General features: G+C 70.4%; 48 protein-coding genes and 3 pseudogenes (2 of these 51 cut by a window edge). 25 read left to right on the forward strand and 26 right to left on the reverse strand.

The window, feature by feature from the left end; genetic code table 11:
• A protein-coding gene (locus OG514_RS30145) for a hypothetical protein (RefSeq protein WP_323181635.1) crosses the window boundary here: on the reverse strand, positions 1 to 271 show its 5' portion. 17 nt of this gene lie to the left of the window's left edge; the window shows 271 of its 288 coding nt (coding positions 1–271); the start codon lies at positions 269 to 271; its stop codon lies off the left edge, out of view.
• Between the two features lie 199 nt (positions 272 to 470).
• On the opposite strand from OG514_RS30145, the gene OG514_RS30150 reads away from it, so the two are divergent.
• Both OG514_RS30150 and OG514_RS30155 read left to right on the forward strand, forming a co-directional pair.
• Positions 471 to 656, forward strand: a complete 186-nt coding sequence (locus OG514_RS30150; protein ID WP_266900131.1) for a CsbD family protein — start codon at positions 471 to 473, stop codon at positions 654 to 656.
• A 249-nt stretch (positions 657 to 905) separates the two neighbouring features.
• Positions 906 to 1,574, forward strand: a complete 669-nt coding sequence (locus OG514_RS30155) for a CPBP family intramembrane glutamic endopeptidase (RefSeq protein WP_266900132.1) — start codon at positions 906 to 908, stop codon at positions 1,572 to 1,574.
• A gap of 138 nt (positions 1,575 to 1,712) precedes the next feature.
• On the opposite strand, the gene OG514_RS30160 is transcribed toward OG514_RS30155, so the two are convergent.
• Both OG514_RS30160 and OG514_RS39410 read right to left on the reverse strand, forming a co-directional pair.
• The gene (locus tag OG514_RS30160) at positions 1,713 to 3,437 is read right to left on the reverse strand and encodes an alpha/beta-hydrolase family protein (RefSeq protein ID WP_266900133.1); all 1,725 of its coding nucleotides are present in this window, start codon (positions 3,435 to 3,437) and stop codon (positions 1,713 to 1,715) included.
• Positions 3,434 to 3,847, reverse strand: a complete 414-nt coding sequence (locus OG514_RS39410; RefSeq protein WP_323181636.1) for a metalloregulator ArsR/SmtB family transcription factor — start codon at positions 3,845 to 3,847, stop codon at positions 3,434 to 3,436. Before OG514_RS39410 ends, OG514_RS30160 begins: the two co-directional genes overlap by 4 nt.
• Before the next feature lie 47 nt (positions 3,848 to 3,894).
• On the opposite strand from OG514_RS39410, the gene OG514_RS30170 reads away from it, so the two are divergent.
• Positions 3,895 to 4,146, forward strand: coding sequence for a hypothetical protein (locus OG514_RS30170; protein ID WP_266900134.1), 252 nt, complete (start codon positions 3,895 to 3,897; stop codon positions 4,144 to 4,146).
• A 53-nt stretch (positions 4,147 to 4,199) separates the two neighbouring features.
• Here the strand turns inward: OG514_RS30170 and OG514_RS30175 are convergent, their stop codons facing one another.
• Together OG514_RS30175 and OG514_RS30180 are read right to left on the reverse strand one after the other, a co-directional pair.
• Positions 4,200 to 5,708, reverse strand: a complete 1,509-nt coding sequence (locus OG514_RS30175) for a DUF4246 domain-containing protein (RefSeq protein ID WP_266900135.1) — start codon at positions 5,706 to 5,708, stop codon at positions 4,200 to 4,202.
• A gap of 244 nt (positions 5,709 to 5,952) precedes the next feature.
• Positions 5,953 to 7,500, reverse strand: coding sequence for an MFS transporter (locus OG514_RS30180; RefSeq protein ID WP_266900136.1), 1,548 nt, complete (start codon positions 7,498 to 7,500; stop codon positions 5,953 to 5,955).
• A 188-nt stretch (positions 7,501 to 7,688) separates the two neighbouring features.
• Here OG514_RS30180 and OG514_RS30185 point away from each other — a divergent pair, with 188 nt between their 5' ends.
• Both OG514_RS30185 and OG514_RS30190 read left to right on the forward strand, forming a co-directional pair.
• Complete coding sequence (locus OG514_RS30185; protein ID WP_266900137.1) at positions 7,689 to 8,753, forward strand: nitrous oxide reductase family maturation protein NosD; 1,065 nt, start codon at positions 7,689 to 7,691, stop codon at positions 8,751 to 8,753.
• 53 nt (positions 8,754 to 8,806) lie between these two features.
• Entirely contained in the window at positions 8,807 to 9,856 is a 1,050-nt protein-coding gene (locus OG514_RS30190) for a methyltransferase (RefSeq protein ID WP_266900138.1), read from the forward strand.
• A gap of 105 nt (positions 9,857 to 9,961) precedes the next feature.
• Here the strand turns inward: OG514_RS30190 and OG514_RS30195 are convergent, their stop codons facing one another.
• From OG514_RS30195 to OG514_RS30225, 7 genes are all read right to left on the reverse strand, one after another.
• A complete protein-coding gene (locus OG514_RS30195) occupies positions 9,962 to 10,294 on the reverse strand; it encodes a TcmI family type II polyketide cyclase (protein WP_266900139.1) in 333 nt (110 codons plus the stop codon).
• An 89-nt stretch (positions 10,295 to 10,383) separates the two neighbouring features.
• Complete coding sequence (locus OG514_RS30200) at positions 10,384 to 10,863, reverse strand: SRPBCC family protein (RefSeq protein WP_266900140.1); 480 nt, start codon at positions 10,861 to 10,863, stop codon at positions 10,384 to 10,386.
• Between the two features lies 1 nt (position 10,864).
• A complete protein-coding gene (locus tag OG514_RS30205) occupies positions 10,865 to 11,125 on the reverse strand; it encodes a phosphopantetheine-binding protein (RefSeq protein WP_266900141.1) in 261 nt (86 codons plus the stop codon).
• A 24-nt stretch (positions 11,126 to 11,149) separates the two neighbouring features.
• Positions 11,150 to 12,397 carry a ketosynthase chain-length factor gene (locus OG514_RS30210; RefSeq protein ID WP_266900142.1) on the reverse strand — a complete coding sequence of 416 codons (1,248 nt, stop codon included), beginning with the start codon at positions 12,395 to 12,397 and terminating at the stop codon, positions 11,150 to 11,152.
• Positions 12,394 to 13,662, reverse strand: a complete 1,269-nt coding sequence (locus OG514_RS30215) for a beta-ketoacyl synthase (protein WP_266900143.1) — start codon at positions 13,660 to 13,662, stop codon at positions 12,394 to 12,396. Before OG514_RS30215 ends, OG514_RS30210 begins: the two co-directional genes overlap by 4 nt.
• Positions 13,659 to 14,129, reverse strand: a complete 471-nt coding sequence (locus OG514_RS30220) for a cupin domain-containing protein (protein WP_266900144.1) — start codon at positions 14,127 to 14,129, stop codon at positions 13,659 to 13,661. The genes OG514_RS30215 and OG514_RS30220 overlap by 4 nt, the downstream gene beginning before the upstream one ends.
• 67 nt (positions 14,130 to 14,196) lie before the next feature.
• Positions 14,197 to 15,318: a SchA/CurD-like domain-containing protein gene (locus OG514_RS30225; protein ID WP_266900145.1), complete on the reverse strand. Its 1,122-nt coding sequence runs from the start codon at positions 15,316 to 15,318 to the stop codon at positions 14,197 to 14,199.
• A gap of 233 nt (positions 15,319 to 15,551) precedes the next feature.
• On the opposite strand from OG514_RS30225, the gene OG514_RS30230 reads away from it, so the two are divergent.
• The 3 genes from OG514_RS30230 (at position 15,552) to OG514_RS30240 (ending at position 19,071) form a co-directional block, all read left to right on the forward strand.
• Complete coding sequence (locus OG514_RS30230; RefSeq protein WP_266900146.1) at positions 15,552 to 17,213, forward strand: FAD-dependent monooxygenase; 1,662 nt, start codon at positions 15,552 to 15,554, stop codon at positions 17,211 to 17,213.
• Positions 17,214 to 17,802: 589 nt separating this feature from the next.
• Positions 17,803 to 18,315, forward strand: coding sequence for a sortase (locus tag OG514_RS30235; protein ID WP_266900147.1), 513 nt, complete (start codon positions 17,803 to 17,805; stop codon positions 18,313 to 18,315).
• Between the two features lie 84 nt (positions 18,316 to 18,399).
• Positions 18,400 to 19,071 carry a class F sortase gene (locus tag OG514_RS30240; protein WP_266900148.1) on the forward strand — a complete coding sequence of 224 codons (672 nt, stop codon included), beginning with the start codon at positions 18,400 to 18,402 and terminating at the stop codon, positions 19,069 to 19,071.
• Positions 19,072 to 19,206: 135 nt separating this feature from the next.
• On the opposite strand, the gene OG514_RS30245 is transcribed toward OG514_RS30240, so the two are convergent.
• Positions 19,207 to 20,532, reverse strand: coding sequence for a M64 family metallopeptidase (locus OG514_RS30245; protein WP_266900149.1), 1,326 nt, complete (start codon positions 20,530 to 20,532; stop codon positions 19,207 to 19,209).
• Positions 20,533 to 20,695: 163 nt separating this feature from the next.
• Between OG514_RS30245 and OG514_RS30250 the strand changes: the two genes are divergently transcribed.
• The 3 genes from OG514_RS30250 to OG514_RS30260 all read left to right on the forward strand — a co-directional run bounded on the left by OG514_RS30250 (position 20,696) and on the right by OG514_RS30260 (position 23,323).
• Complete coding sequence (locus OG514_RS30250) at positions 20,696 to 22,036, forward strand: helix-turn-helix domain-containing protein (protein WP_266900150.1); 1,341 nt, start codon at positions 20,696 to 20,698, stop codon at positions 22,034 to 22,036.
• A gap of 120 nt (positions 22,037 to 22,156) precedes the next feature.
• Complete coding sequence (locus OG514_RS30255; protein WP_266900151.1) at positions 22,157 to 22,999, forward strand: hypothetical protein; 843 nt, start codon at positions 22,157 to 22,159, stop codon at positions 22,997 to 22,999.
• Between the two features lie 174 nt (positions 23,000 to 23,173).
• Entirely contained in the window at positions 23,174 to 23,323 is a 150-nt protein-coding gene (locus tag OG514_RS30260) for a hypothetical protein (protein ID WP_266900152.1), read from the forward strand.
• 112 nt (positions 23,324 to 23,435) lie between these two features.
• Here the strand turns inward: OG514_RS30260 and OG514_RS30265 are convergent, their stop codons facing one another.
• Positions 23,436 to 24,680, reverse strand: a complete 1,245-nt coding sequence (locus OG514_RS30265; RefSeq protein ID WP_266900153.1) for a PP2C family protein-serine/threonine phosphatase — start codon at positions 24,678 to 24,680, stop codon at positions 23,436 to 23,438.
• 536 nt (positions 24,681 to 25,216) lie between these two features.
• Between OG514_RS30265 and OG514_RS30270 the strand changes: the two genes are divergently transcribed.
• Positions 25,217 to 26,059: a universal stress protein gene (locus tag OG514_RS30270; RefSeq protein ID WP_266900154.1), complete on the forward strand. Its 843-nt coding sequence runs from the start codon at positions 25,217 to 25,219 to the stop codon at positions 26,057 to 26,059.
• Positions 26,060 to 26,251: 192 nt separating this feature from the next.
• Complete coding sequence (gene zwf / locus OG514_RS30275) at positions 26,252 to 27,703, forward strand: glucose-6-phosphate dehydrogenase (protein ID WP_266900155.1); 1,452 nt, start codon at positions 26,252 to 26,254, stop codon at positions 27,701 to 27,703.
• An 85-nt stretch (positions 27,704 to 27,788) separates the two neighbouring features.
• Here zwf and OG514_RS30280 read toward each other — a convergent pair whose 3' ends face one another.
• Together OG514_RS30280 and OG514_RS30285 are read right to left on the reverse strand one after the other, a co-directional pair.
• Positions 27,789 to 28,484, reverse strand: a complete 696-nt coding sequence (locus tag OG514_RS30280; protein ID WP_266900156.1) for a hypothetical protein — start codon at positions 28,482 to 28,484, stop codon at positions 27,789 to 27,791.
• Between the two features lie 481 nt (positions 28,485 to 28,965).
• Positions 28,966 to 29,853, reverse strand: coding sequence for a LysR family transcriptional regulator (locus tag OG514_RS30285; RefSeq protein WP_266900157.1), 888 nt, complete (start codon positions 29,851 to 29,853; stop codon positions 28,966 to 28,968).
• Between the two features lie 140 nt (positions 29,854 to 29,993).
• Between OG514_RS30285 and mgrA the strand changes: the two genes are divergently transcribed.
• Together mgrA and OG514_RS30295 are read left to right on the forward strand one after the other, a co-directional pair.
• Positions 29,994 to 30,986 (forward strand): L-glyceraldehyde 3-phosphate reductase, encoded by a 993-nt coding sequence (gene mgrA / locus OG514_RS30290; RefSeq protein ID WP_266900158.1) that lies wholly within the window; start codon positions 29,994 to 29,996, stop codon positions 30,984 to 30,986.
• 609 nt (positions 30,987 to 31,595) lie between these two features.
• Positions 31,596 to 31,976, forward strand: coding sequence for a hypothetical protein (locus tag OG514_RS30295; protein WP_266900159.1), 381 nt, complete (start codon positions 31,596 to 31,598; stop codon positions 31,974 to 31,976).
• On the opposite strand, the gene OG514_RS30300 is transcribed toward OG514_RS30295, so the two are convergent.
• Together OG514_RS30300 and OG514_RS30305 are read right to left on the reverse strand one after the other, a co-directional pair.
• The gene (locus tag OG514_RS30300; RefSeq protein ID WP_323181666.1) at positions 31,950 to 32,144 is read right to left on the reverse strand and encodes an esterase-like activity of phytase family protein; all 195 of its coding nucleotides are present in this window, start codon (positions 32,142 to 32,144) and stop codon (positions 31,950 to 31,952) included. The genes OG514_RS30295 and OG514_RS30300 overlap by 27 nt on opposite strands.
• Positions 32,145 to 32,247: 103 nt before the next feature.
• Positions 32,248 to 32,757 (reverse strand): annotated as a pseudogene (locus OG514_RS30305) (esterase-like activity of phytase family protein); the annotation flags it as partial.
• A 413-nt stretch (positions 32,758 to 33,170) separates the two neighbouring features.
• Here OG514_RS30305 and OG514_RS30310 point away from each other — a divergent pair.
• The gene (locus tag OG514_RS30310) at positions 33,171 to 34,985 is read left to right on the forward strand and encodes an ABC transporter ATP-binding protein (RefSeq protein ID WP_266900160.1); all 1,815 of its coding nucleotides are present in this window, start codon (positions 33,171 to 33,173) and stop codon (positions 34,983 to 34,985) included.
• Positions 34,986 to 35,466: 481 nt separating this feature from the next.
• Here OG514_RS30310 and OG514_RS30315 read toward each other — a convergent pair.
• From OG514_RS30315 to OG514_RS30330, 4 genes and pseudogenes are all read right to left on the reverse strand, one after another.
• Positions 35,467 to 36,055 (reverse strand): annotated as a pseudogene (locus OG514_RS30315) (dipeptidase); the annotation flags it as partial.
• Positions 36,056 to 36,375: 320 nt separating this feature from the next.
• A complete protein-coding gene (locus OG514_RS30320; protein WP_266900161.1) occupies positions 36,376 to 38,541 on the reverse strand; it encodes a glycoside hydrolase family 9 protein in 2,166 nt (721 codons plus the stop codon).
• Between the two features lie 674 nt (positions 38,542 to 39,215).
• A complete protein-coding gene (locus OG514_RS30325) occupies positions 39,216 to 40,496 on the reverse strand; it encodes a glycoside hydrolase family 6 protein (RefSeq protein WP_266900162.1) in 1,281 nt (426 codons plus the stop codon).
• Positions 40,497 to 40,588: 92 nt separating this feature from the next.
• Positions 40,589 to 41,554: a glycoside hydrolase family 6 protein gene (locus OG514_RS30330; protein WP_266900163.1), complete on the reverse strand. Its 966-nt coding sequence runs from the start codon at positions 41,552 to 41,554 to the stop codon at positions 40,589 to 40,591.
• A 311-nt stretch (positions 41,555 to 41,865) separates the two neighbouring features.
• Here OG514_RS30330 and OG514_RS30335 point away from each other — a divergent pair, with 311 nt between their 5' ends.
• Together OG514_RS30335 and OG514_RS30340 are read left to right on the forward strand one after the other, a co-directional pair.
• A complete protein-coding gene (locus OG514_RS30335) occupies positions 41,866 to 42,879 on the forward strand; it encodes a LacI family DNA-binding transcriptional regulator (protein ID WP_266900164.1) in 1,014 nt (337 codons plus the stop codon).
• A gap of 9 nt (positions 42,880 to 42,888) precedes the next feature.
• A pseudogene (locus OG514_RS30340) lies at positions 42,889 to 43,320 on the forward strand (family 1 glycosylhydrolase); the annotation flags it as partial.
• Between the two features lie 36 nt (positions 43,321 to 43,356).
• Here the strand turns inward: OG514_RS30340 and OG514_RS30345 are convergent.
• Positions 43,357 to 44,373, reverse strand: a complete 1,017-nt coding sequence (locus OG514_RS30345; protein WP_266900165.1) for a zinc-binding dehydrogenase — start codon at positions 44,371 to 44,373, stop codon at positions 43,357 to 43,359.
• A 430-nt stretch (positions 44,374 to 44,803) separates the two neighbouring features.
• On the opposite strand from OG514_RS30345, the gene OG514_RS30350 reads away from it, so the two are divergent.
• The 5 genes from OG514_RS30350 to OG514_RS30370 all read left to right on the forward strand — a co-directional run bounded on the left by OG514_RS30350 (position 44,804) and on the right by OG514_RS30370 (position 50,728).
• A complete protein-coding gene (locus tag OG514_RS30350) occupies positions 44,804 to 45,796 on the forward strand; it encodes an ABC transporter substrate-binding protein (protein ID WP_266900166.1) in 993 nt (330 codons plus the stop codon).
• A gap of 69 nt (positions 45,797 to 45,865) precedes the next feature.
• Positions 45,866 to 47,428: a sugar ABC transporter ATP-binding protein gene (locus OG514_RS30355; RefSeq protein WP_266900167.1), complete on the forward strand. Its 1,563-nt coding sequence runs from the start codon at positions 45,866 to 45,868 to the stop codon at positions 47,426 to 47,428.
• The gene (locus tag OG514_RS30360) at positions 47,425 to 48,540 is read left to right on the forward strand and encodes an ABC transporter permease (RefSeq protein WP_266900168.1); all 1,116 of its coding nucleotides are present in this window, start codon (positions 47,425 to 47,427) and stop codon (positions 48,538 to 48,540) included. The genes OG514_RS30355 and OG514_RS30360 overlap by 4 nt, the downstream gene beginning before the upstream one ends.
• Complete coding sequence (gene yjfF, locus OG514_RS30365) at positions 48,537 to 49,544, forward strand: galactofuranose ABC transporter, permease protein YjfF (protein ID WP_266900169.1); 1,008 nt, start codon at positions 48,537 to 48,539, stop codon at positions 49,542 to 49,544. The genes OG514_RS30360 and yjfF overlap by 4 nt, the downstream gene beginning before the upstream one ends.
• Before the next feature lie 116 nt (positions 49,545 to 49,660).
• Positions 49,661 to 50,728 (forward strand): aldose epimerase family protein, encoded by a 1,068-nt coding sequence (locus OG514_RS30370; RefSeq protein ID WP_266900170.1) that lies wholly within the window; start codon positions 49,661 to 49,663, stop codon positions 50,726 to 50,728.
• A gap of 75 nt (positions 50,729 to 50,803) precedes the next feature.
• Here the strand turns inward: OG514_RS30370 and mmsB are convergent, their stop codons facing one another.
• The 3 genes from mmsB to chvE form a co-directional block, all read right to left on the reverse strand.
• Positions 50,804 to 52,048, reverse strand: coding sequence for a multiple monosaccharide ABC transporter permease (gene mmsB / locus OG514_RS30375; RefSeq protein WP_266900171.1), 1,245 nt, complete (start codon positions 52,046 to 52,048; stop codon positions 50,804 to 50,806).
• Positions 52,045 to 53,616 carry a multiple monosaccharide ABC transporter ATP-binding protein gene (mmsA, locus tag OG514_RS30380; protein WP_266901015.1) on the reverse strand — a complete coding sequence of 524 codons (1,572 nt, stop codon included), beginning with the start codon at positions 53,614 to 53,616 and terminating at the stop codon, positions 52,045 to 52,047. Before mmsA ends, mmsB begins: the two co-directional genes overlap by 4 nt.
• Positions 53,617 to 53,684: 68 nt before the next feature.
• Positions 53,685 to 54,794, reverse strand: coding sequence for a multiple monosaccharide ABC transporter substrate-binding protein (gene chvE / locus OG514_RS30385; RefSeq protein WP_266900172.1), 1,110 nt, complete (start codon positions 54,792 to 54,794; stop codon positions 53,685 to 53,687).
• A gap of 228 nt (positions 54,795 to 55,022) precedes the next feature.
• Between chvE and OG514_RS30390 the strand changes: the two genes are divergently transcribed.
• Together OG514_RS30390 and araB are read left to right on the forward strand one after the other, a co-directional pair.
• Entirely contained in the window at positions 55,023 to 56,069 is a 1,047-nt protein-coding gene (locus OG514_RS30390; RefSeq protein ID WP_266900173.1) for a LacI family DNA-binding transcriptional regulator, read from the forward strand.
• A gap of 458 nt (positions 56,070 to 56,527) precedes the next feature.
• Positions 56,528 to 57,201 carry the 5' end (the start) of a ribulokinase gene (gene araB / locus OG514_RS30395; protein WP_266900174.1) on the forward strand. 1,033 nt of this gene lie beyond the right edge of the window, so 674 of the gene's 1,707 nt are visible here — the first part of the coding sequence; it begins with the start codon at positions 56,528 to 56,530; its stop codon lies beyond the right edge, outside the window.

The raw sequence follows: 57,201 nt of genomic DNA on the forward strand, positions 1-57,201 counted from the left end.
GCGAGAGCATCACGGGGGAGCGGCGCGCCAGCCAGACGAGGGCGAGCTGCGCGGGGGTCGCGCGGTGCGGCCGGGACACGGCGTCCAGTGGGCTGCCGGGTCGGGCACGTTCGCCTGTGGCCAGCGGGAACCAAGGGATGAACGCGATGCTCTCGGCGTCATCGAGTACGTCCTCCGCCGACCGGTCCGAGAGGTCGTACAGGTTCCGCACGGAGACGATGTCAGCGTACGTGCGCGCCTCCTTGAGCTCTCGGCCGAGCCGTTCGAGCACCTTTCGGGGCCCGCCGATGGGCGCCCCGCACGTAGCGCTCGATGAGAGATGTCCGCCCGCGGGTCACCCGCCAGTGACCGGGCGATCACCTCCCTCGCGATGACGCATGCGGGGGTCCGGCGCGGGCCGACGAGCACCCTGGGTCGTCCAAACCTAGCGTGGAGGGTGGGAACCCATCCGCGACGGAGGGATCACGGACATGAGTGACGCCATGGACAAGGTCATGGGCAGATTCAAAGAGATCACCGGGAAGATCACCGGCCATGAACGTCTTGAGGCCGAGGGCAGGACGGACCAGGCGAAAGCCAAGATCCGTGAGAAGGCGAAGAGCGTTCGACACCGTGCCGAAGGTGTCATGGACTCGCTCAAGCGCGATCGCTCCTGACCTCGCGCACGCCCACGGCCGTGCGGCCGGGACCGGGCAGGCGCCCGCCGGGCGCCCGGTCCCGGCGGCCGGTGGCGCGGATCAACGGGAGGGGCGACACGATCCGCCGTCGTAGCAGAAGGACGGACTCATTCTGTGTCCTGCCGCGATTCCGACGACGCAGACCGGCCCGCGGTACGAGGGCCCCATTCCGCTGACCACCTCCCGCCGAGCCGATGGCGCGGGCCGATCGGCACGTGGCAGGCCGTCGTGCTCGTGGTCGGCGTACTCGTCGCGGCCAACCTGCTCCTCAACCGCTGGACCGGCCCGGTCCGCCTGATCGCTGCCGTCACCGTCAGCGCCCTGCTCCTCGGCGTGCTCCGCTGGGCAGGTGGCTCCCTGGCGGACGCGGGGCTGGCCCCGGGGACGCTCGCCCGCGGTGCCAGGTGGGCGTCGGTACTGATGGGGCTCGTCGGCGTCGTCTATGCCGCCGGGGCGCTGCTGCCGGCCACCCGCTCGCTGTTCGAGGACCAGCGGTACGACGGGATGACCGGGAGCGAGCTGGTGACGCGTGTTCTCGTGGTGGTCCCCGTCGGCACGGTCCTGGTGGAGGAGATCGCGTTCCGCGGCGTGCTCTACGGACTGGTGAGGCGGGCCCGTGGAACGGTCTGGGCGACCACGGTGTCGAGTCTGCTGTTCGGCCTGTGGCACGTCCTGCCGTCCCTGCACCTGGCGACCGCGAAACCCGCGCTGACCAGTGTCTTCGGAGACTCCGCGCTCGGCTCCGTCCTCGCGATCACGGCTGCGGTGCTGTTCACCGCGCTGGCGGGCGTCCTGTTCTGCGAACTGCGGCGCCGCAGCGGTAGTCTGCTGGCCCCCATGGGTCTGCACTGGGCGGTGAACGCGTTCGGATACGTCGTCGGCTACCTGTTGTGGTGACCGCCTACCTGTTGCAGTGACCACCGCCCGTTCTTGTGACCACGTACCTGTTGCGGTGACCACCACGCCCTGTTCCGGTGACCTCGTGACCTCGTGACCTCGTGACCTCGTGACCCTGTCCGGCCCGGGTGAACAGGCTCAGTGCTCCGGCTGGATGATCTCCCGCAGCCGGTCGAGGTCCTGCGGCGTGAACCCCGACGGCCGCATGACGGCGTTCCAGCCGTCGACGTACGCCGCCTTGTACGTGTGACCGTGTCCGTCCGGCACGCCCGTGGAGAACGGCAGGTCGGCGGTCACCTGCCAGAACGTCACGAAGGGGATCCAGACCATCTCGTCGAGCACGTCACCGCCGGGCGCCTCGCCGATCCAGTCGGGCTCGGAAAGGGCCAGGTCAGGGCTCCACCAGACGATCGGGTCGGACGGGTGCATGAGGTACAGCACCCGCGTGCCGTTCCACGGCTCACCCTTCGGCGGAATCCCGGTCGTCGGGTCATCGGTGAATCGTACGGTTCGCCCCTCCCTGTAGACGGGTTCGATCTCCGGGCTTCCCGCGTCGCGGTGATCACTGAACTCGCGGAACAAGGTGTTGAAGTTGGGCGGACCGGCGAACAGGGTGCCGGCGGTGCGGTTGCGCAGGTCGTACTCGCCGCTGAAGGCGGTCTCTCCGCCGAACGATCCCAGGCTCTCGCCCGCCACGAACAGCTGCGGACGCTTGTCGGCGGGGAGCTTCGACCAGACGTCGTAGACCGCGTCGAACAGCTCCCGGCCGGCCTCGCGCGCCTTCGACTGGTCCACGAGGTAGGACAGCCACGACGGCAGGTACGAATACTGCATCGCCACAGTGGCCGCGTCTCCGTCACCGAGGTACTCGAAGGAGTCCACGGCGGCGGGATCGACCCAGCCGCTTCCCGTGGTGGTCATCACGAGCAGCTTGGCGCGCTGGAAGCCGCCGGCCCGTTGGAGGTCCGCGACGGCGCGCTCCGCGCGGGACTCGGTGTCGTCGGCGGTCGCGAGTCCGGCGTAGGCCCGGACGGGTTGCTGCGCCGGGCGGTGGGTGAACGTGCCGATGTCGGCGGCCGAAGGACCGCTGCCGGTGAAGGCCCGGCCCTGCCTGCCCAGCGAGTCCCACGGCACCAGCGAATCGGGTCCGCCGGAACGCAGGGTGGACGTGGGCTGGTGCACGCCCTCGGGTGTCTCCGTGTCACGCACCGAGAACGCCTCGTTGGCCGCGCTCACGAAGCCGGCCAGCAGCACCCCGCTGACGACGGCCCACGTCAGGCCCGCCACGACGACCCAGCCGACCACCCGCGCCGCGCGCGGGCCGATCCAGCGGCGGAGGAGGCCGGCGAGCCATCGATACAGGCGCTGGAGTCCGCGGGCCGCCAGCAACAGCAGCCAGAACACGACCGCGGCCACGAACGGGCAGGCGACAGTGGTGAGGACGTTGTAGTCGGTGACGTCCATGAGACGGCGGATCTCGTGCTGCCAGTACTGGCCGAGCCCGAAGGACAGGCCGAACAGCACGATCGCGCAGATGATCAGGACGCGCCAGGACTTGCGCGACGGGCTCCGCGCCTCCCGGTCGGCGAACGCCCGCCAGATGTAGGCCGCGGTCACGCCGAGCCCGTACCCGATGGCCGCGCTGATACCGCAGATCAGCCCCTGGAGGACCCCTCCGCGAGGGAGCAGCGACGGGGTGAAGGAGAGGCAGGCGAGAATCAGCGCACCCCAGCAGCCGGGGAGCGTGAGACGCAGCGACCGACGGCGCTTGCCGGAGCCGGGTGCCGGCTCGGCGCCCTCGTTCCCCGCTTCGTCGCGGCCCGAAGTGCCCTCCGGCGGGGACGGGTGCGGGTCAGGAGTCATGGCTGTCCTCCGGGGGAAATGATCCCAAAGCCCGCCCCGACGTGCCACCCGGACTCAACCCCTCTGCCCCTGCGGCACCGGGTGATGGCCCGCAGCCGGGAGATCTCTCGGGTCGGGTGCCAGCTTCGTGCGTTGGGGCGTGTGCGGCCTGCCCCGTTCGGTACGGAGTCGAGCAGGCCGGGAAACAGCGCGTCCAGGTCGTCCCGGCGCAGCCGTACCAGCCGTGATCGTCCCTGGATGGTGGTCCAGGTGACGCCTGCCTCACGGAGTACTCGGTAGTGCTGGGACAGCGTGGTCTGGTGCACGTCCAGGTCTTCGCCGAGGGCGTTGCAGCTCCCCTCGCCCGTCACGGCGAGCCGCTGGACGATGTCGAGCCGCACCGGATCGGCCAGGGCGCGCAGCACCTCCACGATGCGGATCGCCGCGGTCGCCGGCTGGGATGCATGGACAGGTGTCCATGCATTCCCCCGGGTGCCCGCTACGAGGTCGTTATGCCCGGGTCCTCACGGCCACTCTCGCGCTCGCGACGCTCACCTCGCCGGCGACCCGCGCCCTCGCCTCCACCCTGGTCTGGGCGGTCGCCCTGGGGGTGACCGTCGGCATCGGCGTCGCCTTCCCACAGCACCGGCTCATCGCCCTCGGCCCTGTCACCACGCCTGTCCGCACGGAACCGACTCCGTCACCCCGCAGGCGCGGCGAGAGGCTCTGACGCTCAGCCGTGTACTGCGGGGTTCAGGTCGGAAGGGTTCAGGCTGGAAGGGTTCAGTGCTCGCAGAGCGAGAATTCTCGTTCGTAGAGCTGCTCGTTGTGTTCGTCCACGAAGAACTTGCGTTCCCGCATGAGTTCTTCGCGGAAGTCCTTGGCCTGTTCAAGCGTCATGGTCGAGGTGGTGGACCAAGGTTGCTGCGGTGGTACATCGGATGTCGAGACGATCTTCTCCGACGGGTCGACCAGGAAGAAGGCGAGAATCTTGCGATGTCCCGGACGGGTGGGATCCGTGAGGCGGAATGAGCCGACGCGGTGCTGCAGGACGTTCGGGAACGCCAGGCAGCGGCCCGCTGGGGTCGCGGTCGATCCCAGCATCTGGTTCAGTGCGTCCTCGTCCTCCAGGCCGTAGACCTCACGCAGACCGTTGTCGTCGTTCTGTTCGTAGTCCGGGTCGTCGAGTGCCGCCCGGAAACTCAGCCGGCTTTCGGTGATGTTCTCGCTGTCCCAGTAGTAGATGCCGGTCGAGACGATCCGCTCGTTCATCATCCCCTCGACATGCCAGGATCCGCCCGGGTACTCGGGCTTGTCCGGGGTGAGGTGAATGGTGGCGAGCTTGACGATGACCTGGAGACCGCGACCGCGCAGGTCGACTCGGGCGGATTCATCGGGCGACCCGGGCGGCGTGAAGGCCGGGGCGTCCGGGACGACCGGGCGGCGGTTCTCCCACCAGTCGTCCTGGGCCCTTTCCCACGCGCGGCGGGCCTCTGCGTAGGCTTCGTCGTCACTGAAGGAGGATTCGATCGGACACTCCGGCTCCGAGTCGTACCACCCGTAAGGATCGGCCTCGATCCGCGGCGGCCGCGGATGGCGCAGATCGGTGAGTACGTTCTCCAGCAGCGGGCGCATGCGCGCGAACAAGTCCGGCAGGACGGAGGCCAGTTCGCGATGAGCCTCGGGGTGGACGTTGTTGACGTACGAACGGAACGCGACATCGCCGTCGTCGCTGACGTCGACGTCCGTGGGCAGCCACTGGAACTTCTCCGAGAACTCGTACTTCGAGTAGTGGCTCGTCGGGTTCTGCCACGCCCGTTCCGGCGCACCGCTCACCTCTTTCACGAGGCAGAACAGCGAGGGGTGAACCAGATCCAGTACCTGGCCGTCGGATCCGGGATGCCAGTCCTGCTCCGATTCGGGGACCTGCTCCAGAACACGGACCGCCTCACGCAGCCGGTATGCGAGCTTGTCGTCGACCAGCGTGTCCGACTGCCACACGCCGTCGACGGCGGACACCTCGATGCCGGTTCGTCCGTCCCGCAGCGCGGCGTAATGCGCGAGTTCGTCAAGAACGTAACGAACCTGCGCTTCGGTGAGGCCCTGGGCGACCGCTTCCCGCGTCCACCTGGCGACGATGCCGGCATCGTTCATCTTGTCGAACCACCCCGGCTTCGACCGAATGTGTGAGCTGCACTGCATCATCTGAATTTCCCGCAGCGTTCGGGGTTGCGCGAACGGAAGGGCACGGGAAGCTCGAAAGGGCAGCGGGAAGGCAGACAGGCCGGTCAATTCTCTTGGTCCTCCGAGTCGGTGTGCGGTGGCGGGAAGGATACTTCAGCGGACCGACACCGCAGCCGTGGCCCCTGTCAACGCCGGTCCCGGAGCCGGGGCTTCGACGGAGTCGCGTGATGTCCGGCTCACGCTCGGCGGGTCGGCGGGCCGGCACGGCACCGGCCCGCAACCGGCCCGCACCTTCGTCGCGGGGGAGAAGCGAGAGCGGTCGCGCCACGCCACACGTCAGGAGGGGACGCCGCTACAGGGCGGCGTCCGCTTGCGTCTCCTGTCCGCGTGGGCTCACGCCCGCTCCCGGCTTCCGCTGCTCGGCGCCGCCCGTGGGGACGCGTACCGTCGCGACGACGACCAGCGAGGCCACCGCCCCCAGCGCCGCCGCCACGACCAGCACCGAGTTCAGGCCGGATGCGAACGCCTCACGCACCAGGTGCGCCATCTCGTCGCGTTCGCCTTCCGGCCAGCCGGCGACGAACGGCCGCGCCTGTCCGCCGCTCAGCGCGACGGCAGCCTCGTGCGGGTCCGGGACACCGCCGTCGGCCTTCAGCACACTCTCGATCCGCGACTGGAAGATCACGCCGAACACGGCGATCCCCAAGGCGAAGCCCAACTGGCGGAAGGTGTTGACCGCACCTCCCACCATGCCTCCGCGCTCCGGCGGCACCGTGGCCAGGGCCGCCGCCGACAGACTCGGTGTCACGAGCCCGACCCCCAGCCCGGAGACCATGAGCCCCGCCACAAGGCTGCTGCCCGAAGACCCCGCGTCGAGGGTGGCCTGCATCGCGGAGCCCAGGGCGATGAGCGCCAGCCCTCCTCCGATGGTCGACCGTGGGGGCCAGGGGCCGAAGCGGCCCGCGAGCGCCGATACGACGAACGCGGAGGCGCACATGGGCAGGATGTACAGACCCGCCTCGACGGGCTCGTACCCCAGGACCGACTGCATCCACAGGGACTCGTACAACAGGTAGGCGAACGCGGCGCCTTGCATGAACAGGGCGCTGACCATGATGCCGGTGAACGACGGTCTGCGGAACAGCGACAGGTCGAGGACGGGGTGCTCGTGCCTCGTCTCGACCACGACGAAGAGGGCGAGGGCGACGGCCGCCGTGGCGAACAGACCGAGCGTGAACGGTGTCGACCAGCCGTCGGAGTGGGCGCGGATCAGCCCGAACGTGAGGGCCCCGCTCGCCACCGTGAAGGTGGCCGTGCCGAGGACGTCCGCACGCTGCCGGCCCTGGCCCTTGGCCTCCCGCACCGAACGAAGGGTCATCACGACGGCGGCCAGGCAGACCGGCAGGTTGACGAAGAAGATCCATCTCCAGTCCAGGTACTGGGTGAGGAGTCCGCCGACCACCGGTCCCGCCGCCGCGGCGACCGAGTTGGTGGCGCCCCACACGGCGAAGGCCACCCCCCGGTCCCGGCCGGTGTAGTGCATGCCGAGCAGGGCGATGGTCGTACCGAACATCCCGGCGGCACCCAGTCCCTGCACCGCCCGGGCGCCGATCAGCACACCCGCGTTCGGGGCGACCGCGCACACCACCGACGCCGCCGTGAAGACGATCAGCCCGACCAGGTACACCTTCCTGCGGCCGATCCGGTCGGCGCGGGAACCGACGCCGAGCAACAGCGACGCCAGCGCCAGCGCGTATGTGTCGACCACCCACTCCAGGTCGGAGAGCGTGGTGCCGAGGTCCGCCGCCATGGCGGGCAGCGCCACGGTCACGATCGTGACGTCCAGCAGGAGCATGAACGTGCCCAGACAGATCGCGGCCAAGGGCCACCACTTACGCATCCGAACCCCTTCGCTGCCCGCTGTACCGAAGAGGCGCCCCCGGCGGCCCCCCATGATTCACGGAGGAGCGGCGTTTTCCTCCAGGACGCGCGCGCCACGCCCATCACGTGGACCGCAGGGAGGTATGCCTAGGTCCGCCTGGAGGATCAGCGGTGGCGGGGCCGAGGGGCCGCTCATAGCTTCGCCGTATGACCAAACGACAGCTCGCCTACCTGGCATGCACCGTGACCCTCGTGGTCTCGGGGATGGGGGCCGCCGCTCCGACGGCCCACCATCGGACGGTGCACCGGGTCAAGCCCGGCGAATCGATCCAGAAAGCAGTGGACGCGGCGCAGCCCGGGGACACGGTGGTCCTCTCTCCCGGCACCTACCGTGAGAGCGTCCGCATCACCACGTCGAACCTGACCCTGCGGGGCTCGACCGTCTTCCCCACCGTCCTCGAACCCGGCAAAGCAGCCGCCGCCGACGCCTGCGCCACGGCCGGCCACGGCATCTGTGTGACCGGCAAGGACGGCAGTCCCGTCCAGGGCGTCACCGTGCGCTCGCTGACGCTCAAGGGCTTCACCAAGAACGGCCTGTGGGCCTCGCGGACCGACCGGCTGAAGATCCACCGGGTCACCGCCGAGAAGAACGGCAACTGGGGCATCGCCCTGGAGCGGTCCGTACGCAGTGTGCTGACCCACAACGTCGCCCGGGACAACGCCGACGCCGGACTGTTCGTCTCCAACACCACCGACACGGAGGCGGGCGCCGTCGACACCGCGGGGACGGTGATCAGCCACAACCGCATGTCCGGAAACCGGATCGGCGTCACCGTGCGGCGCCTGCGGAACCTGACCGTCGAGCGCAACGAGGCGACCGGCAACTGCGCCGCCGTGTTCGTGGTGGGCGACGAGTCCACGCCGCGCGCCGGGGCGATGAGCCTGCGCCGGAACTACATCCACGCCAACAACAAGAACTGCCCCAAGACCCCCCGGCTGCCCTTCCTGCAGGGCTCGGGGATCGTCCTCACCGGCGCCGAGGAGACGCTGGTGGCCGAGAACAGGATCGTGGACAACGTCGGCGCCTCGCCGCTGTCCGGCGGCATCGTGCTCTTCAAGAGCTTCGTGGGCGCCCTCAACGAGCGCAACGAGATCCGCGACAACGTCGTGCTCCGCAACGGCTCGGCCGACCTCGCCAACCGCGACACCGGCAAGGGCAACACCTTCCGCGGCAACACCTGCGGGGTCTCGGAGCCCGCGGGCATGTGCTGACGCTCGGACCCGCTCCCCCCACCCACGGCACCACAGCACAGACAAGGCGACAGATGACGACTGTTGATCCGGTTTCCCCCACTGTCGATCCGACTCCTCCGCCGCCCATGCGGCTCAGGGAGCTCGTGTTCGGGGCGGCCTGCGCCGCCGCCGTACGCGCGGCCGTCCGCCTCGGAGTGGCGGACGCCCTGGACGACACGCCCATGACCGTCGAGGACCTGGCGGCCTCGGTGAAGGCCCAGCCACGGACCCTGCGGCGGCTGCTGCGCGCGCTCTCCAGCCAGGGCGTCTTCACGGAGCGCCCCGACGGCACGTTCGCCCACACGGAGATGTCCCGACAGCTGCGCGAGGACGACCCGCACAGCCTGCGCTACATCGCCCTGTGGTGCACCGAGCCGTGGACCTGGGAGGTCTGGCCCAAGCTCGACGAGGCGGTGCGCTCCGGCCGCAACGTCTTCGAGGACGTGTACGAGAAGGAGTTCTTCCCGTACCTCAACGAGGACGCCCCCGAGTCCGCGTACGTGTTCAACCGGGCCATGACGACATCCAGCCAGCAGTCCGCCCGGGACGTCGCCGACCTGCTCGATCTGCAGGGGGCCACCTCGGTTGCGGACATCGGTGGCGGTCAGGGGCACGTCCTGGCGAGTCTGCTGGAGCGGCACCCCACCCTGAGCGGCACGCTGCTCGACCTGCCGGGCGTGGTGGGCAACGCCGATCCGCGCCTGCGGGACGGCGGCGCGCTGGCCTCACGGGTCCGTGTCGTGGCCGGCGACTGCCGTGAGGACATCCCGGTCCAGGCGGATGTGTACATCATCAAGAACATCCTGGAGTGGGACGACGACAGCACCCGCAGGGCGCTGGCCAACGTCCGGAAGGCCGCGCGGCCCGGCGCCCGGGTCGTCGTGATCGAGAACCTCGTGGACGACACCCCGTCGATGAAGTTCACGACGGCGATGGACCTGCTGCTGCTCCTCAACGTCGGCGGTGCGAAGCACACCCGGCAGAGCATGGTCGACCGGCTGACGGACGCGGGGCTGGTCATCGGCGAGATCCGCCCGGTGAACCCGTACCTCCACGCGTTCGAGTGCACCGTCCCCGCCTGACGGGGAAACGAAGGCAGAGAAACCCGAGGCCGCCCGCTCCGCGTCTTTCGCGGGGCGGGCGGCCTCGGGTTTCTCCGTCGAGCGTGAACTCAGGAGCTCGGAAGCTCAGGAAGCGGAATCCCGCTCCCAGCGGTAGAAGCACTGCGCCATGGCGTCCTTGGGGCTGCGCCACGTCTTCGGGTCGTACGCGCTGACGTACGCCGACAGCTTCTCGCTGGCGTCCCGGAACTCGGGGTGCCCGGTCAGCTTCGCGATGGCCGGCCCCGGGTCCTGGTCCGACTCGATGAGGTGGAGGTACACGTCGCCGAACTGGAAGAGGCGACGCCGGGTGACGCCGACCAGGTGCGGGAGTTCGCCGCGGTCGGAGGCGGCGAACACGTCGGCGATCGCCGGCGCCGAGTCGGGCGCCATGCGGGCGACGATCAGAGCGTGGTGCATCGAGCGTCCTTCCTGGGGGTGCGGGGTGCGGGGTGCGGGGTGCGGGGGTGCGGGGGTGCGGATGTGGGTTCGTACGCGGGCGTACGCGGTCAGCCGGGCAGGACCGGGGCAGCCTGGAGGTCGCGGGCGACCTGCTCGATGCGGTCCCGGATGAGGGCCATCTGCGTGCGGGAGTTGCGGTTGATGTTGTCGGTCATCCAGGCGTCGTCGACCGGGGCGTCGGGCTTCATCGCGAAGTCCTGCACCCAGCGCATGTGGACGCCGGCCGGGGTCTCCTCGTACTCCCACCGGATGTTCATGTGGTCGAACGGGCCGGTCTCGACGCGGCGGGCGCGGACGGTCCGCCCGGGACGGTCCACGGTGCGCTCCGACACCCAGCTCCAGACCTTCCCGGACTCGTCCGGGTGCATGGTCAGGCGGAAGGTGGTGGAGTCGCCCTCGCGGGAGAGGACTTCGAGGGAGGCGTACTCGCTGAAGAGGTCGGGCCACTTCTCGATGTCGTTGGTGATGTCCCAGACGAGGTCGAGCGGGGCGTCGATGGTGATGCTGTTGTCGGTGTGGCCGGCCACGTCAGACTCCCGTCTTGAGGGCGCTGTTGACCAGGTCGAGGAACTCGGCGGGCGTCTTGCAGCGCTCGGCGTCGGTGGGCAGGGCCACGCTGTACCGGTTCTCCAGCTCGCCGACGATCCCGAGCAGGCCGAGCGAGTCGAGGCCGAGGGTGGTGAACTGCGCCTCCGGCGCCTTCTCCAGCTCCCGTGCGTCGACGGTGACGCCGGCCGCCTGCTTCATCAGCGCGGCGAGTTCGTCGAAGGTCAGTGCGGTGGTGATCATGATTGCTCTCCTTCCCGCCCGGTCCTACCGGGCGGAGTCGTCGCCGCGGCGCACGACCAGCGCCGCGTTGGATCCCATGAGTCCCCGGCTGAGGACGAGGGCCGTGCGCAGCTCGGCGGGCCGAGCGCGGGACATCACCAGATCGAGGTCGTGGCAGATGTCGAACACGTTGGGAGTGGGGGGCACCACGCCGTGCTCCATCGCGAAGACCGCGGCGGCGGTGTCCAGGACGGGTGCTCCGCAGTAGGCGCGGCCGATGCCCGTCTTGGGCGCCGTGACGGGTACGCGGGTGGCGTGCGCTCCGAGGGCGTCGGCGATCGCCAGCGCCTCGGCGCGGTCCGCCTCCGGTACGCCCAGGGCGTCGGCGAAGACGACGTCGATCTCCTCCGGGGCGCACTCGGCCTCGTCGAGGGCGACACGGATGGCACGGGCGAGCCCCTCCCGGGACTCCTCCCAGCGGGAGGCGCCGGTGAACGTGGCGCCGTGGCCGGCCACCACGGCCCGGACGGCCGCTCCCCGGTCGCGGGCGCGGGACTCGTCCTCCACGACGAGCATCGCTCCGCCCTCCGCCGGGACGAAGCCGCAGGCGCCGGCGGTGAAGGGCCGGTAGGCGCGGTCCGGGTCCTCGACGGTGCTGAGCTCGGGGTATCCGAGCTGGCACACCATCGAGTACGGGGCGAGGGGCGCCTCCGCGGCGCCGACGATCACCGCGCCCGTGCCGCGGCGTACGGCCCGAGCGGCGTGGGCGATGCCGTCCAGGCCGCCCGCCTCGTCGCTCGCGACCACGCCGCACGGTCCCTTGAAGCCGCTCCGGATGGAGATCTGACCGGTGCTCGCGGCGTAGAACCAGGCGATGGACTGGTACGGGCCGACGAACTTGGATCCCTGGCCCCAGAGCTTCTGGAGCTCTCGCTGGCCGAACTCGCCGCCTCCGGACCCGGCCGCGGTGACCACGCCGATCTCGAAGGGCTCCTCGGGGTTCTCCCGGGCGAAGCCGGCGTCGTCGATGGCGAGTTGGGCCGCGGCCATGGCGTAGTGGCTGAAGCGGTCGGTCTGGACGAGGAAGCGGTCTTCGATCAGGGCGGAGGCATCGAAGCCGCGGACCTCGCCCGCGACCTTGAGAGGCAGGTCCGCGCAGCCCTCACGGGTGATCCGGTCCAGTACGCCGAGCCCTTCCCGGACGGACTTCCAGTACGCGTCGGCGCGCAATCCGTTGGGGGCGATCACACCGATCCCGGTGACGACCGCGCGCCGTGGGCGCTCACTGCTCATCGTGTCCTCCCACCCGGCCCCGTCAGGAGGACCGCGGACTGGAAGCCGCCGAATCCGCTGCCCACGGAGAGCACGTTCCTGAGCTTCCGGGGGCGGGCGGTGCGCGGCACGTAGTCCAGGTCGCACTCGGGGTCGGGGGTCTCGTAGTTCGCCGTCGGAGGTACCACTTGGTGCTTCAGAGCGAGGACGCAGGCGGCCACCTCGATGGCGCCGATCGCGCCCAGCGAGTGCCCCACCATGGATTTGATGGAGCTCATGGGGGTGTCGTAGGCGTGCGCGCCCAGGGACCGCTTCACGGCGGCGGTCTCGTGCCGGTCGTTCTGCCGGGTGCCCGAGCCGTGCGCGTTGACGTAGTCGATCAGCGTGGGGTCGAGCCGGGCCTGGTCGAGCGTGGAGTCGATCGCCCGGGACATCTCCAGTCCCTCGCCGGTCAGACCGGTCATGTGGTACGCGTTGCCGAAGGTGGCGTAGCCGCCGATCTCGCAGTAGATGTGCGCACCGCGGGCCCTGGCGTGCTCGTACTCCTCCAGCACGAGGACGGCCGCGCCCTCGCCCATGACGAAACCGTTGCGGTTGTTGTCGAAGGGACGGGAGGCGTGCTCCGGGTCGTCGTTGTCGGGCGACGTGGCCTTGATGGCGTCGAAGCAGGCCATGGTGATCGGGGATATCGGGGAGTCCGACGCGCCCGCGATGCAGACGTCCGCCCGCCCTTCCTGGATGGTGTGGAAGGCGTAGCCGACGGCGTCGAGGCCGGAGGTGCAGCCGGTGGAGACGGTCTGCACCGGGCCGCGGGCGCCGAACTGTTCGGCCACGACGGAAGCGAGCGTGCTCGGCGAGAACGCCATGTGCAGCTTGGGGTCGGCCGCGCGGTGGTCCACGTCCCACCGCCGCCCGCCCTCGCTGACCAGGACGTAGTCGTGTTCGAGCCGGGTGGTGCCGCCGACGGCGCTGCCCAGGGAGACGGCGACGCGCCAGGGGTCTTCGGTGTCGGTGTCGAGTCCGGAGTCGCGGACGGCTTCCCCGGCCGCGACGGCGGCGAACTGGATGTACCGGTCGGCGTGCCGACTCAGGTCCGGATCCAGTCCGTGGTCCGCCGGGTCGAAGTCGCACTCGGCGGCTATGCGGGAGCGCAGCCCGACCGGGTCGAACAGGGTGATGCCGCGGGTCGCGGTACGGCCGGCGGCGAGGAGGTCCCAGAACGCCTTCGCTCCGGTGCCGCCCGGAGCGACCACACCGATGCCGGTGACGGCCACTCGCCGGGTCACTCGATGGCCCCGCTTCGCTCGGACACCCGTCCCGGGTCGTGCACGGTCAGGTGCGGGCCCGCGGCGGCGAGCTCGGCCTCGTCGGTGACCTCCGTGTCGACGTGGCCGAGGCTCGGCCGGGGGGCGAGCGGGCCCAGGTGGAAGACCATGCGGGCCTCCACGTCGCCCACGTTGCGGAAACGGTGCCGCACGTCGATGGGGATCAGGAGGCCCTGATCGGGCTGGAGTGCGTACGTGTCGCCGTCCAGGTCAACCTCCAGCGCGCCCGAGACGACGTACACGAACTCCTCGGAGTACGGGTGGTAGTGCTCGCCGATGCGCTCGCCCGGCTGGACGATGGCCAGGCCCATGAAGCCGCTGGTGGAGCCCACGGTGGCCGGCGTGAGCATGGCCCGCAGGTCACCTCCGCGCCTGCGGTTGGGTTCCGTCTCGCTCAGGGTCACGATGCGTGGACGCTGCTTGAGCATGGTTGATACCTCCAGATGTGGCAGTGACGTGCTGGGGAGCGACTGCGGCGGGAGCCGCGACCGGCCGTCAGGTGTTCGCCGAGCGGTCCGTGACGGGCAGCATGTCGGCGTGCGACAGAAGCCGGTTGACGTTGCGCTCCGTCTCCAGGGATCCCTCGACGCCGATCGCGGCGCCGTCGAGGAGACGTGCCAGCTTCGCGGCCTTCCCGGAGCCCTTGAGCCCGAGGGAGGCGACGGGGTCGAGGTCGAGTTCGCCCGTGACGTCGATGAGGCGCACCACGATGTCGTCGCGCTGGAACACGGTGCTGCTGTGCACCGGGCTGTTCGGATCGTCCGCCGCGTCCCGGTCCTGATGGGCGAGCAGCTGGGCGAGCTCCATCCCCTGGCCTTCCTTGGCCGGGTAGTACAGCGCGTGCCGTCGCAGGCCGGCCGGCGTCGGCCGGTCGGACACCACGTGGTGGACGGCAGGGAGCGCGGCCCGGGTGAAGAACACGCGTGCCGACTCGGGGTCGGTCAGGTCCCGGTCCTGCTCCAGGTACGGGTTGATGGCCTCCTCGACCGCGCGTACCTCGGGCTGACGTGCGACGTGCCGCAGTGCCACGAGCAGGTCGCCTTCCACCTCCACGGCGCGCACGACGCGGTTGCCGTGCATGAAGAGGGAGGTACGGCGCAGCCGTGTGGTCTCGTCGACCTGGGCCTGGGGCGACTGGTACCCGGCCAGGATCTCCGCCACCTTCGACTCGGAACCCGGCTTGACGGTGAAGGTGAGGGCGTGGCGTGCCACACCGTCGCCCACGCGGGCCTTCACCTGCACGCCGGCCGATGCCGCGGTCCGCGACGCCGGCTGACCGGGGCTGGTCTCCCGGAGGATGCTGTAGCGCATCGAACGGGTGTCCCGGACGCAGCTGTGCATCGGCTTGACGGTTTCGACGTGCTCCTCGCTGTTCACCCACGCGAGGAACGGCGGCGCGCTCTCCCACTCGCTGGTGATGAGCCACTGCGAGGGGTTCTCGATGGACTGGCAGAGCTGGTCACTGATGTGACCGGGAACGGAGGCGACCTGCTTGCGCATGAGTTCGTAAGCGTCGAGGAACTGCTCCTGAGCGCCCTCGTACAGGTCGAGCAGGAGGATCACCCGCAGCCTGGAGCCGTCGAACACAGACTGCGAGATGCGTCCCGAGGGGGCCATCCGGCACACCTCTTCTCTTCTCAGGGGGGAGGGGGGAACGACCTACGTGGCCGAAACGCCGAGGCCGTCATGTGTTGATCCTTGACACGAGCGCCGAGAGCGCGCGAGCCCCATGAAGCGGACGAGTGAACCACGTGTCATCCGGGTGCCCAGGGCACACGGACCCGTCCCCGAAGGGCATGAATCTGCATCCCAACCCCAACTCGCGTCGCAGGTGACGCCGGAGACGAGCAATGAACCGATTCGACGCGGCCGGCGAAGCGCCCGGTCACCGCACGCCCGTACTCATCGTCGGCGGCTCGCTGGTGGGCCTGTCCACCTCGCTGTTCCTGGGTCGTCTCGGAGTGCCGCACACACTGGTCGAGCGCCATACGGGCACCTCGATCCACCCGCGTGGCCGCGGCAACAACGTGCGCACGATGGAGCTGTTCCGCAGCGCCGGGGTGACGCAACCCATCCAGGAGGCCGCGTCGGTCCTGGCGCGCAACAACGGCATCCTGCAGACGCCGAGCCTGGTGGGCGATGTCGGCGAGTGGCTGTTCAGGCAGATCGACCCCGGCGGCGGGGTCGCCCGCTTCAGCCCCGCCGGGTGGTGCCTGTGCAGCCAGAACGATCTCGAACCGGTGCTGCTCAAGCGCGCCGGTGAGCTGGGCGGCGATCTGCGGTTCGCAACCGAGCTGATGTCCTTCGAACAGGACGCCGAAGGGGTGACCGCGCAGGTCAAGAGCCGCGGCACCGGTGAGCACACCACCATCCGAGCGGACTACCTCGTCGCGGCGGACGGCCCGCGGAGCCCGATTCGCGAGCAGCTCGGCATCGGGCAGAGCGGTCCGGGAGACCTCTTCCACAACGTGAGCATCACCTTCGTGTCCCGCGGGCTCGCGGACGTCGTCGGCGACCGGCACTTCATCGTCTGCTACCTCACGAACCCGGAGGCCGACGGGGCCCTGCTGCCGGTCGACAATCGGGAGCGCTGGGTGTTCCACGCCCCTTGGCACCCCGAACACGGCGAGACACTGGAGGAGTTCACCGACGAGCGGTGCAGGGAACACATCCGGCGGGCCGTGGGGGTGCCGGACCTCGATGTGGAGATCACCGGCAGAGCCCCCTGGCACGCGGCCGAGAGGATCGCCGAACGGTACGCGGACGGCCGGGTGTTCCTCGCCGGTGACTCCGCTCACGAGATGCCGCCCACGGGGGCGTTCGGCTCCAACACCGGTATCCAGGACGCGCACAACCTCGCTTGGAAGCTCGCCGCCGTACTGGGCGGCTGGGCCGGCCCCGGCCTGCTCGCGTCCTACGACGCGGAGCGCCGGCCGGTCGCGGAGACGACGAGCGCGCGTGCTTCGGCGCGGTCGGTCGAGCACAGCCACCCCGGGTACGTTCCCGGCCCCGGAGCCGGCGGCCCCCAGGGCAAGAAGGGCGGCATCCTCAACGAGGTGCTCGGCTACCGCTATCCGCAGGGCGCCGTCCTGGGCGCCGACCGGACCATGCCGGTCGTCTCCGACGGCCTGCGGCTGACGGGCGAACCCGGAAGCCGGGCACCCCACATGTGGCTGAACCGTGCCGGTACCCGGGTCTCCACCCTCGACCTGTACGAGCGGTCCCTGGTGCTCCTGAGTTCCGAGGACGGCCCCGGCGGCTGGCACACCGCGGCGACCCGAGTCGGGCGAGAGCTGTCGGTGCCGCTCGACTCGTACCGGATCGGCGACGGGCCTGACGCGGAGCTCGCCCCCGAGGGCGACACGCACTGGGCGGAGGTTCACGGCGTCACCACGGACGGCGCGGTGCTGGTCCGCCCCGACGGGTTCGTCGCGTGGCGGTCCGATGGGGCGTCGCCGGATCCCGAAGTGGCGTTGCGACAAACCCTCACGGCGATCCTGGGCCGGGACTGACCGCCGTCTCTCGGTCGGCACGGCAGGGAGGTCCCGGGGAGCCCCGGTCTTCGGTGGTACGCCACGCCGACGACCGTGCCCCGGGACACCCTGTTCGGTGACCGGCGGGGCCCTTGCGCGATGGCTGCTCGGCGGACGAGCCGGCTGAGCCTTCCCCCGGCCCGCCGTGTGCTCCTGGAGCCAGGAGCGTGGCGGGGGAGGGAGCCGGGTTAGCGGCCCGCCCGCCCGGTTGCCGTCGGTCGAGCCCGGACGGACGGTCCAACCCGAGGCGGGGCGAGTCCCTGGACGGCTCCGCCGCACCGGTGTCGTCGGGGTGTTCAAGGCCCGAGCAGGCGTCGACAACCCTCGTGGTCGAGGCGCCTAACCCGTTCGCGCGCAGGACGCCATTCTTTCCCGAGCACCGCACCGGCCGCTGTGACCTGCGGAGGTGATCACCGGGGAGGACGATCAAGACCCCAACCGGGGGACATCGCGAGCGATCTTCCCGTTGCGGTGATAACCGGTCGGGGATCTTCTCGTACAAGGAGCACAGCACCGGAGCCGCGCGGTCCAGCCGGCCAGGAAAGCTCCGCCGAAGGAGAGAACAAGCATGCGTCTCGCACGTACGGGTACCCAGCTCGCCCTGGTCCTGGGCGCCCTCGTCCTGTCCGCACCCTCCGCCGTCGCGGCGCCCGCCGGTGAGGTCCAGGTCAATCCGGGGAAGGCATCCCCTGGCGCCACCGTCACCGTCAGCACCACCGCCTGCGGCAAGGAGACCTACGGCAAGGGCGAGTCGGAGGCGGGCGGGAAGTTCCACCTCCTGCCCGGCGACCGGAAGGGCGTCCTGGTGGGTGAGTTCACGCTCCCGCTGGACGCCGTCTCCGGCACGGACACAGTGACCCTCAAGTGCCCGCCCCGCATCAAGCAGACCGTCACCTATCAGATCTCCGGCCGGCCGATCGGTGCCGTGGAAGCGGGCTTCGGCTGGGCCGCGGGCGCAGGCGCGGACGGGGGCGACGGCGGCAGCCCGTACGCCCTCGGCGCGCTGCTCCTCGGCGGCGCCGCCGCGGGCGTCCTGATCAGGATGCGCCGCCGCGCCACCGCCGCCCGGAACTCCGTCTGAGCCCACGCCCCGCACGCCCCACGGCCAAGGCCCCGGCTCCGCGAGGAGATCCGGGGCCCGCCATCCAGCGGAGGCACGAACCACATGAAGAACGGCTCCGCGCCGAAGTCCGGCGGAGCGCCGTCCCGGAGCGTCCCCTCGGTCAGGACACTGGCCTGGACGACGCTCGTCGGCATCGTCCTGCTCGCCCACGTGCCGGACGGCGACGGCTCACGGCCGCCGACGACGGCGCAGGCCTCACCGCTGCTCGCGCGGCCCGCCGCCGGAGCCGACCGGGACCGCTCCGAACCCCGGCCGCTGCCGGCGTCCGACGCGACGCGGATCAGGATTCCGGCCATCGGGGTCGACGTCGCCCTCGTCCCCCTGGAGCTGGACGGCACCGGAGCACTGCGCCCCCCGCCCGCGTCGGCCCCGACCGTGGCGGGCTGGTACGCCGACGGCACCGCCCCCGGGGCGCCGGGCACGGCCGTGGTGGCGGGACACCTGGACACTCCGCTCGGCCCCGCCGTCTTCCACCGGCTCTACACCCTCTCCCGGGGCGCAAGGATCGAGATCGACCGCGACGACGGCCGTACGGCCCTCTTCACCGTCGACGCGGTGGAGGCTCATGCCAAGGACCGATTCCCCGACGAGAAGGTCTACGGCGATTCGGGCCGCCCCGAACTGCGTCTGATCACCTGCGGCGGCGATTGGTCCAGCGACACCGGCTACCGGGCCAACACGGTGGTCTACGCGACCCTGACGGGGACGAGATAGCACCCGCCCGGGCCAATGTCCGCGCGGTCGCCGCCCCGATCCCCGTTCCGCCCCCGGTCACCAGATACACGCGCTCCTCCGCCATGTCCGGCGCCGCCCGTGTCACGAACCGCGACGGATGCCCGCCGGAGGCCGTCAGAGCCGGACCGTCCAGCTGACCGTGGACCTCATCGTCCGGGTGATGCTGCGGTCCCGCACCGAGGGCGTACGGTCCTCGGCCGTGAGTGACAGTGTGTGCCTCCGAAGGTCGTGCAGCCGCAGGGCCGGGTCGGACACGCGTACCTCGGTGCGGCCCGCGAGGGACTTCACCTCCCGCCCGTCCAGATGCCAGCGGATCGTGAGTTGACGCCCGTCCGCCCCCGTCAGCCGGGGTACGAGGGCTTTGGCTGCGTCGCCCGCGCGGAGGGTGCGATCGGTGGCCGTGACGGGGGAGGCGATCCGCGCCTCGCGGTAGAAGCCGGCGATCATCGCCTCCACTCCGGGCAGGTTGAAGGGCTTGTCGAGGGACCGCATCAGGGAGTTCTCGGTGGGGCGCCGCAGCCCGGTGACGTAGTAGCCGCCGCCCTCGTACGCGCCTACGGTGCCGCCGTCGGGAGACTGCTCACCGAGCCAGCGGTGCCACTTGGTGCCCCGGTCGGCCATGTCGTCGGCAGTGAGGGTGGTGATGTTGGAGTCGGCGGGCTCGGGACCCAGGTACCGCTCGTAGCCGGGGTAGTCGGGGTAGAAGTACTCGTCGGCGAGCTTGCCCAGCGAGTGGCCGGTCTCGTGGATCGCGACCTGGCCGGACTTCTCGTTGCCCGCCGAGGCCGTTGATATGCCCTCGTAGCCGAGGGTCTCACTGCGCTCGTTGTAGCCCGCGCCGCCGTACTTGGTGCTGTTGGCGAGGATGAGCACCAGGTCGGCCTCCGGCGCCTCCGCGACGTATCCGTCGACCTTGTCCTGGTCGATGCAGAGCAGCCGCTCGATCGTGTCGCACCAGAAGTACGAGCCGAGAGCCGTGTCCCGGACGGTGTCGGGAGAGGGGTCGCCGGAGACGCCGGACTCGTTCGAGACGGCGTCGACGGTCCAGACGTTGAAGAGGCCGCGGTACGTGGTGTACGGCTCGACGGCCGTCAGCTCGGCCCATTTCCGCTGGGCGTCGGCGTGGAAGCGGGGCAGTTCTGCGGCGGTGTAGCCGTCTCCGACGACGACGATGTCGAGCCGGTCGGCGGTGGGGCCGTTGTCGACCATCTTGGCCACCTCGCCGTCGGCGGCCACCTCGGTCGCCGTCAGGCGGGAGGCCGCCCGGTTCCGGCCCTCGGCCGGCACACGCGTGTGGCCGGACCCGGCGGACGTCCCGTGTTCCGGCCCGGGTATCTCGACCTCGACCCGGGCCGTGGGGGGCGCCGTCGGGTCCGCGGCTGCGCTGCCGGGTGCGGCGGCGAGTACCGCCGTGAGGGCGACGGTCACTCCGACCGCCATGACTCCTCGTCGTGCTGAACGCATGAAATCAGCCCCTTGCCAGGCGAGTTAAGTGCATCAGTAAATGTGCTGAAGGAGTCGCTTAACCTAGAGGGGAGGCGAGGGGGTGCGCAATGCCTACTGCTTCTGAATACTGGGCAGTTCACGAACCAGGGGGATCCGCATGGACGATCCGGCCACGATCGGCCACCGAGTGCAGCGGCTGCGCGCTCAACGCGGACTGACGCAGCGACAGTTGGCCGAGCCTTCCTACACCCCCGCGTATGTGTCGACGCTGGAGTCGGGCAAGGTCAGGCCTTCGGAGACCGCACTGCGGTTCCTCGCGGAGCGGCTCGGTACGTCGTACGAGGAGCTGGCCACCGGCAGGCCCGCGCACCTCGCCACGGAGCTGCGGCTCGCTCTCGTCGACGCGCGCCGGCAGCTGGCCACCGGGACGGCGGAGGAGGCCGCCGTGAGCTACCGGCGCCTGCTCACCGACGCGGAGGGCCTCGGCCTCGTGCCCGAGCAGGCCGAGGCGCTGCTCGGGCTCGGCGACTGCGCCCTGGAAACCGGTGAACTGGTCGACGCGGGCCACCACTTCCAAGCCGCAGAGCGGCTCCTCGCCGAGAAGCCGCTGCCCCGCCGCGCACGAGCGATCCGTGGCCGTGCCGTCGCACACCTCCTTGCCGGCGAGCTGCGTTACGCCTGCTACCTCCTCGAGTCCACCATCGACGAGCTCGGCGCGAGCGGTCTGGCCGACCCCGAGGCGCTGGTCATCCTGTACGCCGCCGTGATCGGCCCGTACATGGACATGGGCGCCCACGCCCGTGCCGCGCACGCCGCCGAGCTCGCCCTGGCGCTCGCTCCGCAGGTCGACGACCCGGCGCTGGTGGCGGGCATGCACCGGCAGGTGGCCCGCACCTTCCTCGCCGAGGGGCGCACGGCTGACGCGGATGCCTCACTGGCCAAGGCGCAGGCGATCTACCAGCAGCTCAGCCTGCGTACCGATCTCGCGCACTGCCACTGGATGCGCGGCTACGTCCAGGCTCAGAACGGAGAACTCGCCTCGGCCGAACAGGAGTTGCGTGCCGCCCGGGACATGCTGAATGTCAAACGCGCGGCGCTGTTCACCGCGCACGTGGAGGTGGAGCTGGCCGATGTCCTCCGGCGGCTCGGACGGCACAGCGAGGCGTCGGACCTGCTCTCCGCATTTCTTGAGCCCGGTGATCGGCACGGCGCCGTGCACGCGGGGGGTGCGCACAGGCTGCTCGGGCTGATCGCCGAGGAGCGAGGGGACAGCGAGACAGCCGAGGAGCACTACGTCATGGCGCTGGGGCTGCTGGAGCGCAGCGGCGCGAGCGGCGACCTCGCCGACCTGTGTCGTCTGCTGGGCGACCTTCTGCGCCGCGGCGGCCGTACCGAGGCCGCGCTGGACGCGTACCGCACGGGGCTGGGCCACCGGTCGCCCCCCGGCACGACGACGCTGGGGCCGGCTCCGACGGCGGTGGCGTTCCCGCGGCACTGACGGCGAGTTCGATCTGGACGAGGATGACGTCGCACACGGGCCGGTCACTGAGAAGAGACAGGACGACGTCCACGTTTCACTGCCCTCGGCGCGCAGGAGCTGGAACTAGGCTCGTCTCTCGTGGAACCGCCTGAGCACCGCGCCGAAGGCGCGGGACCGTTCACCACCCGGCTCACCTGGCACCGCCCCGATGGGGGGACGGTGGTATGGGCGTCGCGGCTCGCACGCAAGCGCGGGGCGCTGTCCGTCCGTACCCCCGATGGCACGGTCGTCATGTCCCCGACTGCCGATGCCGCGGCCCTCGACCGGCTTCGGAGGCTCAACTTCCTCGCCTCGGGTGCGTTCTTCCTAGGCGGAATGCTCTTCGCTCTCGGCGCCGGGGTCGCCCAGTTCGGTTCGGGCGACCCGGTCGAGAGCGCCTCGATCTACTTCACGGGCGGGCTGTTCTTCACCACCGGGGCCTACACCTCGCTCCTGCAGGTACTGAACGCGCCTCGCCACTCCCAAGGGGGCGGCGCCCTGGCAACGGGCCGCTGGCGGTGGTGGGGGTACGAGCCGATGCGCCTGGACTGGCTCAGCACGTTCGTGCTGTTCGCCGGGACACTTGTGTTCGGAGTCAACCTGCTGGATTCCTTCCTGCAGGGGCTCACCGTCCAGCAGAGCAACCGGCTGATCTGGACTCCCGACGTGATCGGGTGCGTGCTGTTCCTGGTCTCGGGGCATCTCGCCTTCGCCGAGATCTGCCACCGCTCCCGGCCCTGCGTCCGCTCGCGCAGCCTCGGCTGGTGGGTGGTCGCGGTGAACCAGTTCGGGTCGGTGCTCTTCATGGTCGCCGCAGTGGCCGCCTTCACCCGGCCCACGACCCAGAGCCTGGTCAACACCGACATCGCCAACTGGGGGACACTGTGCGGTGCGCTGTGCTTCTCGCTCGGTGGTGTACTCCAGGCCTTCGAACGACCCTAGGACTCGGCCGCGCCGCACGTTCCACCGCCTCCCGCCCTGGGCCTAGTCGTGGGTGATCACCAAAAGTGACGAGGCCGGTGACGGGCGCGAGGCCGGCAGTTCGGGCCCTGAAGGCGCCGGTGACGAAGAGGCACAGGTCATCGTGGTGGGGGCGGGTCCGGCGACAGCGCCGGCATGGTCGGTCCGTGGAGCGGCGCGGGCATCGCCCAGGCCATGGAGGCCGCCGAGGTGGCGGCGGACATCATCGCCCTCGCGCTGGCCCGCCCGGCCGGACCGCGCCGGGAACACGCCTCGCACCCGTACCCGGCCGAGATCCGGCCATGATCACGCCGATCGCCGGCGGAGTGCGCCCGAAGTCGATCGTGCCCTTCCAAGCTCGATCGACCCGTCGCGGTTCTGCACGCACCAGCTCACTGACCACCCCCGCACACCCGGCTCAGACGCGGACGATGACGAGGGCGATGTCGTCACTGGCTCCGCTGGCGACGCCGAGTCGCGCGAGCAGCGTGTCGGCCAGCTGAGCCGGGTCAAGGTCGACGAGGTCGCCCAGGGCGGTGGTGAGCCGGTCCAGGCCGGTGTCGATGTCCTCGTCGCGGCGTTCGATCAGTCCGTCGGTGTAGAGGACGAGGGTGTCACCCTGGCGGTAGGAGGTGCCGGCCTGCGGCCGGGGAACGTGCTCGGGTCTGGCTCCCAGCGGCGGGTCGGTTGCCTGGTCCAACAGCTCGCACGTGCCGTCCGTGTGCAGCAGGACCGGCGGCGGGTGCCCGGCGCTGGAGTAGACGAGCAGCCTGGAGCGGGTGTCCACGAGCACACTGACCGCGGTCGCGGCGAGCGCGCCGTCGACGGAGCGGGCGTACATGCCCAGCACTTCCAGGGCCCCGGCCGGCCCGGCCACCGCCCGACTGGCCGCGGACAGCGCGCTGCGGAGCATGCCCATGACGGTGGCCGCCTCCAGCCCGTGCCCGACGACGTCGCCCACGGCGACGGTGAACCGCCCCTCGTCCAGGTCGACGGCGTCGTACCAGTCGCCGCACACGTTCAGCGAACCGACCGCCGGCAGATAGCGCACCGCCACGTCACTGTGCCGGGCCAGGTCGGGGGAGTGCAGCATCGCCTCCTGCAAGGTGACGGCGACCTCCCGCTCCCGTGCGTGCGCTGCCCGCAGCTCCTCGTTCAGACGCTGCAGCTCCCGCGCGCGGGCGTACAGCTCGGCCTCCATCCCCTCCTCACGCTCGGTCATCCGCCGCCCCTCGCGCCGGCTGCGGAACCGGCGGGAGTGCATGAAGGCGGTCACGTCCTCCACGCGGTGGATGATCCACGCGACCCGCCCGTCCGCGTTCTTGACCGGGGTGTTCACCGGCGACCACCAGCGCTCCTCGAACACACCGGGCTGCGAGACGACGGGGATGTCGTACTTCTGCACCGCCATGGTGTCGGCCTCACCGGTGGCCAGCACCCGCCCCAGCGACGCCCCCAGGTTCTTCACCCCGTCCGCGTCCGGGTCGTCGGGATTGTCGGGGAACGCGTCGAACACGTGCCGCCCGAGCAGATCGTCCCGGGTGCGACCGGTCGCCCGCAGGTACGCCTCGTTGACGTCCACGATCACCAGATCCGGTGCCAGCACCAGATAAGGGCTGGGCGTCGCGGCGAACAACGCTCCGTGGTCGATCTCCGGCCTCACAGACGTTCCGATCCTCGTCCCGAGAGGAGCCCCCTCAGGCCAGCGTACGCAGCGCTCCGGCCGACCGCGCCTCAGCAGGCCCGTGCGGCGGGAAAGCGGGCATCACCCGGCCACTCCACTGCGGTGGCCGGGTGGGTGGGGTGGGCGTTGCATGGGAGGCAGTGCGGTCCACACCCGTCTCGTCGCAGGGGCGTCCACACAGTGGTTGGTGAAGATCATCCGGACAGCCGGTCCGTCCCCGAGGGGCTGGGGGCGCCGTGCTGGACGCGCTCTCTCGACATTTCCGTACGGCGGCCGAGTTCTGCGAGCTCGGCTCCCCGGCGCGCTGCCCGTGGATTCGCCGTAGCGTGTCCGGACGGGCCGCTGACCGAAGCGATCCGGTGGGCGATGTCGGCTCTCCCTCTCGTGAGGAGCCCACCGAGCCACGCTGACGGCTCCACGGCTCCACCGCCACGAACACGGAACGTCGCGGCGCTGAGTCGCTCTGTCGCCATGCCGGGGGTGCCGGACTCCCGTGAGGGCTCCAGAGTGGGCCCATGAAGCAGATCGCGGTAGGAGCGAACGGATCCAACGGGAGCCTGGCGGCGGTCGACTGGGCAGCGGGGGAGGCCGCTTCGCGCGGATCCGGGCTCCAGCTGGTGAACGCGTCGCTGTGGCCCGAACACCAGGTCGCCGCAGTGCGGGAGTCACGGGACGTCCGTACGGAGCGGGCGAGGGCCCTGCTGGCGGAGGCCAGTGAGCGCGCCCGCACGAGCCACCCGGATGTCGTCACCGCGACAGAGGAGACCGAGGACGCACCCGCCCGGCTCCTGCTGGCGCGTGCGGCCGATGCCGAGCTGCTGGTCCTGGGCTCGCATCGCGCGGGCAACGGCTCCGGATACCTCTCCGGCCATGTGGCCCAGGAGGTCCTGGCCGCGGCGGAACGCCCGGTCGTGCTGGTACGGGAAGGCGCCGCCCCGGGCGGCGACAAGCGGGTCGTCGTCGGTCTGGACGTACAGCACCCCGCGGACGAGCTGCTGGGCTTCGCCTTCGACTTCGCAGCCCGCCGCGGAGTCCCCCTGCACATCGTGTCGGCCTGGCACTCCGCCCTGCCGCACCACCGCGACGGCAGGGACGGATCCGAGGCGGCCGCTCGGCTGCGAACGGCGCTCACGGCCGCCGCCGAACGCCACAGAAAGCAGTTCGCGAAGGTCGATGTGACCGAGGAAGTCGTCCACGACAGGCCCGGCAACAGCCTCCTCGAAGCAGCCTCCGGCGCCGGACTGCTGGTAGTGGGCCGACGGAAGCGGCGGGCCGTGCCGGGGACGCACATCGGCGCCGTGACCCAGGCGGCGCTCCACCACGTCGCCTGCCCCGTGGCCGTCGTGTCCCACGCCTGAGGCGCCGCCCCCTCCGCCGCTCCCTGCGCGTCCGGGCCGGAAGCACCGGAGCGCCGTGTCCAGGGGCGATCCGACCAACACCTCGTCGAACCGGGCCGTCCCGCACCGGGTGCGCCGACGCGACGCCCCCCGGCAAGCCCCACACCGCGACGCACGGCGAGTCCGACGGCCGTGGCGAAAGGAAGATCTGACGTGGCCACACCCCAGAGCCCCACCGGGCCCACCCCCGAGGACCACGTCATCGTCATCTCCGGTGCCACCGGAGACCTCGCTCGCCGCAAGCTCCTACCCGGCCTGTACCACCTGGCCAGAGCGGGACTGCTGCCCGACCGCTACCGGATCATCGGATCGGCCCCCGCCGCCGTCGCCCTCGGCGACGACGCGTTCCGCGTACACGCGCACGAAGCCGTCACCGAGTTCGGCCGGGCCACGCCCGAGGGTCAGGAGTGGCGGGACTTCGAGAGCCGGCTGACCTTCGGCGCCGCCGACCCGGAAGACCCCGGCCCGCTCCTCGCCGCCGTACAGGAGGCGCAGCGGGCGATCGGCGGCAGTCCACGGCTCCTCCACCACCTCGCCGTACCCCCTCAGGCATGCGCCTCGGTCGTGCAGACGCTCGGTGCCTCCGGGCTCGCCCAGGACGCCCGCGTGATCGTGGAGAAGCCGTTCGGCACGGACCTCGCCTCCGCCCGTGCCCTCAACCAGGCCATCCACGCCGTCTTCGACGAGTCCCGCGTCTTCCGCATCGATCACTTCCTGGGCAAGGAGTCCGTCGACAACATCCTCGCCCTGCGCTTCGCCAACGGACTCCTGGAGCCGGTCTGGAACCGCGACCACATCAGCCACGTACAGATCGACGTTCCCGAACACATCGACATCCAGGGCCGCGCCCACTTCTTCGAAGGCACCGGCACCCTCCGCGACATGATCGTCACGCACCTTTTCCAGCTCCTCGGCTTCATCGCCATGGAACCGCCGGCCACCCTGGACGCGAACGCGCTGCGCGCGGAGAAGGACAAGGTCTTCCAGAGCCTGCGCCCCCTCGATCCGGCCCACGTGGTCCGTGGACAGTACGACGGCTACCGGGACGAGTCCGGAGTCGACCCGGTCTCCGACACCGAGACCCTCGCGGCCCTGCGCCTCGAGATCGACAACTGGCGCTGGGCCGGCGTCCCCTTCTACCTGCGCTCCGGCAAGGCCCTCGCCGAGAGCCGGCACGTGATCACCCTCGGCTTCCGCGAGCCACCTCTGCGCATGTTCCCGCTGGCTGCCCAGGAATCCGCCGACGGCCGCCACAACGAGCTGGTCATCGACTTCGAGGACCCCGGAACCGTCACGGCGCGCTTCCTCGCCAAGCAGCCCGGCCCCCAGATGCGCCTGACGCAGGCCGAGATGGTCTTCGACTACGCCGGTTCGTTCAACGAGGACCATGCCCTGGAGGGCTACGAGCGCCTCATCCTGGACGCGATGCTGGGTGACCAGTCCCTCTTCACCGACGCCGCAGGCATCGAACGCCTCTGGGCGGTGGCCGCTCCCCTGCTGCAGTCCCCACCGCCGGTCGAGCCGTACGCCCAGGGATCCTGGGGACCGGACAGCCTGCGCCGGCTCATCAGGCCCCACCGCTGGTATCTGCCCGAAGGCGGTTGACACCGCGACCGCGGCCCTTCGCAACCTTCCCGGGGCCCGATCTGCGGGATCAAGGCCGCCACCTCTCGGCCCCGATCCTCCGCGTTCACACCGTGCGGTACTGCTGGGCCTTGCCGCGGTCCCGCACGCTGATGCCTCGTGCCTGCAACTCCTCGCGGGCCTCGTCGGCGGCGCCGGTGCGGTCGTCGGCGATCGCCCTTCGGCGCTTCCGCAGCAAGGCGTGGGTGGACTCGTCGAGGTCCGGTGTCCCGTCGACCCAGACGGTGTAGGCGGACTCGTGCGGTTCGACGGTGCCGCTCCAGGGGTAGCCGTGCTGTTCGAACGCGGACCGCAGGCGACCCGCGAGGCCGCTGTCGACCCGCGTACGGACGTGTTCCCCACCGTCGGCACCACGCAGCACCAGGTCGTGGCCGTCGGTGAACACCTCGGCGAGCCGCGCTCGTTCGACGTGGCGACCGCCGCCGCCGTCATGGACGACGATGCTGTCCGCGCCCACCTCGACCACGGGATTCTCCGCGCGCCAGACGCCCGCCACCCATGCCCCGGCCAATGCGCCGGCGAGAGTCAGCGCAGGCACGGCCCAGACGAGCGGCAGGGCGGCCGCCAACTTGAGCGGACCCGGTACGCCGTCGAAGATGCGGATGATCCAGTCGGCGACCGGACCCACGGCGAACGCGGCACCGGCACCGAGCCCGGCCCCGACCAGGATGACGCCCCACAGCCACGCCTCGGGAAGTCGCACCGTGACCGGGGGTTCGTGCCGGACCATCGTCGCTCTCACTCTCTCTCGCTCTCCGTCCCCTCACGTGGGTCCGACGGTTGCTCTCCCGGCCACCTTCACAGCCCTGCACGGTCCCGCACATCGGCCGAGAGTCTCCGAGACGGCCGCCCGAGTACGACTTTGGTCTCGGCCTCGGCATTCGGGCGTCGCTGTACCCGCCGTACCCTCCCCGGACCGTCCAGGCGGGTACTCGGGGGTGTGGCCGACCTGGGCGCCGAGGCCTGCCGGTGTGCGAACGGCGGCCGCCACGTGCGAACGGCGGCCGGCCGCACCGACCTGGCCGTCACCGACCCGACGCCCGACGGATCGCCCGTCACCTCGTCTCCCGACGGACGGCTCGCCCATGGGGCCCGTGCCGTCTCCTCCGTCGTCGACATCGTCGACATCGTCGACCTGGAGACGCTGGATCGCCCGGAGTCGTACGCGGCGTCCGACACCGCGCCATCCGGTGAGCGTCCGGAGCGGCGCGCGATCTCGCACCTCACCGGACGGTTCCCTCCTCCAGCAGTGTCATCAGCGCGCGGGCCGCCGGGCTGGTGGCTTGCGGCGGTGGCAGCAGGGCCACCGTTTCGTAGACGGCCTCGCCGGTGTCGGCAAGAGGGACGGCGTGCAGGGAATCCCGCTTGTGCCGGAAGTGCCGCGGTACGGCGGCGACACCGAGGTCCTCCTCCACCAGGTCCAGGAGGCTGTGTACGTCGTTCACCTCCAGGCTCACGGTTCGCGGTACGCCCGCGGTGGCGAAGGTCGCGTCCGTGGCCCGACGCGGTCCCCAGCCGGGGTGGAAGTCGACGAACTCCTCCCCGCTGAGGTCGCGAAGCGCGAGGACCGGCCCGGCCATGGCGAGCGGGTGCCCGGGGTGGCACAGAAGCGTCATCGGCTCGGCCGCCAGCGGCACCGAGCGCAGGTGGTCGGAGTCCGCCCGGGTGCGGTACGCGAAGGCCAGGTCGAGGCGCCCCCCGGCGACATCCTCGGCCAGAGCGAGTCCGCCCTCCTGACGGAGCCGTATCTCCACCTCCGGGTGCCGTCGCCTGAACGTGGCAAGGAGCCCCGCCACGTGCACTCCCGCGACACACTGCTCGGACCCGAGGGAGAGCGTGCCGCGCACCACGCCCTGCACGGCCGCCACCGCCTCGTGCGCGGCCCGTACCTGCGTCAGGATGCGTTCCGCCTCGACCAGCAGCGCCCGCCCTGCCTCCGTCAGCGTCACCCGGCGGGTGCTGCGTACGAACAGCGGAGCCCTCAGATCCCGCTCCAGGGTCCGGATCGACGCGGAGAGACCTGACTGGGAGACCATGAGCCGCTCCGCAGCCCGAGTGAAGTGCCGGGCCTCGGCGACGGCGACGAAGTGCTGGAGATGCCGCAGTTCCATGATTCAGAAGGCTACGCGCTGAATCGCATCGGATTCTCCTGTTGGATTCATACCCATGGGTCGAGGGAGATTGGTGACGGCACCACCACCTCCCCGCCACACCCCGGTCACCGGGGCCGCCCCCATGCCATGGAGTCGCGTTGTACACCGCACATTCCGCTCGCTATGCCGACATGCTGTACCGACGTACCGGGCGCAGCGGCCTGAAGCTCCCCGCCCTCTCCCTGGGGCTGTGGCACAACTTCGGCCCGGACCGCCCGGCGGAGACCCAGCGCGCCATCCTGCGCCGCGCCTTCGACCTCGGGATCACCCACTTCGACCTGGCGAACAACTACGGCCCCCCGCCCGGCTCGGCGGAGTCCGCCCTCGGCGACTTCCTGCGCACGGATTTCGCGCCCTACCGCGACGAACTGATCGTCTCCACCAAGGCCGGATACCTGATGTGGCCCGGCCCGTACGGCGAATGGGGCTCCCGCAAGTACCTCCTGTCGTCGCTCGACCAGAGCCTGCGCCGGCTCGGCCTCGACCACGTCGACATCTTCTACTCGCACCGCTTCGACCCGGAGACCCCCCTGGAGGAGACCATGGGCGCATTGCACTCCGCGGTCCAGCAGGGCAAGGCGCTGTACGTCGGCGTCTCCAACTACTCGGCCGAGCAGACCCGCGAGGCAGCCCGCATCCTCGGCGAGCTGGGCACCCCCCTCACTCTTCACCAGCCCCGATACTCGATGCTCGACCGACGCCCGGAGGACGAGGGCCTGCTCGACGCCCTCGACGGTCTGCGGACCGGTTCCATCGCCTACTCCCCGCTGGAACAGGGACTGTTGACCGGACGCTACCTGGACGGCATCCCCGAGGACTCCCGCGCCGCGAGCGACAGCCCCTTCCTGAACAGGGACTCCGTCACCGAGGACCTCGTGACCCGATTGCGCGCGCTGAACGACCTCGCCGCGTCCCGTGGCCAGACCCTGGCCCAGCTCGCCCTCGCCTGGGTGCTGCGCGGCGGCCGTGTCACCTCGGCCCTCGTGGGGGCGAGCAGCACACGACAGCTTGAGGACAGCGTTGCCGCCCTCCACCAACTCGACTTCGACACCGAGGAACTGGCCCTCGTCGACACCCTGACGCGTTCCTGACGCGGTGCGAGCACCGCTCTTCGGGACTCCTCCACCGGAGGCGTGATCCAGCCGTGGTTCGATCACCTGATCGGCCCATCGGTTCCTGGAGTGTGCGCGTGGCCGGGCAGCATCCCGACACTCGTCGCCGGCCGCTACGAGCTGGTCGAACGGCGTCCCCGTCATCGGGCTTGGTCGTGACATCGGCCACCGCGCCGACGCCACGACCAAGCCGTGTCACAGCGGAATCGTGATCGCCGGATCAGGGAGGCACCGCCTCCGCGGTGGCGCGCACGACGAGACGGATCGGCAGCTTCTGATGCTGTCCTCAACGGTCGGCGAGTCCCTGACGGCCACCGTCTCCTGTGCGAGGGGGTGCCCGGCCGGCCGCCACGTCCGGTCGGGCCCGTGCCATGCCTGGACCTGCGAGGAGGTCTCCGCACAGCCGGTGTCGCCCACGCCCGGCCCCGCGCCGATCGCGTTCGGGCAAGCCCGGCGCAGCGGGTCCCAGGAGACGGGCTCGCGGGCCTGCTCCGCCACACTCGCGGACTGCCCGCCGCGCCGATCGGTAGCGACGCACGAACCGATCGACGCGGCCGGTCCTGTCGGCGTGGGGCTAGGCTCCGTGAAATGGAGCGAGCTGAGGTTCTGAAGCGAGTGATCGCCATCCTGACGGAGGCTCAGGAGATCCGCCGGGCCGTGGAGGACGAGAGCGACGGCGAGGAGGCCTTCGAGGTCGCGTCCGAGATCGAGCCGCGGGTGGTCACCCAGATGCTGAACGAGATGCTGCCCCACATCAGCGTGCCGGCCGACGCCGCACCGCAGGAAGTCGCCCACCTGCTCGCCGCGGCGCTCGGGCCCGCGCTCCACACGATGGTCTCCGGGTTCACTCTGGCCTTCGCGAGTCTCGCCGTGGCGCACGACGAGGGGCGGACCGACATCTCCTCCGCCGAGGTGCTGCAGTCCCTCGCTCTCCAGGTGGAGTCAGGCCGTTTCGACGAGGGCGCCTGACCGGCCCACCCGTGCGACGACGGGCTGTCCGGCCGAGGAATCGATGGCCCGTACGTCGGTGGCGCCCCGCGTGGTGGTGTCGTACAGGCGGATTTTGTAGCCGGAGCCGGCGACCCAGGTTCGTTCGAGTACGAGGTAGCGCTCGGGGTCGTCGGGGAAGGCCAGGATGGACGGTAACGCCGGTGTCGGGGCCCCAGGCGCTGGTCGGGTCGGACTCGGCGAAGATCTTCTCGATGGGGTACGCGAACTGTCCGAGCACCCGGCCGCCGCGGGACGGCCGCGTGACGCGGACGAGAGCGCCGTGCGTCAGGTCGGGCACCGGACCGTCCTGGAGCAGCCGGCCTTCGACCGTGCTGGACGCGACGGTGCCGCGGGCGCCGAAGGTGAGCGCCTCGACGGCCTGGTTCCGGCGCGTCCCGCGCTCCGCGGTGATCAGGTAGTTCTCCGGCAGCCGCAGCCGGCCGCTGTGGGTGCCGTCGGAGTCGGAGATCTCGATGGACGGCCGGATCACCGGCGCGCCGGCGACGGCGGGCCGGTCGCCCTCCTGCCCCCACCAGTAGGGGCAGTCGCGCGGGTCGACGCAGATCTCCTCCGGGTCGATCGCCTTGCCGTCGCCAAGGGCGGGGGACGGGTACACCGAAGGAGCGGTCGTTGCTGATGAGGACGTACCCGCCGGTGCATCGGTCGCGGTCGATCCCGGAGAGGCCGCCGGCCGTGGTCCCCAGGAAGTCGAGCCTGTACGGGACGGTGTTCTCGCCGAGCGGCCAGGCCTGCACCGCACGCTTCGACTCCGGTGCGGGCGCGCCGGGTTGGGGTGCGGCGGCGATGACGGGGGCGAGGGTGGACGTGACGAGCAGGGCCGCGGCGCAGGCGCGGCGGATCAGGGAGGCCCTCATACCGATGATCACGTGCCGGCCCTCACTCGCCCCACAGTCACCCGGGCGAGTGTTTCTTCCGCTCACCGGACCGACCGTCGGATGATGGACGGCGACCGGGTAGTCCTCGGACCGTCTGTTGGTGGTGCAGGAATCGGGCCCCGATGACCAGCGGAAACGGCTTCCGCGGGGTTCCGATCATCGATTGTCGGTCCGGTGGTGGCGGATGGATCGATCGAGGAAAACCCTTGGACGGCGCGAGTGTCCGCGCGGAACACTGCCAACCCTGTCCAGTTCGATCAGACAAAGCAGGGTTGGGATGGAAAAGCCTGAATCGCGCAAGACTTCGCCGGGCGGGGGCCCTGTGCTCCTCGCACTTCGTTACTACGGAAAGGAGTTGGTCCGGCTCAAGCGGCTGGCAGTGCCCGCGATGCTGCTTCCGGCGTTGGGCAACATCGGCATCTTCTACATCGCGCCGCTCGTGGTCGCGAAGCTCGTCGGCCGTATCGCGGGGGGCGCCGACAGTGGTATCGGCCCGATGCTGCCCTACGTCCTCGGCTTCGCCGGCGTGCTCCTGCTCGCCGAGACCCTCTGGCGCTTCGGACTGCACTGCCTGAACCGCCTCGACGCCCTCGGCATCGAGCACCTGTACGTGATCGGCATGGACGAGCTGTTCGCCAAGGACGCCGCCTTCTTCCACGACAACTTCGCCGGCTCGCTGACCAAGCGGGTGTTGAGCTTCGCCTCCCGCTTCGAGGAGTTCGTCGACACGCTCACCTTCTCGGTCATGGGCAAACTGGTCCCCCTCGCGTTCGCGTCGGTGGTGCTGTGGACGTACGAACCCCTGCTCGTCGTCGGGCTCCTGGTGATGATCGCGGTGACGGCCCTGTGCGTGCGGCCCCTGATCCGTCGTCGGCAGACGCTCGTCGACCAGCGCGAGGAGGCCATCGCCCGGGTCTCCGGCCACGTCGCCGACTCCCTGATGAACATGGACACCGTCCGGTCCTTCGCCGCCGAACACCGCGAGGCCGCCGAACACCGCTCCCGCGTCGCCGAATCGCGGCGGCTCAGCCTGCGTTCGTGGGACTACGGAAACCTGCGCATCGACACCGTGGTCGCGCCGATGTCCGTATTGACCAACGCCCTCGGACTGCTGCTCGCCCTCTCGCTCGGCGCGGGAGAGCACGGCGTCGAGGCGGTCGTCGTCGCCTTCACCTACTACTCCAACGCCACACGGATCATGTTCGAGTTCAACCAGATCTACCGCCGCCTGGAAAGCTCGATGACCGAGGCCGCGCAGTTCACCGAATTGCTGCTGACCCCGCCGACCGTACGGGACCCGGCCGTGCCGGAGCCGCTCCTCGTCAAGGGCGCCGACGTGCGCTTCGAGAAGGTGAACTTCGCCCACGCGGGCGCGAAGCCGCTCTTCGAGGACCTCGACCTGGCCGTGCCCAGCGGGGCGAAGGTCGGGTTCGTCGGCAGGTCCGGCGGCGGTAAGACCACCCTGACCCGACTGCTGCTGCGGATGACGGACATCGACGGCGGCCGCATCACGATCGGCGGACAGGACATCAGCAGGCTGCGGCAGGCCGAACTGCGCAGCCTGATCGCCTACGTGCCGCAGGACCCGGCGATGTTCCACCGCACCCTGCGGGAGAACATCGCGTTCGCCCGGCCGCACGCCACCGATGCCGAGATCCACCGTGCGGCCGAGGCGGCGCATGTCACGGAGTTCGTCCATGCGCTTCCCGACGGCTTCGACACGATGGTGGGCGAGCGCGGCGTGAAGCTCTCCGGCGGGCAGCGCCAGAGAGTCGCCCTCGCGCGGGCGATCTTGCGCGACGCGCCGATCCTGCTGCTCGACGAGGCGACCAGCGCCCTGGACTCCGAGAGCGAGGTCCTCGTCCAGGACGCGCTCTGGCGCCTCATGGAAGGGCGGACCGCGCTGGTGGTGGCCCACCGGCTGAGCACGGTCGCCACCATGGATCAGCTCGTCGTCCTCGACCGCGGACGGATCGCCGAGCAGGGCACACATCACGAGCTGCTCGCCGCGGAGGGCGCGTACGCGAAACTGTGGCAGCACCAGTCGGGCGGCTTCCTCGACGGCGACCCTGCCGGGGCCGGCCTGACGTAGGACCCGGCAGGGACGCGGGCGTGCCCCGGCGTCGTTGTCCTTGGAGCAGGAGCCGCACTTGGTTCGGCCCCGCCTGATGTTCGTCGGGGCCACCGTGGCTTCGGCCCCGCACACACAGCGGCAGCGCCACCGGTCGGTGGTTTTTCCGGGAGAGGTCTCCAGAGGCTCGAACCCGGCCTCTCGAGCCTCGGCGGCTGCTTTCGACGCGTCGGTTCGGCCGTCGGCCCGGGGGCACTTCTTACACCCCGTCGTTCCTGACCGGACGAAGGACAGCCGCGTCATGACGTCGTTCCCGCACGAGCAGCGGCAGCGCCACGGGTCCGTGGTCCGGCCCGGGTAGGGCTCCAGCGGTTCGAAACCGGCCGCGCGCATCTCGGCCGCGGCTTGCTCGGCGTTTGACGAATGGGAGGAGCAGAAGCGGCAGCGGCTCCCTCCGTTGTTGACGTTGGAGTAGGTCGGGGTGCTGTCGCGGCCGCAGGCGGGGGCGAGTGGCCAGTTCCAGGACGTGGGCCACCCCTGCGGCGCCGAGGTGGGAGACGTCGAAGATCATGCCGAGTCGTTCCATCTCCGCCAAGGCCCGGACTCCGGCGGTCGTGAGCCGGGAACCGGTGGCGTCCTCTCCGCTGCCGTCGGCGAGCGGGGTGCGGTTCCAGTGCGCGATGGAGGCGACGCGTACACCGAGGCGGTGAAGGGTGTGGAACAGCTCGACGTCGGCGTCGACGCCCGGCGCGCTCTCCAGGGCGAGCACGAGTGCGATCTTCGACGCGGCGAGAGCGGCGTCGATCTCGGCGCCGTCCTTGCAGAGGGCCACGGTGTCCGGGTTCCCCTCCGCCAGGATGTGCGCGGTCTCGATCATCCGCAGGGTGCGGCGCAGCGCGCCTTCCGGCCGGTAGGGGTCGTCGATGAAGACGGGCAGCACCTGGATGTCCACGCCTCCCTGCCTGGAGCTGCGGCAGCCAGCGTTCGCGGAAGAAGTCCGCCCAGCGATGCGGGGGCCGAGCCGACACCGCCATCAGCAGATCGTTGTGGGTATCGGCGACGATGGCGCGTCGGTGGAGATCAGAGGTCACGTCGGGGCCTTCCAGTGAGAGTTCCCCCTAGGGCGGCCGATGGGCCCGCAGTTCATCCACGGCGACGAAGAAACTCGGTTGTCTTCGTCGTTCGGCCCAACCGGACCGGGGCCGCCTCGTACGAGTGGCGGCGGCGGGAGCCTCGCCCGCCTCAAGCGAAGGGGAGAGTGCCCCAGGGTGTCCTGGCTGCGGAGTAGGTGACGGTCGAGTGCAGGATCAGGTGGCAGCCCTCGCGGAGATAAGGTCCCGGCTCGAGGATCGCGAGGGCCCGGCCCGCCGCGGTCGCGCGGCGAGCCGGGCCCTCGGGGTGCCCGAGCCTTTCAGGCGCAGGCGCTCCCGTTGAGCGCGAAGGCCGTGGGGGAGGGGTTGGACCCGCTGTACGTTGCCTGGACTCCGAAGCTCGCGGTCGCACCCGGGGCGATCGCATGGTTCCAGTCGGCGTTGCGAGCGCTGACGGCGGTGCCGTTCTGGGTGACGGTGGCGTTCCAGGCGCTCGTGACGCGCTGGCCGTCCGGGTAGGTCCAGGTCAGCTGCCATCCGTCCACGGCCGTCGGGCCGGTGTTCTTGACGGTGACGTTCGCGGTGAAGCCGGTGCTCCAGGCGTTGCTCACCGTGTATGTCACCGCGCAGGTGGCGGTGGGCGGTTCGCCGCCGGTGGAGGTGCGCTCGGCGGCGTAGGCGGCGAGCCAGGCCAGCGGGGCGTTCCAGTTGACGGCGACTTCGTTGGTCGAGTACGAGTCGATGTGGTCGATGTAGCAGGCGGCGGGGGCGCAGCCGGTCAGCTTCTCCACCGCGATCGGGTCCTGGAGCGCGCTGTTGGGCCCGCCCGCCAGCGATCCCGCCGGCGGGTGGGGCAGCGCAGGATCCAGCTGGTGGGCCCAGAAGCGGTGGTGCTGGTTCTGCGAGGACATCTCGCCGTGGCCCGTCACGTACGAGAGGCCGAGGGCGTTGCGGCCGAGCAGGTAGTCCATGGTCTCCAGCGCACCTGCGCGGTAGCGGGCGTCACCCGTCAGCTCCCCGGCGACGGCCATGACGACCGCGTCGTTGGCGACCTCGCCGTTCGAGCCCCAGAAGTAGCCGTCCGCCGGCACGGGCACGGCGTAGCCCTGGGCGGCCATCCTGGCCAGGTAGCCGTCGGCTGCGGCGGTCACCGAGGAGCGGATCCGGGCCGCGTCGGCGGCGGGCAGCCCGTTGGGCACGGTGGCCAGGACGAGCCGGCCGAGCGCGGCCGTGTCCGCCCAGCCGAAGCCGTACGGACTGAAGGCGTCGGCGGAGGTGTGCCAGGACGAGGAGGTGACCGCGTCCCGGTACGTGCTCTCGCCGCTCGCCGCGTAGAGCTCGGCGGCCGCCCAGTAGAACTCGTCGGTGACCCGTGTGTCTCCGTAGGCCCCGCCGCCCGTGCTGTCCGAGTCCGGCGCGTACAGGGCCGGGTTGGCCCGGGCCGCCGTCCAGGCCCGGCGGGCGGAGGACAGGCAGCGGTCGGCGTACGCGGAGTCGTACGGCCGGTAGACCCGGGCGCACTGCGCTGCGACCGCCGCGAGGTTGAGGGTCGCGGCCGTGGACGGGCGGTGGAGTTCGCGGGGCTGAGCGTCCTGGTCGGGGCGGAGGGGCATGCCGGTCCAGGCCGCGTCATGGATCTTGTGGAAGGCCATGCCCGCGTACGGCTTGCCCTCGGGCACCTGCATCCGCATGAGGAAGTCGAGCTCCCAGCGGGCCTCGTCGAGGACGTCCGGTACGCCGTTGCCGCGCTCGGGGACCCGCAGCGTGGAGTCGCCCAGCGGCGCCTCCTTCCCCGCCCGCTTGGCCCGCTCGAAGGAGTTGACCACCAGCCAGGTCGAGATGCCGCCGTTCACGACGTACTTGCCGTGGTCGCCCGCGTCGTACCAACCGCCCCTGACGTCCTGGGTGCCATCGCACACGGAGGCCTGGCAGGGGACGGAGGTGTCGCCCTTGTTGGGCGCGATGCCGAGGTGTCCGGCGGGGCGGGCGTAGGCGGAGCCCACCAGGGAGGCGTCGATCGCGATGCCGCTGCGCTGGTGGTGGAAGAAGGCCATCGCGTCGGAGCGCAGCGCGTCGTAGAGGTCCGCGCGGATGTCGAACGGCGCGCTGCTGCCGCCGTCCACGGCCAGGACGTATCCGGTGCCCGTGCTCCGGTACGAGGAGAAGTCGGCCACCTGGACCGACTGCCCGGAGGGAGCGTCGGCGCCGCGCGGGACGGTCGAACCGGAGGCGACCACCGTCCCGGACGCGTTTCGCAGCTGCCAGGTGAGTGCCTGGGCCGTCGTGGTGACGACGCTGGCGCGCTTGGGTCCGTCGGGTAGGTAGCCGACCTGGTTGACGCGGACGGCCGTGGTCGCCGCCGACGCGGCGGACGCGCCCGTGGCGGCGGGTGCGGCCGCGAGACCGCCGATGAAGAGCGCTCCCGTCAGGAGCGCGGCGGAGAGGCGTGGGGGACGGCGGAGTAACGACGCTGTGGTGCGGGGCATGTGCGGATCCTCTGGAATGTCGTGGGGCGTCAGCAGGGGGAAGTTGGTCTCGGTGAGCAGACCCGTCCGCCAGGGAAGGCGGAGGCAGTCGCCTCCGGCGGGATCCCTGCCCCGGTACATGTACGGGAGGCGGCACGGATCGGTGATCAGGGTCTGGTCGTTGCCGGAGCGGACGAGTTCGCCGAGGCTGGTGGGCCCGGTCAGGACGCTGTTGGGGGACCAGTGGAAAGTCGACGGCGATGAGCCGCGCCGCCGCCTCCGGCACGCGCCGTCACCGCGGCACCGACGCCCGTCGGTAGCGCGGTCAGCAGAGTGACCACCACGACGAATGACGTCGTCCACCCGTTGGACCTTCGCCCGGACGGTGAATGACGTGACCATGCCAGTCATATCCCTTCCTGGTTGGCGACACTCGCGGATGAGGTTGTGGGAGCGCTCCCACTCACCGGTGTGAAGAACACCTGGTTGATAGGCGGGAGATCTGGAGCGCAGATTAGTGATGCGCGTCACCATCGTCAACGGCTGCGCCAGCAGCGGCGGGAGCCGTTCCCGGCCGCGGCGCGCTGGTGATCACGGCCAGGGCCGTCGCATTCGTCGACGCGCCGGGGGGCACGGCTCGGGCCTCGTCGTCACAGAGCCAAGCCGGCATCAGCACGGCCGCCGGGGAGCGGGGCTCAGTGGTTGAAGGTGAGCCGCGGTGCCGCGTTGCGGGCCAGCGTGTGGGTCTGGTAAGGCCACCAGGTGCCGGCCGGCGGGTCGACGATGCCGTACTCGGGGTCGATCGTGCCGCCGGTGTTGCGTGTGCAACTGCCGTCGGACTCGCCGGGGATCTTGATCCACAAGTAGGCGTCGACGAGCGGGACGCCGGTGTCGGCGGTGGGGCGCGGGCCGAGCCCGCGGCCGGGGGCGTTGCACCAGATCTCCGGGTCGCCGGTGTACTTCCCGGGCTCCGGGGTCCAGGCGCCGAGACCGTTGCGGCTGGTGTCGATGACGAAGTGGTGGAGGGCGTCGTTCGGCGGGGTGCCCACGGTCTGGTCGAACCAGGCATCGGTCCAGCGCCAGGTGGCGGGGTCGGCGGAGTTCACGGCGTTGCCGGGGGTGCCGTCGTTGGGCGCGGCGGGCGAATAGTACTGGGTGGCGCACCAGTCGGTGTGGCCGCGCGTCTCCTCGGGGCCCTCGGTGGCGAACCACATGCACTTCGCTATCCAGGTGCCGTACCTGGCGTTGTGGTCGGTGGGGTGGGTGTTGGACACGTTGAGGGCGAAGCCGTCGCTGTCCTTGACGCCGGCGTCGAGCAGTCGTCGCGCCATGTCGCCGACGGGCCGCCACAGGACGTTGCCCGCGTCGAGGTAGACCGTGGTGCGAGGCCTGGCCTTGAGCGTCTTGACGGCATACGCGAGGTCGGCGATGCGGGTCGCCGTGAGCTCGCCGGTCGGGTCGACGGCGGGCCCGCAGTCGCGGGGAAGGAGGGCCAGGCCGTCGGGTTCGACGACGACCACCGCCTTGCTGTCGCCGATGCCGACGGCGAAGGCGTCGATCCACTGCCGGTAGGCGGCGGAGGACGCGGCTCCGCCGCTGGAGTACTGCGTGCAGTCCCGTCCCGGCACGTTGTAGGCGACCAGGACGGGGGTCCTGTTCACCGTCCGGGCGTCGCGGACGAGGTTTCTCACCTTGTCCCGGACCTCTTGGGGTGTGCCTTCGGTGAACCACTCGGCCTGCGGCCAGCTCGCGAGCTTGGCCATGTTCACGGCGTTCGTGAAGTCGCCGTTCCTGAGGTCGGTGAGCACCTGCTTGGCGGCCTTGCTGTGCGGGTCCACGTAGAACTTCGTGGCTGGGGTGAGCCCGTCGCCGGGAGGTGTGGCCTGTGCCTGCCCCTGCGTCGCTGTGAGGGCGGCGCAGGCCGCGAGCGCCGCGAGGGCGGCGGTCGCACGGCGCCGTAGGTTGCGTGGCTTCATGATGGCTCCTGGTCGGAGGGTGGGGGAGGATGGCGGTGGTCGCTGTGGCCCGGCCGCGGGGACGGGAGGTACCGGGCCACAGGAGTCCGGTGTCAGTAGCCGTAGATCATCTTGTAGGCGACCTCGGGGAGGAACTGTCCGGCTGCGGAGCCGGTCCCGACGCCGCAGTTGCCGTCGGACTCGCCCGGGGCCTTGATCCACAGGAGCATCTCGGCGCCGCCTCCCGTCTGGGTGGGCGTGCCGATGCGGCGACCGGCCGCGTTGCACCACTCGCCGTTGGAGCCGTTGCCGTTCCGGCTGGTGTCGACGACGAACGGCTTGGTGTAGCCGTAGCGGGCCGCCAGTTCGCTGTTGACGGCGTTGCCGTAGGCGGTGTTCTGGGCGGTGGTGTAGTAGTTCGAGATGTTGAGGGAGAAGCCGTGGGCCTGCCGGAGGCCCGCTTCGTGGAGGCGCTGGGCCATCGCTGCCGCACTCACCCAGCCCGGGTTGCCGGCGTCGAGGTAGACCCAGGTGTTGGGCGCCTGGCGGTTGAACTCGGCGAGGGCTCCACTGATCATGCCCTGGCGTTCGTCGATTTGGGCCTGGTTCATGCAGCCGTAGTCCGCGATGGCGTCAGGTTCGAGGATGACGACGGCCGGGCGGTTGGCGATTCCGCCGGCGAACTGCGCGATCCAGCTCGCGTAGGCGGACGGCGAGGCGGCGCCGCCTCCGGAATGCCCGCCGCAGTAGTCGCGGTGGTAGATGTTGTAGGCGACCAGGACGGGCAACTTGTCCCAGTAGTCCGCCGCCCCGACGTACGCACCCGCGGCGGTGCCGATGGTGCCGCTCCAGGAGCCGAACCAGTGGGCCATGGGGGTGTTGGCGAGGGAGGCGTTGATCGCGGGTGCCCGGCCGTCACCGGGGTTGGCGGCGACCCACTGCTTCGCGCTGGAGTTCGGGTCTACATAGAACCCGCTGGTCATGGTGGTCGGGTCGGCCGCGTGGGCGGACGGCGCGACGGCGAGCGCCAGCGGCAGCGCGAAGAAGGCTGCTGCGAGGGCGCGGATTCGGCGGCGCATGACGGTACCTCGGTTTCCTGACGGCGGACGCGCCGCGCGCTCTCGTCCTGAGCGGGCGGCGCACTGAGGAAGTGCGGTGGCACGGCGGCCCCTCGGACCTGCGGAGCGAGTGGAAGCGCTCCCACTGGAAGCGATCCCAGTCGAATCTCTGGGTGCCTTGGGGTGTGGGCCGTATCGTGTGACGCACCGGTCGGCCTGTCAAGTACCGCTTTTTGACCTGCACTTCACACGGCGGCTGGAAAGCTTTACAGTCCTCGAACTGGAAGCGCTTCCAGTTTCCCCGCGTTCAACTCGTCGCAGGAAGGCAGATCATGGCGGAAGGTGTGCCACGCCGGCATTCGACACTCGATGAGGTGGCCGAACTGGCCGGTGTCTCACGGTCGGTGGCCTCGCGTGTGCTCAACCACGCCCCGCACGTCAGCCGCGCCAAACGAGAGGCGGTCGAACGGGCCGTCCACCGACTCGGCTACGTGCCGAATCCGACCGCCCGCGCGCTGGCGACCCGTCAGACGGGTGCGGCCGCCCTGGTCGTCTCGGGAGAGGATCCGTCGATCTTCGCGGATCCGTTCTTCGCTCAGGTGATCGTGGGGGCCTCGGCCGCTCTGGAAGATGCCGATCTGCATCTGATGCTGTGCCTGGCCGCCTCCGATCGGGGGCGCAAACGGGTTGAGCAGCTTCTTCGGTCCAAGGGTGCCGACGGTGTGATGCTGATGGCGCTGCGCGAGGACGATCCGCTGGCCCGCATGGCCGAGGAGGCGGAGATGCCCGTCGTGTTCGGCGGGCGCCCGGTCGGTGTGGACCCCCGGTGGTACGTGGATGTCGACAACGTCGGCGGAGCGCGCGCGGCGACCGAGCACCTGATCGCGGTCGGTCGGACCCGGGTGGCCACGATCTGCGGGCGGCTGGACACCGAGGTCGGGCGCGCCCGGTACCGCGGTTACCGGGATGCCATGCTGGCGGCGGGCCTCGATCCGTACCCGCCGGAGGTCGGTGACTTCACGGAGCTCAGCGGAGCCGCCGCCATGGCGGCACTGCTGGCGCGACACCCGGACCTGGACGGGGTGTTCGCCGCCAGCGACAACATGGGGGCCGGCGCGCTGCGCGCGCTGCGCGAAGCCGGTCGCCCGGTACCGGGTCACGTCGCCGTGGTCGGGTTCGACGACCTCGCCGTGGCCCGGGTGGCCGATCCGCCGCTGACCACGGTGAACCAGCCCATAGAAGGTCTCGGCCGGGAGATGGCGCGCATGCTGGTCGCGCTCATCGACGGACAGGACCCCACTCCGCTGATCCTGCCCACGCGCCTGGTCGTCCGCGCCAGCGCCTGACGGGGCGCCACGCCCAGGCCCGGCTCCGAGGACGTCGACTTCCGCCTCCCGCCCGGCGACACCACCGAGATGGGCTGGGTCATCGATCCCACCGGCCTCTACGACCTGCTCATGGCCACCTCCCGCTCCCATCCCGGGCTCCCTCCGGCGATCACGGAGAACGGCGGTGCCTTCCCCGACGCTCCCACGGCGGACGGCCAGATCCATGACCACGATCGGATCGACTACCTCCATGGGCACCTCGCCGCGGTCCACCGGGCCATCGCCGACGTGCGTGGCTACTACCTCTGGCCCCTGCTGGACAATCTCGAATGGGCGTACGGATACGAGAGGCGCTTCCGCGCCGTCCACGTCGACTGCACCACCCAACTGCGCACTCCGAAGGCGAGCGCCCGCTGGTACGCCGGGACGATCGCCGCGAACGCGATCCCGGGTCGTTGAGCTCCACAGGCGAAGCCGCCGGCCTTGTCAGGCCGTCTAAGGGCGGAGCAGAACCCTGCCGACGTGGGGATCGTCGCCGCCCGTGAGTTCCACGGCCCGCTCGAATTCGTCGATGCCCAGCTGGTGCGTGAGGAGTTCGAGTGGCGTCAGCCGTGCCGCGGAGAAGGCGCTCACGGCGTAGGACCAGGCGCCGGATGAGGCTCCGAAGGCGGTTCCGATCGACAGTTGCCGTGCGACGACGTGGGCGGGATCGAGTTTTTCCGCCCCGTTGACCGGGGTACCCGTGAGAACCAGGCGTCCTCCCGGTCGCAGCATGGATGTCGCGGCGCGCGCGGTCGACGTCGCGCCGGCGGCGTCGATCACCAGGTCGAAGTCCGCGAGACCGGAGGCATGGTCCCACGTCCGGTAGGCGGTGGCTCCGAAACGACGGGACAGATCGGCTCGGTCGGGGCTCGTGCCGACGACCGTCAGCTCGCTCGGGGAGAAGGCGCCGAGGAGCTGAGCGGCGAGGAGACCGAGGGCGCCGGAACCGATGACGGCCACTCGCGAACCGGGCAGAGGGCACGCCTTGAGGACGGCGGCGGCTGCGCAGGCGGCGGGTTCGAGGAACGCGGCGGCGGTGAGGTCGGCGTCCGGCGGGAGCGTGTGCAGCAGACGAGCGGGGAGTACGAGAGTGGGGGCCATGGCACCGGGAAGGGTGAACCCCGTCTCCTCGTAGCCGGCGGTGCACAGGTTGGTCTCGCCGTCTCGGCATGGTGCGCAGGTCTCACAGTTCCGCAGCCCTTCGCCCACGACCTTGCGGCCGATCAGGGAAGCGGACGCGCCCTTTCCCACGGCGTTGACGGTGCCGGACCATTCGTGGCCAGGGGTGACGGGATAGCGGACGTACGGAGCGGGGCGGCGGCCCAGGTAGAGGTCGCGGTCGCTGCCGCAGATCCCGACGGCATGGACACGTACCTGGGCTTCGCCGGGCCCTGGCTGCCGGGGCGTGTGCTCGACGAGGCGAAACCTCCTGGGACCGTCGATGACGACGGCCTGTCTCCGAGGGCTCACACCCCCCGGATGGGTGCTGAACCGAGTGGAACACATGGGAGGACTCCTGATGTTCGAAATATCGGTCGTCGTTCGAAATTGTGTCGCGACGATACGAAGCGTGGTGGGACGTGTCAACGGTCGTCACTCCGCAGGGATTTCGGCGGCCTGGGGCGATCCTCGGAGTGGCCCATGAGTGTTAACGCTCACAACTTCTCGTCGCGGCGAACGTTCCTGTGCATCAAGAACGGGTAACAGCCGTACGAGCCCTTGAGTTACGGCTCTGTTAGCGCTCACAATGTGTCGCGTTCGCCAGCTCGCCGATCGTCGAGGCCGACGCTTCACTCTGCCTCCGCCCGGCTCAACCACCCCTGCGCAGCCACGCCTTCACCGGGCCCGTCTCCTTCAGGGCTCCGCCTGGTCCGACGCACGTCCCGAGAGGAATCACGACATGGCCCACAGAGCCCTCCGCATCATCGCCGCCGCCGCCCTGGCCGGCAGCGTGCTGACCGCCTGCACCACCGAGCCCGCGACCACCGGCAGCACCGGCAAGGGCTCCTCCGACGGCAAGCTGGTGCTCGGGTTCGCTCAGGTAGGAGCCGAGAGCGGCTGGCGCACCGCCAACACCAAGTCCGTACGCGAGGCGGCCGAGAAGGCCGGTGTCACGCTGAAGTTCTCCGACGCCCAGCAGAAGCAGGAGAACCAGATCAAGGCGATCCGCACCTTCATCCAGCAGAAGGTGGACGTCATCGCCTTCTCGCCGGTGGTGGAGTCCGGCTGGGACACCGTTCTGAAGGAGGCCAAGAACGCCGGCATCCCCGTGATCCTCACCGACCGCGCGGTCGACTCGCAGGACACCTCCCTCTACCGGACGTTCCTCGGCTCCGACTTCGTCAAGGAGGGGCAGGAGGCCGGGAAGTGGCTGGTCAAGGAGTACGAGGGCACCTCCGCGCCGGTCAACCTCGTCGAGCTCCAGGGCACCACCGGTTCCGCACCCGCCAACGACCGCAAGGCGGGCTTCGCCGACGTCATCAAGGGAGACCCCAAGTTCAAGGTCGTCGCCTCCCAGACGGGGGACTTCACCCGAGCCAAGGGCAAGGAGGTCATGCAGGCCTTCCTCAAGTCCCACAAGGACATCGACGTCCTGTACGCCCACAACGACGACATGGCCCTGGGCGCCATCCAGGCCATCGAGGAAGCGGGCAAGAAGCCGGGCGTCGACATCAAGGTGATCTCCGTCGACGGCATCAAGGACGCCTTCGTCGCCATGCAGGAGAAGAAGATCAACGTGGTGGTCGAGTGCAACCCGCTCCTCGGCGACCAGCTCATGGAACTCGCCAAGAAGGTCGCGGCGGGGGAGAGCGTTCCGCAACGGGTCGAGGTCAAGGAGGGCGTCTTCACCCAGGACCAGGCCGCGGCCGCCCTGCCCGGCCGCCAGTACTGACCGTCCGCCCGCACCAGACCCGGGGGGCGGCCCACGTGCCGCCCCCGATCCCTCAGGAGAGGAGGGCGAATGGCAGCCCCACCCACCCCTCGCACGCCTGTCCGCACCGACCGGCCGGTCCTGGAAGCCCACGGCATCCGCAAGGCCTTCCCCGGAGTCCTCGCCCTCGAAGCCGTGGACCTGCGCCTCTTCCCGGGCGAGGTCCATGCGCTGATGGGCGAGAACGGCGCCGGCAAGTCGACCCTCATCAAGGTACTCACCGGGGTCCACCCGCCCGACGCGGGAACGGTCTCCGTCGACGGCACCCCCCAGCGGTTCGCCGAACCACTGGAAGCACAGCACGCCGGAATCAGCACGGTCTACCAGGAGGTGAACCTGTGCCCCAACCTCTCCGTCGCCGAGAACATCCTCATCGGCCGTGAACCCAGGCGCCTGGGCCTCGTCCACTGGTCGGCCCTCCACCGGCGCGCGGCACAGCTCATCACCGAGCTGGAACTCGACCTCGACGTCCGCCTGCCGCTGAGCGCGCACTCCATCGCCGTGCAGCAACTCGTCGCGATCGTACGCGCCGTGGACATCAAGGCGAAGGTCCTCGTCCTGGACGAGCCCACCTCCAGCCTCGACCGGGACGAAGTCGCCCAACTGTTCGCCCTGGTGCGCCGCCTCCGTGACCGGGGCGTCGCGATCCTCTTCGTCACTCACTTCCTCGACCAGGTCTTCGACCTGTGCGACCGGGTGACCGTCCTGCGCAACGGACGCCTCGAAGGCGAGTACCGGATCGACGAGTTGACACCCGTCACCCTGGTACACCGCATGGTCGGCAGCGAACCGCGCACCCTGGACGAACGGGCCGAGACGTCCGACACCGGCACCGTCGTCGTCCCCGACTCCACGGACGCCCCCTTCCTGAGCGCCCGCGGACTCGCCAGGGCCGGTTCCATCCAGCCGTACGACCTGGACATCCACCGCGGCGAGGTCATCGGCCTGGCCGGACTCCTCGGATCCGGACGTACCGAGGCGGCCCGGCTGCTCTTCGGCGCCGACCACGCCGACGGAGGCGAGCTGCGGATCGACGGCGAGCGCGCCGTCCTGCGCTCGCCGCGTGCCGCGATCGCCCACAAGATCGCCTTCTGCTCGGAGAACCGCAAAGCGGAGGGCCTGATCGGCGAACTCACGGTCCGCGAGAACATCGTGCTCGCCCTCCAAGCCGCACGCGGCTGGACCAAACCCCTCTCCCGCACCCGACAGGACGAGATCGCCGCCCGGTGGATCGAGGTCCTGGACGTCCGTCCGGCCAACCCCGAGGCCCAGGTCCGCAACCTGAGCGGAGGCAACCAGCAGAAGGTGCTGCTCGCCCGATGGCTGCTCACAGAACCCGAGCTGCTGATCCTGGACGAACCGACCCGGGGCATCGACATCGGCGCCAGGACCGAGATCCAGAAACTCGTCACCCGCCTGGCCGCCGAGGGCACCGCAGTCCTGTTCATCTCCGCAGAAATCGAGGAAGTGCTGCGGCTGAGCCACCGGGTCGGCGTGCTGCGCGACCACCGGCTCGTCGCCACCCTCCCCAACGACACGACTCTGACGCCCGATCGGATCCTGGGCGCCATCGCCACCGGAGCCACCTCATGACACCACCTGACGACACCGGCGCCGGGGGGCGTCCGTCCCGGGCGCCCGGCGCCCGGCGGCTCACCGAGCACCGCCTGTTCTGGCCCGCGGCCGTCCTGGCCGCTCTGTTGCTGGGGAACGTCGCGATCACTCACGACTTCTTCGCCATCCGCGTCCAGAACGGGCACCTGTACGGCAGCCTGATCGACATCCTCCAGTTCGGCGCCCCCCTGATCCTGGTGTCGCTCGGCATGACGCTGGTCATCGCGACCCGGGGCATCGACCTCTCGGTCGGCTCGACGGTCGCCATCGCCGGCGCCCTCGCGTGCGAGCACATCGCCACCGCGAAGGACCCCGGAAGCCTGCCCACCGTCATGTCGGCGATCGCGGTGGCGGTCGGGGTGGCCGCCGCGATCGGACTGCTGAACGGCTTCCTCGTCGCCCGGCTCGGCGTCCAGCCCATCGTCGCCACGCTGGTCCTCATGGTCGCCGGGCGCGGCGTGGCCCAGCTGATCACCGACGGCCAGATCATCAGCGTGTCCAGCAGTGCCTACAAGATGATCGGCGGTGGCTACTGGCTCACCCTCCCCTTCGCCGTCCTGCTGGCCGCGGCCCTCGTCGCCGTCACCTCCCTCGTCACCCGGCGGACCGCGCTCGGCATGCTCATCGAATCGGTGGGCGGCAATCCGGTCGCGAGCCGGCTCGTCGGCATCAGGGCGGCCGGGCTCCTGGCCATGGTCTACGTCGTGAGCGCCGTGTGCGCCGCGGTGGCCGGCCTGATGATCAGCTCCAACGTGTCCAGCGCCGACGGCAACAACGCGGGCCTGTGGATCGAGCTGGACGCGATCCTCGCCGTGGTCATCGGCGGCACCGCGCTCACGGGCGGCCGTTTCTCCCTCGGCGGGACGGTCCTGGGCGCTCTGATCATCCAGACCCTCTCGACCACGATCTACACCCTCGGCGTACCGCCGGAGACCACCCTCGTCTTCAAGGCTCTGGTCGTCATCGTCGTGTGTCTCGTCCAGTCGCCCGCGTTCCGCGCGCGGCTCTCACGCCATCGCCGACCGGCCGCACCGGACCCGGTCCCCGCGGCCGGCGACGTGGGAGCCCGCCGGCAGGAGGTCCACCCGTGAGTACCACCCTCAACTCCCTCACCAGGCCGCTCCAGCGGTTCTCGGTACGGCATGCCACCCGCCTGCCGCTCATGGTGACGGCCACTCTGCTGATCGCGATGTTCTCGATCGGCTCCCTGCAGTACGAAGGTTTCTTCTCCGCGCAGGTCCTGCTCAACATCCTGATCGACAACGGCTTCCTGCTCGTCGTGGCGATCGGCATGACGTTCGTCGTCCTCACCGGTGGAATCGACCTGTCCGTCGGCTCCATGGTGGCCTTGTCGACCATGCTGACGGCCTGGCTCGTCGAACAGAACGGCGTACCGCTCGCCCTGGCGGTGCCATTGGTCCTGCTGGTCGGAGCAGGGGGCGGAGCCCTCATGGGCTGGGTGATCCACGCCTTCGAGATCCAGCCCTTCATCGTCACCCTCGCGGGCATGTTCCTCGCCCGCGGCCTCTGCTACATGATCAGCACGGAGTCCATCTCCCTCACCGACCCGACGACCACGCGGATCGCCCAGACGCGGGTGCTCCTGCCCGGAGGGCTGTTCGTCTCACCCGCCGTGGTCATCGCCCTGGTCGTGCTGGCGCTCGCCTTCGTCGTCCTCCACCACACCCGCTTCGGCCGCAACGTCTACGCCTTGGGCGGCAACGAGTCCTCGGCCCGCCTCATGGGCCTGCCCGTGGGACGCACCAAGGTCGCGGTGTATGCCGTGAGCGGTCTGTGCTCCGCCCTCGGCGGTCTGCTGCTGACCTTCTACATGCTGTCCGGCTACGCCTTGCACGCCGTCGGCATGGAACTCGACGCCATCGCGGCCGTCGTCATCGGAGGGACACTGCTGACCGGGGGCTCCGGCCTCGTCCTGGGCACCGCTCTGGGCGTGACGGTTCTCGGCCTGATCCAGACCGTCATCAGCTTCCAGGGCACGCTCAGCTCGTGGTGGACGCGCATCGTCATCGGCGGCCTGTTGTTCGTCTTCATCCTCCTCCAACGGCTCTTCGGCGGATCCCGCACGGCGCACTAGACCTCCCGGGACTGCCAGGATCCCGAGCCGACCACCGACCACCACGACCGCGGCCGGGAAAGCGGGGCATTCAGCCCCCTTTCCCGGCTGTGCCGCACTCCGGACAAGGACCTCCCATGACCCCGTCCTCCCGCCCCCCTTTCACCGGAGGCCCACCGGTCTGCCAACCCGGTACGGACTCCGGGCAACGATGGACCTTCGGCTTTCCCGACGGACTCACGGCGGAGGTGCACACCCGCGGCGCCCGCCTCCACGGGCTGTGGGTGCCGGACCGGTACGGCACCCCGGCCGACGTCGTCCTCGCTCCGCGCGACCCGGCCCGGACGGCCGGCGCCCGGTACTTCGGCGCCACCGTCGGTCGCTACGCCAACCGCATCGCACAGGGCCGGTTCTCCCTGGACGGGAAGCCGTACCAGCTGATGACGCAGGAGAACGGCCACTGTCTGCACGGCGGAGCCGAGGGCTTCGACACCCGGCTCTGGGAAGCCGAGAGCGTGCACACCCGGGAGTGGACCGGCGTGCTCCTGCACCTCCGCAGCCCGGACGGCGACCAGGGATTTCCAGGAAACCTGGACGTCACCGTCAGCTGTCTCGTCGGCCGCGACAACGAACTCTCCTTCTCCTACGCCGCGGTCACCGACGCGGCCACCCTGGTCAACCTGACCAACCACGCCTACTTCAACCTCGAAGGCGAGGGCGTCGGCGACATCCTCGACCATGAACTGGCCGTCGACGCCGACCACTACACGCCGGTCGACGGGGATCTCATCCCCCACGGGGACCACCGCCCCGTGTCCGGCACCGCGTTCGACCTCCGTCGGCCGCTCAGGATCGGTGTGGCTCTGGCCCGCCCCGGCGCGAGCGGCGGGTACGACCACAACTTCGTCCTGAGTCCGCACGGCGACGAAACACTGCGCAGGGCCGCCGTCCTCCACGCGCCGGCCACGGGCCGCCGCATGGAGGTGCTGACCACGGAGCCGGGACTCCAGGTCTACACCGCGGGGCAATTCGACGGATCGGTCCTCGGCAAGAGCGGTACGCCCTACCGGGCGGGCGCCGGCATCGCGCTGGAGACCCAGCACTTCCCCGACTCCCCGAACCGCCCCGGTGACCCGTCCCCGGTGCTGCGCCCCGGCGACGAGTACCGGTCGAGGACGGTCCTGCGGTTCAGTACGCGCGGCTGACCGCGTACGAACACGCCGATATGGCTGTGCCCGCCGGTGAAGGAACCGGCGGGCACAGCCATATCGGGAGCGGCGTCAGGCACCCGCCCGGCGCTTGTTCCACACGTCGAAGCCGACCGCCGCGAGCAGCACGAGGCCCTTGATGACCTGCTGCCAGTCGGTGCCCACCCCGACGAGGTTCATGCCGTTGTTGAGCACGCCGAGGACGAGGCCGCCGATGATGGCGCCCAGGACGGTCCCGACGCCCCCGCTCATCGAGGCCCCGCCGATGAACGCGGCGGCGATGGCCTCGAGTTCGAAGTTCACGCCGGCCTTCGGCGAGGCCGCGTTGAAGCGCGCCGCGAAGACGAGCCCGGCGAGCGCCGCGAGCATTCCCATGTTGAGGAACACCGCGAAGGTCACCTTCTTGTCCTTGACCCCGGACAGCTTCGCTGCGGGCAGGTTCCCCCCGATCGCGTACACGTGGCGGCCGATCACCGCGTTGCGCATCACGTAGCCGAAGCCGACCAGCAGCGCGGCCAGGATCAGGAGGACCACGGGGGCGCCCTTGTAGCTGGCGAGCAGCAGGGTGGTGACCAGGACCGCGGCGACCAGCGCCGTCACCTTGAGCGCGAACAGGCCCGTGGGGAGCGCCTCCAGGGCGAACTCCCGCTGCCGGCGACGGTCCCGTACCTCCTGGAAGACCACGTAGGCGATCAGTCCCACGCCGAGGAGCAGGGTCAGGTTGTGGTAGTTGGTCTGCGGCCCCACCTCCGGCAGGAAGCCGTTGGCGATCTTCTGCAGTCCGTCCGGGAACGGGCCGAGCGTCTGCCCCTTGAGGAAGATCTCCGTGAGCCCGCGGAACAGCAGCATGCCCGCGAGGGTCACGATGAAGGACGGTATGCCGACGTACGCGATGAAGAATCCCTGGAGCGCGCCGGCGGCTGCTCCGAGCAGCAGGGTGAGGAGCACCGCGACGGGCCAGGACACCTGGTGCTCGACCATGAGCACCGCCCCGATCCCACCGACCAGCGCCATCAGGGAGCCCACCGACAGATCGATGTGCCCGGAGATGATGACGATCATCATGCCGATCGCCAGGATGAGGATGTAGCTGTTCTGCAGCACCAGGTTGGAGACGTTGCGCGGCAGGAGGAGGTCGCCGCCCGTCCAGATCTGGAACAGGAGCACGATCAGGCCGAGTGCGAAGAGCATTCCGTACTGGCGCATGTTGCGCCGGACGCCGTCCACGAGCACCCGGGCCAGTGGCGCCCCGGAGGACGGAGCCCCGGGGCCCGCGGGCGCCGGGGTGGTCGTTTCCGTGCTGACGTCGGTGCTCATTCCTGGTGTCCTTCGCTGGAGGCGGCGCCTGCGGTGACCGCCGGTGGTGCGGGGGAGTCCTGCGTCATGTGCCGCATCAGCACTTCCTGTGTGGCGTCCTCGCGGGTGACTTCGCCGGTCAGCCGTCCGGCGGCCATGGTGTAGATGCGGTCGCACATGCCGAGCAGTTCGGGCAGCTCGGAGGAGATGAAGAGAATCGCCTTGCCCTCGGCGGCGAGCCGGTCGATCACGGTGTAGATCTCGAACTTGGCTCCCACGTCGACTCCGCGCGTGGGCTCGTCGAGGATGAGGACGTCCGGTCCGGCGAGGATCCACTTGCTGAGAACGACCTTCTGCTGGTTGCCGCCGGAGAGGCGGCCGACCGGTTCGAGGACGTTCGGAGCCTTGATGTTCATGGTCCGCCGGTATCGTTCGGCCACCTTGCGTTCCTCATGCCCGTCGACGACGCCGCGGCGGGCGAGGGCGCCGAGGGACGCGAGCGAGATGTTCCGGCTCACGGAGTCCCCGAGGTCGAGACCGTAGTGCTTGCGGTCCTCGGTGACGTACGCGATGCCATGGGTGACCGCCTCGGGAACCGTACGTGTCCGCACCTCGCGGCCGTCCTTGAACACGACGCCCTGCTCGTAGTGACCGTAGGAGCGGCCGAAGACGCTCATGGCGAGTTCGGTCCGGCCGGCCCCCATGAGCCCTGCGACGCCGACGATCTCCCCGCGGCAGACCTGGAGCGAGACCCCGTCGACGACCTTGCGGCCGCGGTCGAGCGGGTGGCGCACGGTCCAGTCCCGGATCTCCAGGGCGGGGTCGGCGTCGGCCGTGCCCTCGTACGGCGTGCGGTCGGGGAAACGGCTGTCGAGGTCCCGCCCCACCATGCCGCGGATGATGCGCTCTTCGGTGGTGGTGGGGTCCCTGACGTCCAGGGTCTCGATGGATCGACCGTCGCGCAGGATGGTGACGGAGTCGGCGATCCGGGCGATCTCGTTCAGCTTGTGCGAGATGATGATCGAAGTGATGCCCTGGCTCTTCAGCTCTCGCATCAGTCGCAGCAGCTTCGCGCTGTCCTCGTCGTTGAGCGCCGCGGTGGGCTCGTCGAGGATCAGCAGGCGGACGTTCTTCGCCAGCGCCTTCGCGATCTCCACGAGCTGCTGCTTGCCGACCCCGATGTCGGCGACCCGGGTCTCGGGGTGTTCGTCGAGCCCGACCCGCCTGAGCAGTTCGGACGCACGGCGCAGCGCCTCGTGCCAGTCGATGATCCCGTGCCGGGACGGCTCGTTGCCGAGGAAGACGTTCTCGGCGATCGACAGGTAGGGAACGAGCGCGAGCTCCTGGTGGATGATGACGATGCCGCGCTGCTCGCTGGCCCTGATGTCCTTGAACCGGCACGGCTCGCCGTCGAAGAGGATCTCTCCCTCGTAGCTGCCGTGCGGGTGGACGCCGGAAAGGACCTTCATGAGCGTCGACTTGCCGGCACCGTTCTCTCCGCACAGGGCGTGCACCTCGCCGCGCTCCACGGACAGGGTCACGTCGGACAGTGCTCTGACCCCGGGGAAGGTCTTGACGATGGACCGCATCTCGAGGACGGGGCCGGCCGGTGACGCGGCGGAGACGGGAACTTTGGGGGAGTGGGCCGGGGCGGGGGTCACCGCAGTTCCTTGGCGTCGATGTAGCCGGAGTCGACCAGGACCTTCTGGTAGTTCGTCTTGTCGACGCTGACCGGATCGAGCAGGAAGGCGGGGACCACCTTCTTGCCGTTGTCGTAGGTGGTGTCGTCGTTGATCTCGGGCTTCTTGCCGGCGAGGACGGCGGTCACCATGTCGGCGGCGACCTGCGCGAGTGCGCGGGTGTCCTTGTAGACGGTCTGCGTCTGCTGGCCCGCGATGATCGACTTCACGGAGGCGACCTCCGCGTCCTGGCCGGTGACGACCGGCAGCGGCTTCGCGGCGCTGCCGTAGTCGTCGGACTTCAGGGCGGACAGGATGCCGATGGAGATGCCGTCGTAGGGGGACAGTACGGCGTCGACCCGGCCCGTGGCGTACGACGAGGTCAGCAGGTCGTCCATCCGCTTCTGCGCCGTCCCCCCGTCCCAGCGCAGCGTGGTGACCTGGTTGAGCTGGGTCTGCTGGGAGCGTACGACCAGCTGCTTCTTGTCGAGGTAGGGCTTCAGCACCTTCATGGCGCCGTTGAAGAAGTACTTGGTGTTGTTGTCGTCGTTGGACCCGGCGAACAGCTCGATGTTGAAGGGGCCCTTCTTCGAGCCGGCCTTCAGCCCCAGCTTCTCGACGATGTACGTGGCCTGGAGTTCGCCGACCTTCTCGTTGTCGAAGGAGGCGTAGTAGTCGATGTGCGGGGAGCCCAGGATGAGCCGGTCGTAGGAGACGACCGGGATGTGGGCGTCCGCCGCCTGCTGCAGGACGTTGGACAGGGCCTCGCCGTTGATGGCGGCCACGACCAGGGCGTCGACGCCCTGGGTGATCATGTTCTCGATCTGGGCGACCTGCTGGTCGGGGTCGTCCTCGCCGTACTGCAGGGTCGTGGAGAAGCCGGCCTTCTTCAGGCTCGCGGTCATGTTCCGGCCGTCGGCGATCCACCTCTCGGAGGACTTGGTGGGCATGGCGATGCCGATGGTGAGGTCCTGCTTGTCCTTCGACTCCTGGCTGCCCCCCTGGCTGTTCTGCCCGCAGGCGGTCAGGAGCAGGGCACAGCCGGTGGTCACGGCCAGGAGGGCGGATGCGGATCGGAACTTCTTCATGGGCGTTACCTGGCAATCCCGTCGTCGGGGGGCGGCTCCGACCGGGGACGGGCTCGACGGCAGCGCGTGTCCTCGCACCACCGGGACGGCGCCGTTCCGGCTGGGTGGCCAGGGCGTCGGCGCCCCGGTCGAGGTAGATTGTTAGCGCTCACAACCGCGTGATACAAGAGGCGCTAAGGTTTTTCTCGCATCGATACACAGCCGTAAGCAGGGAGAAGGGAAGCGAACGTGGCGCATCCCGCGGAAGACGTCCGCCCGCCGACGATGGCCGACGTCGCACGAGAGGCGGGGGTCTCCCACCAGACCGTCTCCCGGGTGCTGAGCGATCACCCCAACGTACGCGCGGCCACCCGGGAGCAGGTCACCCTGGCCATCGAGCGGCTGGGCTACCGCCGCAACTCGGCCGCACGCGCCCTGGTGACGCGCCGTACGAGGACGCTGGGTGTCATCGCCGTCAACACCGCTCTGTACGGCCCTGCCAGCACCCTGACCGGCCTGGAGGAGGCGGCCCGGGAGCAGGGCTACCTCGTCTCGACCGTCAGTCTGCGCACCGGAGAGGGGCAGGGGCTCAAGGACGCCATCGACCACCTCGCGTCCTGGGGTGTGGAGGGTGTCGTCGCCATCACCCCGCAACGCTCGCACGTGCAGGCACTCGCCGAGCTGGACGCGCCCTTCCCCGTGGTCACCGTGGAGGGTGGTCATCAGCTCGACCTGCCCGGCGTCTCCCTCGACCAGGAGCTCGGCGCCCGCATGGTCACGGAGCATCTGCTCGCCGCCGGGCACAGCACCGTCTGGCACGTGGCGGGTCCCGACGACTGGCTGGAGAGCGAGGCCCGCACCGCGGGCTGGCGCGCCGTCCTGGAGGAGAACGGCGTCCGGCCTCCCCGCGTACTGACGGGGGACTGGAGCCCGCTGTCCGGGTACCGGGCGGGGCAGGAACTCGCGGGACTCGCCCTGGCCCGCCGCGGGGCGACACCGGTCACGGCCGTCTTCGTCGCCAACGACCAGATGGCGCTCGGAGTCCTGCGGGCGCTGCGCGAGGGCGGGATCCGCACCCCGGGGCAGGTGGCCGTCGCCGGCTTCGACGACATCCCGGAGGCCGAGTACTTCCCTCCGCCCCTGACGACGGTCCGCCAGGACTTCGCCGCCATCGGGCGCCGGAGCATCGGGCTCCTGGTGGACCACATCGAGGGGCGTGCCCGGAAGGCCGAGCATCTCCTGGTGGAGCCGCAGCTCATCATGCGCGCGAGCACGCGTCCTTCGAGCGAGGCCTGACGTAGCGGGCGGCTCTCGCCACCACATCCTGGCCGCCGGTGAGCAGGCCTCCTGTCGGTCGTGCCGTCGGCCGACGGCCGTGGGCGGTCCGGCGTCCGGCGGCGCCCGCGCGTCGGTCCGCCCACGTAAGCGCCCCCACCGCCAGGGCCCGCGCGTCGGTCCGCCCGCACAAGCGCCCCTGCCGCCAGGGCCCGCGCGTCGGTCCGCCCGCGCAAGCGCCCCCACCGCCAGGGCCCGCGCGTCGGCCGTCCGGCCCTCCCCGTCGGCCGCCCCACCTCCTGCCGGGCCGGTCGCGGCGCCGGGGCTGCCTCCGGCGTAGAAGTGAGCGCTCACTTCAGCGTGCCCCTTTCTTGTCGAATGTTCGACAGAACTGCACCCAGCTCTTGTCCGATTCAATTGTGAGCGTTAACAATCAGGATGCTCCTCCGACCCCTGCTCATGACGAGAGAGACCGCATCGTGACCACACACGCCCTTTCCGACCCCGCAGCCCGTCACCATCCCGAGGCCTGCACCATCGGAGTCGACTTCGGCACCCTCTCCGGGCGCGCCGTCGTGGTCAGGGTCCGGGACGGCGCCGAACTCGGTTCGTCGGTCCACGAGTACCGCCACGCGGTCATCGAGGACCGCCTTCCCTCCACCGGCGCCCCACTGCCCCCCGACTGGGCCCTGCAGCACCCCGAGGACTGGCGCGACGTCCTTCGTACCGCCGTTCCGGCGGCGCTCGCCGACGCCGGAGTCGACCCGGCCCGCGTCATCGGCATCGCCACCGACTTCACCGCCTGTACGGTCCTGCCGACCACCCCGGACGGCACCCCGCTCGCCCTGACGCCCGAGTGGGCCGACCGCCCGCACGCCTGGCCCAAACTGTGGAAGCACCATGCGGCCCAGGGGCAGGCCGACCGCATCAACGCCCTCGCTCACGCCCACGGCGAGAAGTGGATCGCACGGTACGGCGGCAAGATCTCCTCCGAGTGGCAGTACGCCAAGGCCCTGCAGGTCCTGGAAGAGGACCCGGCCGTCTACGCCGCCTGCGCCCGCTGGATCGAGGCGGCCGACTGGATCGTCTGGCAGCTGACCGGCACCGAGTCCCGCAACACCTGCACCGCCGGCTACAAGGGCATCCACCAGGA

The organism is Streptomyces sp. NBC_00572 (genome assembly GCF_026341815.1).
Lineage (GTDB): Bacteria > Actinomycetota > Actinomycetes > Streptomycetales > Streptomycetaceae > Streptomyces.

Bases quoted from the DNA above. Each gene is read 5' to 3' on its own strand.
- OG514_RS30270 (WP_266900154.1), top strand. From the start codon at position 25,217: ATGAAGCAGATCGCGGTAGGAGCGAACGGATCCAACGGGAGCCTGGCG.
- OG514_RS30220 (WP_266900144.1), bottom strand. From the start codon at position 14,129: ATGCTCAAGCAGCGTCCACGCATCGTGACCCTGAGCGAGACGGAACCC.
- OG514_RS30225 (WP_266900145.1), bottom strand. From the start codon at position 15,318: ATGGCCCCCTCGGGACGCATCTCGCAGTCTGTGTTCGACGGCTCCAGG.
- OG514_RS30190 (WP_266900138.1), top strand. From the start codon at position 8,807: ATGACGACTGTTGATCCGGTTTCCCCCACTGTCGATCCGACTCCTCCG.
- OG514_RS30330 (WP_266900163.1), bottom strand. From the start codon at position 41,554: ATGCGCCGCCGAATCCGCGCCCTCGCAGCAGCCTTCTTCGCGCTGCCG.
- OG514_RS30250 (WP_266900150.1), top strand. From the start codon at position 20,696: ATGGACGATCCGGCCACGATCGGCCACCGAGTGCAGCGGCTGCGCGCT.
- OG514_RS30240 (WP_266900148.1), top strand. From the start codon at position 18,400: ATGAAGAACGGCTCCGCGCCGAAGTCCGGCGGAGCGCCGTCCCGGAGC.
- OG514_RS30210 (WP_266900142.1), bottom strand. From the start codon at position 12,397: ATGAGCAGTGAGCGCCCACGGCGCGCGGTCGTCACCGGGATCGGTGTG.
- chvE (WP_266900172.1), bottom strand. From the start codon at position 54,794: ATGAAGAAGTTCCGATCCGCATCCGCCCTCCTGGCCGTGACCACCGGC.
- OG514_RS30335 (WP_266900164.1), top strand. From the start codon at position 41,866: ATGGCGGAAGGTGTGCCACGCCGGCATTCGACACTCGATGAGGTGGCC.
- OG514_RS30295 (WP_266900159.1), top strand. From the start codon at position 31,596: ATGGAGCGAGCTGAGGTTCTGAAGCGAGTGATCGCCATCCTGACGGAG.
- OG514_RS30230 (WP_266900146.1), top strand. From the start codon at position 15,552: ATGAACCGATTCGACGCGGCCGGCGAAGCGCCCGGTCACCGCACGCCC.
- OG514_RS30185 (WP_266900137.1), top strand. From the start codon at position 7,689: ATGACCAAACGACAGCTCGCCTACCTGGCATGCACCGTGACCCTCGTG.
- OG514_RS30235 (WP_266900147.1), top strand. From the start codon at position 17,803: ATGCGTCTCGCACGTACGGGTACCCAGCTCGCCCTGGTCCTGGGCGCC.
- OG514_RS30160 (WP_266900133.1), bottom strand. From the start codon at position 3,437: ATGACTCCTGACCCGCACCCGTCCCCGCCGGAGGGCACTTCGGGCCGC.
- OG514_RS30245 (WP_266900149.1), bottom strand. From the start codon at position 20,532: ATGGCGGTCGGAGTGACCGTCGCCCTCACGGCGGTACTCGCCGCCGCA.
- OG514_RS30360 (WP_266900168.1), top strand. From the start codon at position 47,425: ATGACACCACCTGACGACACCGGCGCCGGGGGGCGTCCGTCCCGGGCG.
- OG514_RS30350 (WP_266900166.1), top strand. From the start codon at position 44,804: ATGGCCCACAGAGCCCTCCGCATCATCGCCGCCGCCGCCCTGGCCGGC.
- OG514_RS30370 (WP_266900170.1), top strand. From the start codon at position 49,661: ATGACCCCGTCCTCCCGCCCCCCTTTCACCGGAGGCCCACCGGTCTGC.
- OG514_RS30195 (WP_266900139.1), bottom strand. From the start codon at position 10,294: ATGCACCACGCTCTGATCGTCGCCCGCATGGCGCCCGACTCGGCGCCG.
- OG514_RS30180 (WP_266900136.1), bottom strand. From the start codon at position 7,500: ATGCGTAAGTGGTGGCCCTTGGCCGCGATCTGTCTGGGCACGTTCATG.
- OG514_RS30310 (WP_266900160.1), top strand. From the start codon at position 33,171: ATGGAAAAGCCTGAATCGCGCAAGACTTCGCCGGGCGGGGGCCCTGTG.
- OG514_RS30260 (WP_266900152.1), top strand. From the start codon at position 23,174: ATGGTCGGTCCGTGGAGCGGCGCGGGCATCGCCCAGGCCATGGAGGCC.
- OG514_RS30325 (WP_266900162.1), bottom strand. From the start codon at position 40,496: ATGAAGCCACGCAACCTACGGCGCCGTGCGACCGCCGCCCTCGCGGCG.
- mmsB (WP_266900171.1), bottom strand. From the start codon at position 52,048: ATGAGCACCGACGTCAGCACGGAAACGACCACCCCGGCGCCCGCGGGC.
- OG514_RS30205 (WP_266900141.1), bottom strand. From the start codon at position 11,125: ATGATCACCACCGCACTGACCTTCGACGAACTCGCCGCGCTGATGAAG.
- OG514_RS30170 (WP_266900134.1), top strand. From the start codon at position 3,895: ATGCATTCCCCCGGGTGCCCGCTACGAGGTCGTTATGCCCGGGTCCTC.
- mmsA (WP_266901015.1), bottom strand. From the start codon at position 53,616: ATGCGGTCCATCGTCAAGACCTTCCCCGGGGTCAGAGCACTGTCCGAC.
- OG514_RS30320 (WP_266900161.1), bottom strand. From the start codon at position 38,541: ATGCCCCGCACCACAGCGTCGTTACTCCGCCGTCCCCCACGCCTCTCC.
- OG514_RS30285 (WP_266900157.1), bottom strand. From the start codon at position 29,853: ATGGAACTGCGGCATCTCCAGCACTTCGTCGCCGTCGCCGAGGCCCGG.
- OG514_RS30150 (WP_266900131.1), top strand. From the start codon at position 471: ATGAGTGACGCCATGGACAAGGTCATGGGCAGATTCAAAGAGATCACC.
- OG514_RS30355 (WP_266900167.1), top strand. From the start codon at position 45,866: ATGGCAGCCCCACCCACCCCTCGCACGCCTGTCCGCACCGACCGGCCG.